The organism is Pedobacter suwonensis (genome assembly GCF_900111825.1).
In the GTDB taxonomy this organism is placed as follows: Bacteria; Bacteroidota; Bacteroidia; order Sphingobacteriales; family Sphingobacteriaceae; genus Pedobacter; species Pedobacter suwonensis.
Map to the genome: position 1 here is coordinate 1 of NZ_FOJM01000013.1, position 57,671 is coordinate 57,671.

Sequence of the window (57,671 nt, forward strand, 5' to 3'; positions counted from 1 at the left end):
CAGTTTCCTGTGCAATCGTCATCCTGAGTTTATCTCAGGATCTTTTCAGACAGATACTTAAATAAGTTCAGAATGGCGGATTGAGTTGATTTGTAACTTCTATGTTAGCAGTTTTCAGTTGGCAGTTTTCATGTAATAGTCATCCTGAGTTTATCTTAGGATCTTGTTAGATAGATACTGAAACAAGTTTACTATGACGTATTGAGTTGCTAATGGTCAATGAACCAACAATAAACTAGTAAACCAATCTGTAAAGGCAGTCGCTAATGATATGGTTAAGCTTAAACATGGTAAATGTGCCTTGCAGTAAATCTTTTAACGCAATGATTTCGAGGGCGCTTAATAAATAGATATGTTCGCAGCCGTTAAAGGTAACCAATTCAAAATCTGCTTTTTGAGTATTTAAAAGGAGGGCTTCAACATCAATCTGTTCTACAACAGCTTTTAATTTTTGAAGTGTAAGGCAATTGTAGCGTGCAAACTTCCCCCCGAAATCTACATAAAAGCAATTTAACTTATCTGACTGATAAATTGAACCGTGGGTATTTGAGAATACGTTAACGAGCTGGTTAATATCTATACACGCTTTTTCCATCGGTTACAAAAATTGGCATTATTTAGATTAAATACAAATAAATTATGAAAAAAATTAGCGTTTAGCGGATGGGGCTTAGGTATGGTGGGAAGGAAGGAAGGAAGGAAGAAAGGAAGGAAGGAAAGAGGTTTTAATACTTGAGAAAAGTCGTCATGAAAAGCAGGTTTTTCAGCCTGCGAAACAACTTTATTACGATCCCTAGTCGCGTATGCTTAAAAATTGCTTCGTTGCCCGAAAACGGCGATTTCTGATGTAATCTACTTTTTGCTATTTAACGTTAAATACCATATGGTTATAGCTGCCGCCCATAAACTCCTTTTCATTTTGGATTTTAAAGCCCATTTGCTGGTAGAGCTTCAAGGCCCGCGCATTATTTGCTCAACTAATAAGCCAATCGTTTGATGCCCCGATTGTTTTCCCCAGGCCAGGCCTGCTTTAATTAATTGTTTGCCTATACCTTTGCCCTGGGCACTGACATTTACACTGATGCTGTCGAGATAAAATTCTCCGCTTTGAGTCTCTGCATCCAGGTGATTATCTGTTATATCAGGCTGACTCAGATAAATTAAAAATGGCTTTCTGAGTTCAAGTAGCTTTGCTCCATCATAAGCAGTTAATGAGCCGTGTACTTTATCGGCTTCTTCAAAAACCAAGGTGTTTTCGTAGCTGTACTGATTGCCTGATTGTTGAAAAAAATGTTCAAAGATGCGGTTAATGGTGCTCTGATCCTGAGTTTGGGTTAGCTTTGGCGCAAGCTCAGCCATGGCTTGAAGTAAAAGCGGTACAACCTGCGTTGCATCTTCTGGTTTGGCGCGCCTGATCATTAAATGTCGCTTAAGTTAAAGGTTTCTGCCACACGTATTCCTTTTTCGGTACGTTGTAAGGTGCAGCACTCGTTAATAGGGTCATGTTCAAGAAAAAGTATGTAATTATTGTCGACCGCTTCTTCCAAAAACGCCTGCTTTTCTGTTAATGTTTTTAAAGGAAACATGTCGTAGGCCATTACATAAGGCAGGGGCAGGTGACCTACTGATGGCAAAAGATCTGCCATATACACGATGGTTCGGCCTTTATAACTGATTTTAGGCAGCATCATGGCGTCGGTATGGCCGTAAGCAAAACTAATGTTGATGTCCTTTTGCCATTCTATATTTTCCCGTTCAACCACGAAGTTAAGCTGTCCACTTTCCTGTATGGGTAAGATGTTTTCTTTTAAAAATGAGGCTTTTTCCCTTGCGTTGGGTTCAACTGCCCATTTCCAGTGCTTTTCGTTGCTCCAATATCTGGCATTTTTAAAAGCTGGTATTAATTTTTCACCTGCTCTTATAATTGCCCCGCCAACATGGTCAAAGTGAAGGTGGGTAAGGAAAACATCGGTAATATCTGTTGTTCCGAAACCCAACTGTGCCAGTGATTTTTCCAGGGAATCGTTTCCATGCAGGTAATAATGGCTAAAAAATTTCTCATCCTGTTTATTTCCGATCCCGGTATCAACCAAAATCAGTTGATTGCCTTCTTCTATCAGTAAGCAGCGCATGGCCCATGTGCAAAGATTGTTTGCATCAGCAGGATTGGTTTTTTGCCAGATGGCTTTAGGTACGACACCGAACATGGCGCCACCATCTAACTTAAATAAACCAGTATTTATGGTGTGAAGTTTCATTTTTTTAGTATCAAGTATTTAGTACCGGTAGTACCGGGTATCAAGATGCTATTGGTAAATATCAAGATCGGATTGGCTAAAAATAAGAAAACCCTTTAGGATTAACTAAAGGGTTTTTATATATTTCGACTGAAGACTTCGGACTATAGACTCCGGACTACAGACTTTAGACTATAAGTGGATCACTTCTCCGTAGGCATCAGCAGCAGCTTCCATAATGGCTTCGCTCATGGTTGGGTGAGGGTGAACAGATTTGATCATTTCGTGTCCGGTAGTTTCCAGTTTACGTGCTACCACAATTTCGGCAATCATTTCGGTAACGTTGGCACCGATCATGTGCGCGCCTAGTAATTCGCCGTATTTTGCGTCGAAAATCAATTTGATAAAACCATCTTTGGCACCTGCAGCACTGGCCTTGCCTGATGCCGAAAACGGGAATTTACCGATTTTCAATTCATAACCTGCTGCCTTAGCTGCTTTTTCGGTATATCCTACTGAAGCAATTTCAGGGGTGCAATAAGTACATCCAGGGATATTGTTGTAATCTAACGGTTCCACATGCTGACCAGCAATTTTCTCTACGCAGATAATGCCTTCTGCAGAAGCCACGTGTGCTAAAGCTTGTCCACCTACTACGTCGCCAATCGCATAATAACCTTTTACCGAAGTGTTGTAAAACTCATCGGTAACGATTTTGCCTTTTTCGGTTTTGATACCTACTTCTTCCAGGCCGATGTTTTCGATATTGGCTACAATACCAGCTGCTGAAAGCACGATATCAGCTTCGATGGTTTGCATGCCTGAAGCTGTTTTAACCGAAACTTTACAACCTGCTCCGCTGGTATCAACAGATTCCACACTTGCAGAGGTCATTACATCAATACCGGTTTTCTTTAAGCTACGTAGCAATTGTTTTGAAACATCTTCGTCTTCCACAGGAACCACGTTTTCCATAAACTCCACAATGGTTACTTTAGTGCCCATGGTAGCATAGAAATAAGCAAACTCTACACCGATGGCGCCAGAACCTACCACTACCATGCTTTTTGGTAATTCAGGGAGTACCATGGCCTGGCGGTAACCGATAATTTTTTTGCCATCCTGTTTCAGGTTAGGCAATTCTCTTGAACGGGCACCTGTAGCGATAATGATATTTTTTGCACTCAGTTCTTTTTGAGAACCATCAGCACCTCTAACTTCTAATTTGTTTCCTGGTTTTACTTTACCAGTTCCCATAATCACGTCAATTTTATTTTTTTTCATTAAAAATTGAACGCCTTTACTCATGCCATCGGCCACACCACGGCTGCGTTTTACCACAGCGGCAAAATCTGCAGTAGCACCTGCAGTAGTAATTCCGTAATCAGCAGCATGATTAATATATTCGAAAACCTGAGCACTTTTCAAAAGCGCTTTAGTAGGGATACAGCCCCAGTTTAAACAAATACCACCTAATGATTCACGCTCAACAATGGCCACTTTTAGTCCCAATTGAGAAGCTCTGATTGCAGCTACATAACCACCAGGGCCGCTGCCTAAAACAATAACGTCGTAATTCATCTGTTTTTTCTATTTTGTTATTTATCCTTCAGACGGGAGTTTGCCGGGATATAATGGATATTAATTTGGCCTGTGCTTCCGATCCGTTTAAAGATATTTGTTTCTTAATGTTCAGTTTTTATAATGTGTATAGTTAAGAGGTCTGTTTCAACTTGATAATCGGGCTTTAAACTTTAACATTACCAAAAATTGAATCAGGCTACTCCGTTAACCATCGTCCAAAACTAAAAAAAAAATGTCAATTGACTAAGCCAATATTCAGATAGCAGTTAAAATTTACAATGGTTGAATATTGTTAACCTGATTCTCTTTAAAAACGAAAGATATAATCACCCTGATTTACAAAATTATATTTGGGTAGCTGAATAAAAAGTTGAATAACAGCTATGTTATTGCTTAAAAAATAATTGTTGATATGTATTATTAGAAAAATACCAATGTTAATTTAATTTTTATGTCGAAATATTAAGCAACTATTGGTTTTGTTGTTAAAAATTTAGTTTTCCAATCAATGTATTGATAAACTGAAAGTTGTAATGGCTATCATATATGTTAAATGTTGAAAAATTATGACCGACTTAATAATTATTTAACATTGAATGTTAAAATCTGTTAAATTTTATTAGGACATTTGCAGCTACAAAATCCCTTTTGATTATCATTAACAACAAAAAAATTAAAAATCAAAGTATGAAGAAATCTTTACTTTTAAGATTAGTACTGGTTATTGTTGCATTTGTAGGTATTGCTTTTGGTGCAAACGCACAGGTGACTACATCATCAATGACCGGTTCTGTAAGAGATGCCAAGGGCATTCTACCAGGTGCAACGGTTAAGGCAATACACACACCTTCCGGAACAACCTATACTGTTTCGACGAGCAATGATGGTCGCTTTGCAATAAACAATATGCGCGTAGGTGGCCCTTATTCTGTAGAAATTACTTACATAGGGTTCAAACCTGGTAAAGTTTCAGATATTTTCCTGAAATTGGGCGAGAATTTTACGCTGGACTATAAACTGGATGACTCAGGTAACACCTTAGCTGAGGTTAGTGTTCAAGGTACAAAAAAAGTAAATGCTCAGAAAACAGGTGCCAGTACGAATATCTCTAGTCGTGAGTTAGCATCATTACCGACAATTTCAAGAAGTATTTCTGATTTTACAAGATTAACTCCTCAAGCTGGTTCTGGTTTAGCCAGTAATAGTTTCGGTGGACGCGATGCCCGTTATAATAATATCCAGGTTGATGGTGCAAACCTAAACAACAACTTTGGCTTAAACACTGATCCACTTCCAGGTGGGGGATCTCAGCCAATTTCGTTGGATTCATATGATCAGATTTCGGTGAATATCGCTCCATATGATGTTCGTCAAGCTGGTTTTACCGGAGCTAACATTAGTGCGGTAACAAAAAGCGGTACAAACTCCTTTCATGGCAGTGCTTACGGTCTATACAGAGATCAAAGTTTTTTAGGTAAAAATGTTAAAGGTACTGATATCAGTTCTCAAATAGTGGCTTCTAAATCAAAAACTTATGGTTTTACTTTAGGTGGTCCGATTGTAAAGAACAAATTGTTTTTCTTTGTAAACGCTGAAAAAGAAGAAAATTTAGCACCGGGTATTGCATTTTATCCAACCAACGGTTCTGGCTCAGGTACGGTTTCTTCTACAACTGTTGCTGATTTGAAAACTGTTTCTGACTATCTAAAATCTAAATTTGGTTATGAAACTGGCAGCTATCAAGATTTTCCTGCTTTTGCAAGAGATAACCATAAAATCTTAGCTAAAGTTGACTGGAACATTAACAACAGTAATAAACTGACATTAAAATTTAGTGATTTTAGAGGTACTGATGATCAGCAACTTAATTCTACCAGTATCCCAAATGGTGGTGGTTTCAAAGTTACAGGTCAGTCTAGTACCATTTCAAGAGCTCCTAATAACAGATTTGGTCCAAAATCTTTTTCATATGCGAACTCTAACTATGGCTTCTTAAATACTACCAGAAGCGGAACTTTAGAATTAAATAGTAGATTGAATAATAAATGGTCTAATCAGTTATTATTAGCATTTACCAAAAACAAAGCTACTCGTGGATATCCTGGTGAAATTTTTCCAACTATTGATATCTATGATGGAGCCACAGGTAGTAATATCATAACTGCCGGTATGGATCCTTATACACTAAATAACGATGTTGTTAATGATGTATATAACTTTACTGATAACATTACTTATAATGCAGGTAGACATAATTTTACCGCAGGTTTAACTTATGAATATCAAAAAGTTGGTAACATGTTTATGGCACCTGCTAATAGTTACTATGTATTTAATTCTATCAATGATTTAATCACAGATAAGGCGCCTGTTTATTTTGCATATACTTATTCACTTATACCTAACACGCCAGCGGTTTATTCTGCCCAACTTAAAATTGGACAAGCTGGAGCATATATCCAAGATGAATATAATGCAAGCGATAATGTGAAATTTACTTTTGGCTTGCGTGCGGATATGCCAATTTATCACGAAGATCCGTTGAACAATCCCGCAACATCTAAGCTGAATTTTTATGCTGATGATAATACAACATTAAGAAGTTATAGTACAGATAAGTGGGCAAAAAGTAGCGTTATGTTATCTCCAAGAGTAGGCTTCAGGGCAACTTCTAACGATAAATCTTTGGTATTTAGAGGTGGAATGGGTGTTTTTACCGGGAAAATTCCGTTTGTATTCTTAACTAATATTCCTACCAACACAGGTATGTATCAGTTTGGTGGAGCGATCAATAACAATACAGCTGCAGGTGTCGCACAGTTAGCCAATATCAAATTAAACGCTAACCCTAATGCTTATGCTAATCTATTTCCAACTTCTGCCGGAACATCATCTCCAGCTAACGTTGTTTTCATGGATGAGAACTTTAAGTTTCCGAAGGTTTTTAGAGTTAATTTAGGTATTGATAAAAATATTGGTGATGGTTACATGTTAACTTTCGATGGATTATATACTAAGGATATCAATGCGGTTAAGATGCGTAATGCAAACTTGGCAAATCCAAATGGCGTTGTTTTAGAGGGTGATTTAACTCGTCCTCGTATTATTGGTTCCAATCGATTAAATAGTGCGATAACTTCAGCAATCGTTCTTGAAAATTCAGCCAGAGGTTACGCTACTTCATTAACAGCCCAAATTAGTAAATCTTATTCAAATGGATTTTCTGGTTCTGCAGCTTACACTTACTCTATGGCTAAAGAAATTACTGCCAATCCTGGTAGTCAGGCTTCTTCTGTTTGGAATACGAATCCTAACGTAGCAACATCTAACTTTCAAGAATTAGGAAATTCTGCATACGCTATTCCTCACCGTGTTGTAGCTAACTTATCTTATCGTAAAGAATATCTTAAACATTTAGCAACAACGTTGTCTATTTTCTATGAAGGATCTAACCAAGGTGTTTACAGCTTTGTTGTAAATGGGGACATTAATGGCGATTCAAACAGTTCATCTGATTTAATGTATATACCAAGACCTGGTGAAACCATCTTCCAACAATATACCATTGGAAGTGGAACATCGGCAAAAACTTTTACTGTTGCGCAACAGGAAGCGGCTTTGAATCAGTTTATAGAAAGCTCTCCTTATTTACGCAAAAACAGAGGTAAATTTGCTGAAAGAAATGCTGCATTATTGCCATGGTTTCATAGAGTTGATGTTAGGTTCTTACAAGATATTTTCATCAACACAGGTAAATCTGGTAAACAGACACTTCAGTTTAGTGCTGATATTATCAACGCTGCCAATTTAGTTAATAAAAACTGGGGCACTTATCAGCGCTCTGTAATAAACAATCCATTAGTGTCTCAAGGCGTTAATGCAACTACCAATAGGCCAACCTATAGAATGGCTAATGTTAGTAATGAACTGGTAACTAATGCGTTTCAAGATTTAGTAACTCCAACTAGTACTTACAGTATCCAATTAGGATTACGATATACTTTTTAGTCAAAAAGTCAGTTAAGAGAAAGCCCCGATCAAGTGATCGGGGCTTTTTTGTGTACAATTCGTCCGGATCAAACGGCTATAAATCTGAAATATACTTTGTTAAGTTAGTGCGTATACTTATCATCTACAATTCAATAGCGCAGAGGACCTAAACTGGAAGCTCACAAGAACTTAAAGTATATTATAATATGTGATCTGAAAGAATATCATAAAGTGTTACCTACTGAATGATAGTTTTAAGTAGCATTGGGTGTAATAATAATTATCTCATTTAATATAACAATTTCTTAATAGTAAATCTGTATTTTTAGAATGGAAAACAAAAAACATGATGAATGCACACTCTCTTTGAAATATTCTTTTCGCCGATTAGATTATCGTCTGCTTTAAGCAGTTTCTCTCACCAGATCTAATTAAACTCTATAAAACTAAACTTTCGTGCTTTTCCATAAGAACTTTATTGTTTTACCATTTAACATCAATTAATATGAATTAATTTTTTAAACAGTTAAACATGAAAAAAATCTATCACGCCCTTGCAGCGCTCGTTATTTTGATCAGCGCTTGTAAAAAAGAAACTTCCGTGCAGCAGGAAAAATCTCAAAACACTCGAGGAAAAGTTATTACCTATCATTTGAAGAATGGTGGACAGGTCACCGTTCAAATTAACAGTAGAGGAGAATATGTTGTTGGAGGAGATGTAATTTTATCCAAAGACCAAATTGCTTATTTAGAATTTAATAAGGTTGGTAATAATAAGGTTGCAACAACAGAAAGCACATTTACAGCTGATTTTCAAAAACTGTGGCCAGGTGGTATTGTTTACTATGTCATCAATGATGCCACACATAGTTCAGATATTTTAAATGCGATGAGCGATTGGGAGGCTAGCACGCCAATACATTTTGTACAGCGCACAAACCAAGCTAATTATGTGAATTTTCAAGGAGCTCCATCCAATGGAGGAGGAGATTCACAATTAGGTATGGTGGGTGGACAGCAACTCATTAGATTATCCACTGGTGCAGATAAATCTACGGTTATTCATGAAATTGGTCATGCCGTGGGGTTAATGCATGAACAAACCAGAACTGACCGCGATCAATATATTAACATTGATTTCAATAACATTAATAATGATTGGATAGATCAATACAAAACCTATGATGTACTTGGAAAGTCTGGATCTCAGATAGGAACATTTGATTATAATTCCGTAATGTTATATCCTTCAAGTGTGTCTGAAGCTAGAGTCGGCTCAAATACAGCGCCACAAATGACCAGAAAAGATGGCTCCACGTGGGGTTACAATAGTTTTCTTTCACAAGGAGATATAGAAGGGGTTAATGCTTTATATAAGCTTATATATTGTAAGGTAAGCACCTCCCGAGGTGAGATTTATCAAATGGACGACTGGAATGAATCTTATGATGATAATGTAAATATTGAATTTTTTAGTGACCCATCATTAAGCACCCCCTTACCTTTACCGAGAAATGTTATTATCCGAGTTTCTTATGTTAAAGTAAGTTATCCGATCTCCGAACAAGCAGTTACCAATTATATGTATTATGATGTTGAAATTCCTCAAGGATATAATAGCTATAGTGCTGGTATGGAAAACCGTATACACTATAATGGAAATATGGGAATACAGGCCGGAAGTTACACCATGGGTTTAACCTCTATTGGCATTATGAATGCCTTTAGCTCCGTATCTTACCATTAAATATTTGTAACTGATACTGAGATTAACGACATCCAAATTGTCCCAGCTGAAAGGTTGGGACATTTTTTATAAACCTAAAACCATTTCCTCCTGAATGCGATTTTATAGTTAGCCTATTTATTCAAAACTAATTTATAAATGATGAGTGGTTCAAGACAAACCCATAACCATGCCACCATTAAAAGCATGGGCAGAGAAACATGACGATGTACCTGCTGTAATTGCAGATACAGCCAAAAAAGTGAAGGAGATGTTTTAAGGATACATTTTCCTAAACATATCGATAGCAAATCCGATTTAAAAGAAACAGATTGGGATACTTTCTTCAAAACTTTTGATGAACATAAGCTCGATTTTCTTTATCAGGAAAAAAAAGCTAACGGTGAAGAAAGTACCTTTCATAAATTTGTAGCAAAGATTAAAAAACAAAAAGCCTGATCAAAATCAGGCTTTTTGTTTTTAATAATAAAACGTTCCAATTAGGGCGGATATTTTTTATTTCGCTGGTTCAGTTTTACCATTATGGCAGGTGATACAGGCGATTTTTACAATAGTGTTGCCTTCTTTCATGGCCTCATGAAAATATTTTTTATTGATTTTAGCGGTCATACGCATCATCTCCCGGGCAGTTTCCTTTTCAGGTTTTTCATCACTGGCAAAATCAAGCTTTCTGGGATTGTCTTTCATCGGCGCGTGGCAATGGCTGCATCGCACGCCTAAGGCAAGCTTAAAATCGTCCATTACTTTATCCAGTTCTTCCTTGCTGATATTTTTGGGCAATACCTTTAAATTCTTTGCTTTTGGTTCCGGTTCGGGTTTAGGCATAAAAGCGCTCAGGCTTAATATAAGGCAAGCCATTAGGCCCATTACGATGGTCTTTTTATAATTCATGTTCTGTTGATTGGTAGAACTAATATAAATCTTTTTATGATACAGATATGACTTTTGCAGATTGTAATGGATTTATTGCATTATTGATGTTTCAGTGATCGTCATCCGATTATTATCGGAGCCGCTCAGGTGGGAAGCACGGTTGCTCAGCAAAGCTAACCATAATGATTTGATTGAATCAAAAGGGCAATGATTTCCAATTGACTTTCCAACGCTTCAATATATCCCGATCATATAACGATTGAATCAAGTTGGGTACAACGGATAAATCGATGGAAATCAAGTCTTCAGCCCAGGGATGAGAACCAAAAAAAAGCCCCAAATGATGTGTTCAGGGCTATGATTAATGGAATAATTTAAAGTTTAATTGTAAACAAATGTTCCTTTTTCGCTCTCAATGGTTACCTGCTTTTGGTTACCTTTTTCTACACGGCCAATAATTCTGGCATCGATATTAAAACTTTTTGAAATTTCGATCAGGCTATCTGCAATTTCCTGTGGAACATAAAGTTCCATTCTGTGTCCCATATTAAACACTTTGTACATTTCTTTCCAATCAGTACCTGATTGTTCCTGGATCAGCTTAAACAGCGGAGGAACAGGGAATAAATTGTCTTTTATGACATGGATATCATCATTGATAAAGTGAAGCACTTTGGTTTGGGCACCACCACTGCAATGTACAATACCGTTAATCTGATTGCGGTGTTTTTCTAAAATCTGCTTAATCACCGGAGCATAGGTACGGGTAGGCGAAAGTACCAGTTTGCCAACGGTTATTTTACCATGACCTTCAATTTCAATTTCATCGGTCAGTTTTTTACCTCCTGAGAAAACCAGGTTAAATGGCACTGCCGGATCGAAACTTTCAGGGTAGATATTGGCGATTGATTTTTCGAAAACATCATGACGGGCAGAAGTTAAGCCATTTGAACCCATACCGCCATTATACTCGGTTTCGTAAGTCGCTTGGCCCGAAGAGGCTAAGGCTACAATGACATCACCAGGTTTAATGTTGTCGTTGCTGATAATTTCTTCACGTTTTAAACGACAGGTTACGGTAGAATCGACAATAATGGTACGAACCAAATCGCCCACATCGGCTGTTTCACCACCTGTTGAGTAAATGGTAATGCCCTGTTCACGTAAATCGGACAGAATCTCTTCCGTACCGTTAATTACGGCGGCAATTACCTCACCGGGAATGAGGTTTTTATTACGCCCGATGGTTGATGACAAGAGGATGTTATCAGTAGCACCTACGCAGATCAGGTCATCAATGTTCATGATGATGGCATCCTGTGCAATTCCTTTCCAAACCGAAATATCGCCGGTTTCTTTCCAGTACACATAAGCTAACGATGACTTGGTACCTGCGCCATCAGCATGCATGATGTTGCAGTATGCCTCATCACCACCTAAAATATCGGGAATGATTTTGCAGAATGCTTTTGGGAAAATTCCTTTATCGATGTTTTTGATGGCATTGTGCACATCTTCTTTTGAGGCAGAAACGCCGCGTTGATTGTACCTGTTATCACTCATGTTGCCGCAAAGATAGTTGTTTAAGGTGGAAGGTAAAAGGGGAGAAGATAGAAAGTCTGAAGTCTGGAGTCAGAAGTCCGGAGTTGATAGATCGAATATCGGTATGGAGTAGAGGTTTAATTTCTATAGGGTTGGTTTAAATATATAATTTGAAGATGTTTTGGAAGTGAGCGGTCGTTTTTCATGGCGGCCTGCAGCCCCGCTTTTCCTCCTGCCGTTTTAAAATTTTGGAGGGTATAAAAATGTTTTGATAAAAACGGCATCCGTACAATCGGGCTTAGGGTACCGAGTTTGGTTCGTTGTGGCGGTTTTTTTCCTTGCACTGACCTATGTTAAATAAACCTGATTGAATGGATGCTGTTAAGGGTGAATTTAAGAAGTTGAAAGATTCTACAGCAGGAAGGAAAGCAGGACTATCTGAACCGATGAGCAGTGGTATTGCTTTCCAAAAAAACCAATCTCACAACAAAAATGTTAAAGATGATTAGAAGATTTTGAAAGTGAACGGTCGTCTTTCATGGCGGCCAGCAGCCCCGCTTTCCCTGCTGCCGTTTCAATTTATTTGATAGAAAATAATCATTGATAAAACGGCATTCGTACCATCGGGCTTATGATACTAAGTTTGGTTCGTTGTGGCAGGATTTTTCTTTGCACCGACTTATGTTAAATAAACCTGATCCGATGGCCATCGGATGAATGGATGCTGTTAAGGATGAATTTGAGAAGTTGAAAGATTCTACAGCAGGAAGGAAAGCAGGACTATCTGAACCAATGCGCAGGGGTGTTGCTTTCCAAAAAAAAACCTTTGCCTTTTATAATTATACGTTTTAGATTCTGAAACAAGTTCAGGATGACGAGACGAGGGAGGATGCTAATTTTTATCATTTCCTAAATCTTTAACGACCTTAAGGATTTAATAACATATAAGTTAATGGATATATGTATAGCGATCGTTGTAAGATTGCTTCATCGTTCCTCTTCGCAATGACGAATTTATGAAACGAAAAAGGGCGTAAAGTTAAACCTTACGCCCTCTGATTTAAACCTTAAGGCTTAAAATCTATTTCATGAATAATAATTCTCTGAATTTTGGTAAAGGCCAAACGCTATCATCAACAATTTGCTCTAGCTTATCAGCGTGGTAGCGGATGGTATCGAAGTAAGATTTAACTTTCTCATCGTAAGCAATCGCTTTTTCGCGGGTATCTTCAAGTTTGTTGGTTACTTTACGTTCTTCTAACATCGCATCGATATTGGTTTTAACGATATCCAGGTGCTCAGATAGTTTTTTAACAATTTCTAAAGAAGACTTACTGTCTATACCCAATTCTTTTAATCCTTTAACGTTTTCAATTAATGAATTTTGGTAAGCAATTACAGCAGGGATGATAGACGTATTGGCTACTTCGCCCATTACGCGTGCTTCGATCTGTAATTTTTTGTAGAAGTTTTCCAACATGATTTCATGACGGGCATGAATCTCACGCGAGCTGTAAATACCTGTTGTTGCAAATAACTCAGCCGATTTTTCAGTTAAATAAGCATCTAACGCTTTTGGTGTGGTTTTGATGTTTGATAAACCGCGTGCAGCAGCTTCATCTTCCCACTCCTGGCTATAACCATTACCTTCGAAACGGATTGATTTAGATTCTTTGATGTATTTTTTGATCACCGTTAACAAGGCGATGTCTTTTTTATCACCTTTTTTGATCAATTTATCTACTTCAGCTTTGAATTTAATCAACTGCTCAGCCATAATCGCATTTAAGATCGTCATCGGAGCAGAAGAGTTTGCAGAAGAACCTACCGCTCTTAACTCGAATTTGTTACCTGTAAAGGCGAAAGGAGATGTGCGGTTACGATCGGTATTGTCCAATAAAATCTGAGGGATTTTAGGGATACCTAACCAAAGTGCATTATCTTCTTTAATTTTTTTGCTGATACGTGAGTGCTCGATCTCATCTAATACATCGTTCAATTGTGAACCTAAGAAGATAGAGATAATTGCCGGTGGCGCTTCGTTTGCACCTAAACGGTGGTCGTTGCTTACCGATGCAATACTTGCACGTAATAAATCTGCATGCTCACTCACTGCTTTAATGGTATTCACAAAGAAAGCAAGGAACATTAAGTTGTTTTTTGGCGTTTTACCTGGTGCCAATAAGTTTTTACCAGTATCGGTAATTAACGACCAGTTGTTGTGTTTACCTGATCCGTTGATACCTGCATATGGTTTTTCGTGTAATAAAACACGGAAGTGGTGACGACGGGCAACTTTTTCCATCAAATCCATCAACAATTGGTTGTGGTCGATCGCTAAGTTGATTTCTTCATAAATCGGTGCGCACTCGAATTGAGAAGGAGCAACCTCATTGTGACGGGTTTTTAAAGGAATACCTAATTTCAGGGCTTCGTTTTCGAAATCTACCATGAAAGTGAATACACGCTCAGGGATTGAACCGAAGTAATGATCTTCTAATTGCTGACCTTTGGCAGACATGTGTCCGAATAATGCACGGCCGGTTAACAATAAATCAGGGCGGGCGTTAAACAACGACTCATCAACAAGGAAATATTCCTGCTCAATACCTAAAGAAGCATTTACTTTGGTGATGCTTTTATCGAAGTATTGGCAAACATCAACAGCAGCTTTATCTAAAGCAGCTAAGGCTTTTAATAAAGGTGCTTTATAATCTAAGGCTTCGCCTGTATAAGATACGAAAACGGTAGGAATACAAAGGGTTTTACCTGCTTTGCTTTCCATAATGAAGGCTGGAGACGAAGGATCCCAGGCGGTATAACCACGGGCTTCGAAAGTGTTACGGATACCGCCGTTAGGGAAACTAGATGCATCCGGTTCTTGCTGAACTAAAGCGCTGCCTGAAAATTTTTCAATTGCACCTTCACCGCTAGGCTCAAAAAACGAATCATGTTTCTCGGCTGTAGTACCGGTTAAAGGCTGGAACCAGTGTGTATAGTGGGTTGCTCCGGCAGCCATTGCCCATGATTTCATGGCAGTAGCAATCTGGTTTGCGTCGTCTGCATTAATTAACTCACCTTGGTTGATAGATGAAATTAATTTCTCATACACGTCTTTAGATAAGAAATCTCTCATTTTTTTCTTATCAAATACATTAGCGCCAAAAAAGTCAGAAATTTTAGCAGAAGGAGATTTAACTTCAGGCGAAATTCTGTTTTGAGCCTCTTTTAATGCGATGGTTCTTAAGCTTTTCATTAATTCGTTATGTTTTTTGTCAAAAATAGCATATTTTATCAATTCAAGTAAAATAATCACAAAAATTATATCAGATTTATTGAAAATGAAATAAAAAAATGTTTTTCAGGTGAGAAATTTCATTTTTTGTAACGAAAATAGATTTTTCGGATGTTTTATGGAATAGAAGATTTTGTTGCATCATGCTATAAAAATAAAGCTATGTTCAACTCTTCAATTAACGTATACAAGACCGAGTGGCTTGATCTTGTATTTGCAGACCGCAACAAAAACTATGGTGCTTACGATTTAAGATCCAAATCATCGTCGATTATGACGAGGGTACTTTTCGTATCAGGCAGTTTATTTGTACTGGCCTGTTTTTCGCCTTTGATTTATAACAGGTTTTTCCCTAAAGAAGATGTAGTGGTAGAAAAGGCAAAGGTTATTGATTTAACTCAGGTGATTCACCAAATGAAACCGAAAACGCCTGAACCGGAGAAAAAGGTTGAACCTGCAAAAGCCGATCTGGTTAAAGTCAAAACCATTGCACTTCCATCACAGGTAGTTGTGGTGAATAAAGTGGATCTTCCTGATCCGCCCACCATTAAAGAGATTGAGCAGGCCGTGATCAGCGATAAAACGCAAGATGGTATTGTTGCACCTAATTTGGTCATCAGCGATAATAAAGGCAGTGGCGATGGTACAGGTACAGCCAAGGATGGAGAAGGTACCGGCGATCCAAATGCGATTATAGATGCTATAGGAGTTGATGAATATCCGGAGTTTAACGGCGGTGCCAAAGCCTGGTCTAAATATATGGAGCGTAACTTAAGATATCCGTATCAGGCACAGGAAGATGGTATTCAAGGTAAGGTATTTGTAAGCTTTGTGGTAGAGAGAGATGGTTCCGTTACAGATGTTAAAGTATTAAGGGGACTCGGTTACGGTTGTGATGAAGAAGCTATTAAAGTGATCAAAAAATCTCCACTCTGGAAACCTGGCAAAAACAAGGGTGTTCCGGTACGGGTGCGGTATAATATGGCCATTAATTTTCAGATTTCTAATTAAAATTGCTAGCTAAACCATGAAAAAGTACACTTTAATTTGGTTGATTCTGTGTTTGTTGTCTGTACACTTAAATGCCAAACCTTTATTGCCCGCCGATCATATTAAAGCGGAGAGCATTAAACAAGCCAATGCTGATATTAAAAAGGGGAAACCTAAATTCCTGATTCAGGGTGGAATTGTATCCACACGTATTAAAGGCCAGGAGTTGTTTGAGCAAAAATATGGTGTAGTCTATCAGGATTTGGGTTGTGTAGGACCTTCTGCCATCAGGATTGAAGATTATAATAAAGTAGTCGCTTCTTTTATGGATAAAAAATATGGGAAAGCCTGGAGAAAAGAAGTGAGGAAGGATGTGCAGGGGATATGATGGGGATGGAGGATGGTAGATGTAAGAAGATGGATGATGTGGGATGGAAAATGGATGAAGGTTATCTTTCGACCTTACCTGTGCCATCTTACATTATTCCTTAACAACGTTATTGTTTTGAGGTAGATGTAGGTTTAGTTGAACGGTTCGGGCATTGCTCAGACCGTTTTTTTTGTTAGATGTGTTACCCTGAGGGATAATTTATTGTATAAAAAATCAATATGATTGACAGTAGCATCTAATTGAAATAAACCTCCGAGGATCGTCATTGCGAGAAGGCTTTTTCAGCCGACGAAGCAATCTTTATAGCAAGGATCATTGGGATGAAAGATTGCTTCGTCGTTCCTCCTCGCAATGACGACTTTTTTTAGAAAGTCTGTCAATGGTAACTTGTTTCAAGGGCTGTTAATAAATTTTAATTTAGTTATGGAGAGTTGTCAACTTTCTTGCGGCTATGCTATTAAAGTTGACAACTCTGTTGGTTACGATAAAAAAAATGGATGATGGTTTTTAATTCCATCATCCATTTTACCTCTTCCATTTAATACTATCCTTTGTTTTCAATCCACTTCCGGGCATTCACAAAGGCCTCCATCCATGGTGAAACTTCGTCTTTACGGCCTGCAGGATAATTTGCCCAGTGCCATTGGAACAATGAACGTTCAATGTGTGGCATCATCACCAGGTGACGGCCGGTTTCATCGCATAACATCGCGGTGTTGTAATCGGAACCGTTCGGATTGGCCGGATAGGTTTCGTAAGCATATTTGGCTACAATTTTATACTGGTCTTCTGCGTATGGTAAAGAGAATCTTCCTTCACCATGCGATACCCAAACCCCTAAAGTGCTGCCGGCAAGGCTCGATAGCATTACCGAATTGTTTTCCTGCAGGGTTAACGAAGTGAAAATACTTTCGTGTTTGCCGCTTTTGTTGTGCAACATTTTAGGTTTATCGGTATGGTCTTTATTAATCAGGCCAAGCTCAATAAACAATTGACAGCCGTTACAGATCCCCACAGATAAGGTGTCAGGACGGGCAAAGAATTTCTCTAAAGCAATTCTCGCTTTCTCATTATATAAAAATGCACCTGCCCAGCCTTTCGCCGATCCTAAAACATCAGAGTTAGAGAAACCGCCCACCGCACCGATAAACTGGATATCTTCTAAAGTTTCCCGGCCGGTAATTAAATCGGTCATGTGAACATCTTTTACATCAAAACCGGCTAAATACATGGCGTTTGCCAGTTCGCGCTCAGAATTACTTCCTTTTTCGCGGATAATAGCGGCTTTTGGTCTTGGCTTCGTTTCGTCGATTACCGGTTTTTTACCATCAAAAGTAAGCGGGAAACTGTAATTTAAAACATGGTTTTTATAATTATCGTAGCGCGCTTTGGCTAAGCCGTTGCCGGTTTGTCTGCTGTCTAACAAGTATGAAGTTTTAAACCAAACATCGCGCAAATGGTCAATATCAAAACTAAAGCTATCACCACCATTTTTAACTTCCAGTTTAGCCGAAGTGTTTACTGTACCAATTTTGTGGAAAGCGACGCCATTCTCAGTTAATGTAGCTTCTGCAGCAGCATCAGCCTGGAAAACAACGGCAATATTCTCGGCAAAAAGCAATTTAGTGCTATCCTGCTCGGCTAAAGCTGATAAATCGAGTTGGGCGCCTAAGTCACGGTCGGCAAAACACATTTCCAACAGCGTTGTAATTAAACCACCGCTGCCAACATCGTGTCCGGCATGGATGTGACCTGCCTTAATTAATTGTTGTAAGGTATTGAATGCGTTTTTAAATTTCGCTGCATCTTTTACGTCAGGTGTTTCGGTACCTACTTTGTTTAAAATCTGTGCGAAAGATGAACCGCCCAGTTTATAGCTGTCGGTAGACAGGTTGATGTAGTAAATGGCGCCACCATCTTTTTGTAATACCGGCTCAACCACTTTAGTAATATCATCACAGTTCGCACCTGCAGAAATAATCACCGTTCCCGGTGCAATTACATCACCATTCGCATATTTCTGTTTCATTGATAAGGAATCTTTTCCGGTTGGAATGTTGATGCCCAAATCGATTGCAAAATCAGAACACGCTTTTACCGCTGAATATAACCTGGCATCTTCGCCTTCGTTTTTACAGGCCCACATCCAGTTGGCAGAAAGCGAAACGCTTTTCAAACCCTCTTTTAAAGGTGCCCAAACAATATTTGAAAGTGATTCGGCAATGGCGTTGCGGCTACCTGCAGCCGGATCGATCAGTGCTGAGATAGGTGAGTGGCCAACTGAAGTGGCAATACCTTCTTTACCCTGAAAGTCTAAAGCCATTACACCGCAGTTGTTTAACGGCAATTGCAACGGACCGGCGCACTGCTGCTTGGCTACGCGTCCACCCACACAGCGGTCAACTTTATTGGTTAACCAATCTTTAGCCGCAACGGCTTCTAACTGAAGCACCTGTTCTAAATAAGTATTTAATTCGCTGTTGTTATAGGTGATGGCTTCGTATTTACGGTCAACTGTACTGTCTTCCATTACAATTTTAGGCGAGCTGCCAAACATGGCAGCCAGTTCTAAATCCATCGGCTTTAAACCTGTAGTGGCCGATTTAAAAGTGAAACGGTGGTCGCCGGTAACTTTACCAACGGTATACATCGGTGAACGCTCGCGATCGGCAATTTTTTGAAGGGTTTCGATATGTTCGTTTCCGATTACCAAGCCCATTCTTTCCTGCGATTCGTTACCGATAATTTCTTTAGCAGAAAGGGTAGGATCGCCCACCGGAAGTTTATCCAGGTTAATCAAACCACCAGTTTCTTCAACCAGTTCTGATAAACAGTTTAAGTGGCCGCCTGCACCATGATCGTGGATGGAAATGATCGGGTTGTGATCGCTCTCTACCAAACCACGAACGGCATTGGCCGCACGTTTCTGCATTTCAGGGTTTGACCTCTGAATGGCATTTAATTCGATGCCGCTGCCGTGCTGACCAGTATCAGCAGATGAAACTGCTGCGCCACCCATTCCAATTCTATAATTTTCGCCACCTAAGATTACGATATTATCGCCCTCCTGTGGTTTAAGTTTTTGTGCCTGGCTGGCTTTGCCATAACCAATACCGCCCGCGAGCATAATTACTTTATCAAAACCAAGGGTACGGTTATCTTCTTCGTGTTCGAAAGTTAAAACCGATCCGGTAATGAGCGGCTGGCCAAATTTATTTCCAAAATCGGTGGCACCGTTTGAGGCTTTGATCAGGATATCCATTGGCGTTTGGTACAACCATTGCCTTTCTTCTACACCTTGTTCCCATGGGCGGTTTTCTTCTAAACGGGAAAGCGCGGTCATGTAAACTGCCGTTCCGGCCAAAGGTAAAGAACCCTGGCCACCTGCTAAACGGTCTCTGATTTCGCCTCCTGAACCCGTTGCAGCACCGTTAAAAGGCTCTACAGTGGTTGGGAAATTATGTGTTTCTGCTTTTAAAGAGATTACGGAATCAAAATCGCTTAAAGTGTAAAAATCAGGCTGATCGGCACGTTTAGGTGCAAACTGTTGTACTTTTGGTCCTTTAATAAAAGCAACATTGTCTTTATAGGCCGAAACGATATCGTTAGGGTTTTCTTCAGAAGTTTTGCGGATCAGTTTAAACAAAGAGGTAGGCTGCTCTACTCCATCAATTACAAATTTTCCGTTAAAAATTTTGTGGCGGCAGTGTTCTGAGTTCACCTGCGAAAAGCCAAATACTTCCGAATCGGTTAAGGGCCTTTCTAATTTTTGCGCTAATGTATTTAAATAATCAACTTCTTCGTCGCTTAAAGAAAGACCTTCCTGTTTATTATAAGCAGCAATATCGGTAATTTCTAAAATGGGTTCAGGCTTGATGTTGATGGTATAAATATCCTGGTCAATCTTATCGTATTTTTGAGAAAGCATCGGATCGTAATCGGCAAAGGTTTCGTCAACCTTTTTAAATTCTTCGATCCTGATTATGCCCTGCATGTCCATATTCTGGGTAATTTCTACTGCGTTGGTACTCCATGGCGTAATCATAGCTGCCCGTGGCCCAACAAAAAAGCCTTTTAGGGCTGTTTCCTGTGAGATCTTGGCGCCGCCAAATAACCATTCGAGTTTAGTAATATCAGTAGTAGAAAGCGCTTTGTCTGTTTGCAAAACAAAAACCGTCTGCGATTGCCCTTCGACAGGCTCAGGATGACTAGAGAAGAAATGAATCATGCTTTTTTTTTGAAGTCGCAAATTTAGCGTTTTTAAATTTAATGAGTGAAGGAATGAGGGATTGAATGATAGAATTTTGAACGATTTTAAAATAATGGACGAATGATTGAGTTTTGAATTCGAGAATGCAGAACTTTGCAAATCATTTAATCATACACTCATTCTTAAATCCAATCATTACTTATGCTACGAATCCACCACATTGCTATTATCTGTTCTGATTACGAAAGATCGAAAGATTTTTATGTGAATAAACTCGGTTTTACGGTGTTGGCCGAAGTGTACCGGGCAGACCGGAAATCATACAAGCTGGATCTGGCGGTAAATGGTGTTTATCAGATCGAGCTTTTCTCTTTCGAAAATCCACCGGCAAGGCCGTCGCGGCCCGAGGCTCAGGGTTTGCGGCACCTGGCTTTCGAAGTAAAAGATATTCAGCAGGAGATTGACAGGTTAAATAAACATGGAATTATCACTGAGCCGATCCGGATTGATGAATTTACGGATAAGCGCTTTACTTTTTTTGCCGATCCGGATGGTTTGCCACTGGAATTGTACGAGGTTTAGGATGAGTATTTTTAAGTTTAAGCAATTTGAGGTCGATCAGACCGGCTGCGCCATGAAGATCAATACGGATGGCGTTTTAATCGGGGCCATGGCCAATCACCAGAATCCTAAAAGGATACTGGATATTGGAACAGGTACAGGGGTAATTGCCTTGATGCTGGCACAACGTTTTCCTGATGCACACATACATGCGGTTGAAATCGATGAGCAAGCGGCGAAAACTGCTGAACGCAATTTTAAACAATCGCTATTCAATCATCGTTTAAGCATCAGTAATACAGCAATTGAATACTATAATTCGACTGATAGATTTGATCTGATTGTGTCTAATCCACCTTTTTTTGTAAATGACCTTAAGAATGAAGAGGTGCGGAAAGGGATTGCCAGGCATGCTGCGGAAGGTTTTTTTAGCATGCTGGTGGCAAAGATCAGTGAATTGTTGACGGATGCGGGACAGGTTTGGCTGATTCTTCCCATAAAACAGGCTGAAGAGGTGGTTATGCAGGCCGGATATTACGGAATGGAACTGGTGGAAAGCATATATATCCATTCCGACCGATCAAAGGCCGCTTTCAGGCAAATGATATGTCTGGGGAAAAATAGAACGGTATTACAGGAAAGTGATTTCTATCTTTATGAAGATTTAAAGGTGCATACGGCTGAATATAAAATACTGCTTAAAGATTTTTTTCTGGCTTACTAAGAAAATAGAATTTACATGTTTTCTGATATAATCTCATTATCATTTGTAATTTAGGTGGTGTAATCTCATCCAACTTAAAATGAAACGTATCTTAAATGTTTTGCTATTATGCTTCTTGGTATTGTCGTCACTGGCTCAATCAAAAAAACAAAAAAATGATGATCCTTTAGCGGGGATCGACACGTTATTTAACCGAATATTAAAAGATCAGGTTGCTGCAGGTTTCTCGGTAGCGGTTGTTAAAGGAGATGACATTATTTACAGTAAAGGTTTTGGCTACCGCGATGTGGAAAATAAAAAACCGGTTACGCCGAATACACTTTTTGCAATTGGTTCGAGCAGTAAAGCTTTTACGGGTTCTTTGTTGGGTTTACTCAGAAAAGAAGGAAAACTGACGTTTGAAGATAAGGCCGTAAGTTTGCTGCCAAAACTACATTTTTATAGTGAAGAAATGGATAGCCAAATTATTCTGCGCGACCTCATGGCACATAGAACCGGATTGTCGAGATACGATTTTTCGTGGCTTTTGTTTAATACAGCCAATAGAGATAGCATTATTGCGCGGGTAAAATACATGAAGCCCAGTGCTGCTGTACGCGAAAAATGGTTTTATAATAATTTTATGTACCTCGCTCAGGGAATGATTGTAGAGCGATTGACAGGTAAAACCTGGGAACAGAATATAAAAGAAAAGTTCTTTATTCCATTAGAAATGAACCGCTCTAATACGGATATCAAAGCTTTTAAGGAAGATAGCGATGCTTCCTTACCTTACACAGTTGCGAAGGGGAATGAGATTAAAAAGGTAGATTACTATAATATTAATGGGATGGGGCCGGCGGGTAGCATTAACAGCAGTGCAAACGATATGGCCAATTGGTTAAAGGTGTGGGTTAGTGGAGGTTTTTTTAAGAAAAAGGAGATACTGCCTACTGATTATGTCCGAGAGGCTGCAAGTTCTCAGATGGTAATGTCAGCCGATTTGCCTGCCGAGCATAACGACATTTTTCTAGCCAATTATGGTTTAGGTTGGATGATTGGGTCGTATAGGGGGCATTATATGGTAGAGCATGGTGGAAATATTAATGGTTTTTCGGCAAATGTTGCTTTTCTTCCATCTGATCAGTTGGGGATAGTGGTGTTAAGTAATCAAAACGGTTCGCAGGTTCCGGCAGTTGTACGCAATTCTATTGTGGATAGATTGCTTAACCTTAAAACAATCGACTGGAATGGAGAAGCCATGAAAAAGATAAAGGCCAACATGCAGGTTACTAAGGGCACTAAGAGTACACCTATATTAAACACGATTCCTTCACATCCACTAAAAGACTACGTTGGTTCATTTGAAAACCCGGCTTATGGCACAATTAAGGTTTGGCAAGAGAAAAATGAGCTATATACCCTATTAAGTGATGAAAAAGTGTTGCTTAAACATATGCATTACGATGTTTTTGATCCAAAATCTATTGATAAAAATGGAGTAGTGGATACCGTACAGAGTAATCTGATGTTTAACTTTTCGGGTGGGGTAGACGGTAAAATACAAGGTATAGGCATTTTTTTAGATGGCAGCGATAAGCCTGTGATGTTTGATTTTAAGCCGGAAGCAAAAATACTATCGCTTAAAGAACTTCAAAAATATACCGGTGAATATGCTTTAGGTCAAATCACGGTGAAAGTCTATTTAAAAGGGAATACGTTGATGGTACATGTGCCTGGGCAGCAAGAATATGAAACGATAGCTACTGAAGCGGATACATTTAACCTAAAGGCACTTAAAGGGTTTAGTGTTAAGTTTGATGTTGCTGCAGATAAGCAGGTAAATGCAGTGTCTTTTATACAGCCGAACGGCATATTTAAGGCTATGAAGGAAGAATAATCACGTTATAACCTCCTTGAAAAGGTTGAAAAATAAAAATAGTTTGAAAAAAATAGGATTAATTTCGGATACCCATGGTTTTTTAGACGATGCAGTTTTTAAGCATTTTGAAAGTGTGGACGAAATCTGGCATGCCGGAGATTTTGGTCAGGATGTAGCTGCACCACTAGCCGCCTTTAAGCCTTTGCGTGGAGTATTTGGAAATATTGATGATGCGGTAATCAGAAATGAATTCCCAGAGAAAAATCGATTTAGCTGTGAAGGGGTGGATGTATGGATGACGCATATTGGAGGATATCCAGGTAAATACTCATCTTATGTAAAGCCAGAAATATACACTAACCCTCCAAAATTATTTATTACCGGGCACTCGCATATTTTGAAAGTGATGTTCGATGAAAAGCTGAAATGTTTGCATATAAACCCCGGTGCAGCGGGGAAACATGGCTGGCATAAAGTGCGAACCCTGATCAGATTTTGCATTACTGACGAAAATATTCATACCTTAGAGGTTATAGAATTATCGGGTAGATAATGTAAAATATACACTAAGCATGGTTTGTGGCGTTAAAACACTAGGACAATTTATTATAGAAAAACAGGCAGATTTTCCCTATGCCAAAGGCGAGCTGTCAAGGCTGCTGAGAGACATTGGTATCGCAGCCAAAATTGTTAACCGCGAAATTAACAAGGCAGGTTTGGTCGACATCCTGGGTGATGTGGGAACCACTAATATTCAGGGCGAAGAACAGAAAAAACTGGATGTGTATGCTGATGAACAATTTATCGCCGCTTTAACCAGTGGCGGGGAATGTTGCATTGTTGCTACTGAAGAGGAAGATGAAATTATCCATATCGACTCACCGGTTTCTCAAAATGCAAAATACATTGTATGTATCGATCCTTTGGATGGTTCTTCAAATACCGATGTAAATGTTGCGGTAGGTACGATTTTTTCTATTTACAGGAGGAAATCTTTTGAAGGCAGGGCCAGTTTAGCCGATGTGCTGCAGAAAGGTACAGAGCAAGTGGCTGCTGGTTATGTCATTTATGGCTCTTCTACCATGCTTGTTTATACTACAGGTAAAGGAGTGAATGGTTTTACGCTCGATCCATCAATAGGTGAGTTTTGTCTTTCGCATCCGCAGATGAAAATACCTGAAAACGGCTATATGTATTCTGTAAACGAGGGTAATTATGTGCATTTTCCGGATGGGGTAAAGAAATACATTAAATATTGCCAGGTAGAGGATGAAGCCACAAAACGGCCTTACACTTCGCGTTATATCGGATCTATGGTTGGTGATATTCACCGCAATTTGATTAAAGGCGGCATTTATATTTACCCCACCACTTCACGCTCGCCAAATGGTAAGTTAAGGTTATTATATGAGTGTAACCCCATGGCCTTTATTATTGAGCAGGCTGGGGGCAAGGCCAGTACCGGTTTCGAACGGATACTGGATATTGATCCGACTGAATTACATCAACGCGTGCCGATTTTTATCGGCTCCAAAAATATGGTAGAAAAAGCGGAAGAAATGATGCTGTTGTATACGGCAAAATCAACCGCTAGCGAGAATGATGTAGATGCTAAACTGGAAGATCTGAATGTAATTGGCGGGTTGGATTAAAGTAAGGTAGCTTTATTTCTTTCTGCTTCGAAAATACTGTCTATAGCCAGGTTTGCTTTATCTTGAGAAGCAAATACGGCCAGCCGGTCGCAACGTTCATTTTCAGGGTGGGCGTTGTGACCTTTAATCCAAACGAATTTAACTTTATGGAGCTTATACAGCTCAAGGAACCTTAACCAGAGGTCTTTGTTTTTTTTGTCTTTAAAACCTTTGCTCACCCAGCCGAAAACCCATTTTTTCTCCACGGCATCAACCACATATTTAGAATCGGAATAAACGGTTACCTCCTGGTTTAAGCTTTTTAATGCTTCTAATCCTTTGATTACAGCTAATAATTCCATTCGGTTATTGGTGGTCATCCTAAAGCCGCCACTTAATTCCTTATAGTGTTGCCCTGCTCTTAAAATGGTACCCCAACCGCCTGGTCCGGGGTTTCCGCTAGCTGCTCCGTCTGTATAAATTTCGATCATAAACGTGGTAAAGTTATGTTTTTAGCTTTAAAATCGCCTATTTTATCTGTTGCCGAATTTTTTTTTCAAATTCAAATAATTGAATGTTAAGGAATTAAAAATTTCTTGTAAAAACATTGAAAAAAATATTTGCAGGGAATGTGAAAAGTCGTACTTTTGTGACATCAAAAAAAACACGGTGGCTGTAGCTCAGTTGGTTAGAGTATTGGTTTGTGGTGCCGAGGGTCGTGGGTTCGAGCCCCATCAGCCACCCGAAAGCCCTTTAAGATATCTTAAAGGGCTTTTTTGTTTTTAGGTGATTTTGAAATCATTTATTACAGGCAACAGAGGGATCAAGGATCAAGCGGAAAAGTTGGGGGGTATCATTTCAAGCATATATTTTCGATAATCTGAATAAGAAGAATTTAATATCTCTAACCCCTCCGGATGTTGCTCTAAAAGCTTTGATCTTTGCATTGAAAGATTCTGCAGAGGCATTCGTGGATCTGTTAATAAAAAAGTTTAGGATATACAGATAATGCGATTGAATTGATCTGGCAACAGTCCTAAAGGAATCAATACCGCATTCTAGCATTCCAGTTTTATGGTTTTATAATCGTTTTCATCAATATCACCTAGCGACAATAGCTCTCTTGCCCGTGTAAGCTTATTGTTGTTTTCTGTAAGCTGTTTGGCCTGATAGGTTTTATATTCCTTGTTCTTCAAGGTATCGCTGGCGTATTCATCCAAAATCACCATTTTGAATAGCTCGGCAGTTTTTGCATTTAGGCTATAGTCATCCAAAAATTTAACAAACTGTTTATTAACATCTTCTGCTTTATACCTGCATTCACATTTAGAAGAGCAGTTCTGGAAAGAACAGAATAACACCGGAGAGCAGTAGGTTGAGGAGAAGACCAAGTCATCAACATTGACCTCGCGAATGATCGTGCAGGCCTTCCATTCAGGATTCACTTTGGATGGCGTTGAGCAGTTCATGGGTAGCCAAGAACTTCTTCTGGCATCCAAGTTTAATTCATCTGAAAGCAAACTGATATCGCACATTAATGAAACTAGTTGTTTTACTACTAATTTGATCGTGGCCTTAGACTAAATGATAGAGATATGTAACTCATTTTGAACACAAAAAAAGCGCTTTGAACAAATACAGACACTATTAGTCATGGAGTTTTGTACTTCACATTTCAATTAAAGAATATGAAATACGAAAATTCTAGGAAATATAAGGGGGAAATTTCTGAAGTTATTAACAAGAGCAAAATTCTGCCCAAGATTTGCCCATACCAATATCCGTTTATAGAAGTTTCATCCGTAACGTCTAAATTTATTACCTCTCTCCATTCGTAGCCATCTATCAGATCTTTCCAAGAGATATCCATTATCCTTTGGTCAAGAATGGCTTCAAGCTAACCGAAAAATGAATTTTGAAGTTTGTCCCTGAAATTTAATTAATACCAAACAAAGATTTTGAAAAGCTTTGTCAAAAATATATATATATGTTATATTTAAACGTTTTAGTTGACGCTTATGTACAGATGTGTGATTATTGATGATGAACCGCACGCCATTGAAGGATTAAAGAGTTATTTTTTAAAAATGCCTGCACTGGAATTGGTAGCTACCTATACCGATCCTGTAAAAGCATTAAAAGAAATTACCGATGAAGAACGGTTGGATCTGATTTTATTGGATATAGATATGCCCGAAATTTCGGGGATCGAACTGGCAAAAATAATCAGGAATAATACCGAAAGATTGATTTTTACCACTGCCCATACAAAATATGGCTTTGAGGCTTTTGAAGTGCGGGCAAATGATTACCTGCTTAAGCCTTTTTCGCTCGCGAAATTTATGGATGTAATCCAGCGGTTGTTTTCGTTTAAGAATGAAATTTTCTCCTTTGAGCAGGGTAACCAAAAGGATGTGCAGCAGGATTTTTTCTTTGTGAAGAGCAGCGACGATAACCTGCGTCTGGTTAAGGTCAGATTTAAGGATGTTGTATCTGCCGAAAGCAAATCAAATTATGTGCAGCTTCATACCATTTCGGGCAAAAGGATATTAACATATATGTCTTTAAGCGAAATGTCGAAGAATCTCGGCAGTGAGCGTGGTTTTATCCAGTTTCAACGCAGCTTTATATTGAACAGAAACCTGATTGATTCTATTGATGGAAATGTAGTAACTATGGATGGCGGACAAAAAGTAACCATTGGCGATTATTACAGGAAACACTTCCACAAATTTGTAGACGATCATTTAATAAAGGCCAAACGAAAGGTTTAGGGATTTTAGTTTGGCCCGGGTATTAAATTCATCTCCAACCAGTAACTGTTAAGCTGGTAGTAAGCGTGGTAACATCTGTACTTAAGCCGTCTTTCCCTTTTTTCTGACCAAATGTGAAAATTGTTTTTACTTTGATTTTGTTGGTTTGCTGTTTCATAAATCGTTTTTTTTAGAAACTTATGTATTGCTTTTTTACCTGAAAAAAAAATTATGTAAACAGGCTTAAATTCTATTTATACCGCTCTTTATTCATGATTAAGATTATTAAAAAATGCATTAAAAAATATTGGATACACCTGTTGGCATGGGGCGTTTTTATAGCTTATGAAACCGTACTTATTGGGTTAATTTATGGCGTTTTTGGCAATCTGTTAACTTATTGCCTCCACTATGCAATTGTTATTTCTTATTTCTATACCGTTTGTTTCATCGGTTTGCCCTGGGCCACAAGGTTTAAAAACCAAACTTTCTACCGTATACCGTTAATTTTTACTGTTCTTTTCTGCATCTATCTTTTTTTTAACCTTGGTGCCGATATGTTATTGATTCGCTATCATATTATTACCCACAAAGTTTCTGTTGCACTAAACCGCGATTATGTTCTTAGTACCCTATACCGTTACATTTATTTCAGTGGCTTTGCTTCGGCCTATTACTTTATCAGAACTTATTTTTTTGAAAAAAAACGGAGCAACGAACTCGAAGAACAACGACTTCTTGCCATCATTAACGAAGAGCGCATGGCAGATATGCTTTCAAAATCGCACAATGATTTTCTGCGTGCTCAGATTAATCCACATTTTTTATTCAATACACTCAGTTACGTATACAATAACATTAAAATAAATCCGGAAGATGCCGGAGAAGCTGTTATTGTACTTTCTGATATCATGAGGTTTGCAATAGATTCGGGCGTTGATGATATGGTCATTATTAAAGATGAAATGGCACAGGTAGAAAAACTGGTTTATCTGTATCAGCTCCGTAAGAACCAATCTATTTTTATCGATCTGTATTTTTCTGCCGAAACTATGCATCTGCGGATGATCCCGCTGGTTTTGCTCACGCTGATGGAAAACATGTTTAAGCATGGCAATTTATGCGTGGAAGAGAAGCCCGCGCTTATGGCTGTATTTGCTGAGGATAACCTGTTATTTATCCAAACATCAAATTTAGTAAGTTACACCATCGAAAAAATTGGAACCAATAGCGGCATGAAAAATATCGAAAGCAGGTTAAGGACTGCATTTGGTGAAAATTTGAAATTTACCTACGGTTTGGAGGGTGAAGATCTATTTAGGGTAGATATCGTTATCCCATTGGGCAGATAATTATACGGTCTATCCCACTGATCATCAATAGTTGCCATTATCAGTTAATATTAGATAATCCGGAAAGAAATGATTTGAGGTTATTTTTGTAGGATCGGCTTACCGTAACCACCAGCCCTTTTTTTAATTCAATGTTATCGCCGTTAATTTTTTCGATCTGTTTTGCCGATATGATGAAAGATTTGTTTATGCGTTTAAAATTTTTGAAAAGATTGAGCTTCTCTTCGATTTTTGCCATAGTATAATATGGCATTACCACTTTGGTTAGGGTATGGATTTTAATATAGTTTGAAGCCCCTTCTATCGCAATTATTTCGTCAAGATAAACCTTTAGCATTTCACCTTTTGCGCTCAGCCTGATCATGATGTAAGGATGGCTTTCGCCAATTTTATTGACCAGGTTATTTACTATTGTTTCGAACTTGTTGAAATTGAATGGCTTGGTTAAAAATTGTTTGGCATTTACATTATAACCATCAACGGCATACTTGGTATGTGCACTTACAACAACAAGCGAACTTACATTTTTCCTTATAATATCAGACAGTGCAATTCCGGAAAGACCCGGCATTTCAACATCTGTAAAAAGAATATCGATCAGCTCATTTTTTTTAATAATATCATTTACAGCCTCATTGGGATCGCTGTACGATTTTTTTAAAGTCAAAAAAGGAATTTTATCTATGTACTGCTCCATTTGCTGGAGTACAGATAAGTCATCGTCTATTATAACACAGGAAAGTACCATCAAAAAGTTTAAAGGATTTTAGTTTAAGCTAACATTACAAATATATTCTTTCGATATTATAACAGTATCAGCCAGCTGATGCATTTCGCATAATAATTCGTGCAGGTTACATAATAGAAATTTTTTTTTCTAAAATAATGTCAAGATTAGCATTGTCCATATCGGCACTGAACAGATCAAATAACCAAATCTATGAAAAACACTGCATTGAAATTTATGATGGCGGCACTTATAATGGCCACACTTACCACAAACATCCATTATGCAATTTTGGGTTACGGCCTTGGCGATAAAAATAACCCGGGCAATGTAATAGCCCAGGATTCAACAGGTTCTAACGGAAGCAGTAACGGAGGAAACAGCAATGATGACAATTCCAATTCCAATAGCTCCAATCAGCTTTTCTCTCAGGAACAACTTGTTGATTGTTTTATTCCCGGAAATCCATCTCATAAAGGTACTTATATCAGGTGTGTAGTGGGATGGGCAATTTGTATACCAACAAACTGTACCGTTAATTGACAGTTTTATACGCCATTAGTTAGATACCCCAATTCTTTAATGTCTTAATGCGCCTATTGGCGAACCGTTTGTGCAAAAGATATAGATAATTGCTGTTGTGTTTTAGGCCTGTGGATGCTTAAAGGCAGTTTCACGATAAAATTTTTCTTAACGCTCATGAAATTTAATAAACGCTGTATTGTTTTAATACTTCTTTTGCAGCCTTTTTTTTTCTTTCTGCCCATCAAGGCCCAGGTGAAAAACAAATTCACTCTTTTCGAAAGCATTGATATGGCAAGAAAAAACTCGCTTGATACGAAGATTTCTACCTATGCAAAACAATCATCGTATTGGGATTTCGCGGCTTATAAAGCTGGGTTTCTGCCAAAGTTTTCGTTAAGAGGGGTATTGCCCAATTATTTCAGGAGTATTAATATTTTAACGCTTCCTAACGGAAAGAACGATTTTATCAGCCAAAATGTAGCAAATTCAAGTTTAAGTTTAAACCTATCTCAAAATGTAGGGTTTACCGGTGGAAATCTCGTGGTTTCCAGTTCGCTCCAGCGTTTAGATAACTTTGGGAATAACCACTATAAATCTTATACCTCGGTACCGCTTTCTGTAAGTTATACCCAATCTAATGTGTTTTATAATGAACTGAAGTGGCGGAGGAAAATTGAACCTTTAAAATTGGAGGAATCAAAAAGGGCATTTTTTGAAAGTATAGAAAATATTTCCTATTCAACAACAGAGAAGTTTTTTGCCTTGCTTAAGGCCGATATCCAACTCAAACTCGATCAGCAGAATCTTAAAAATATAGATACGCTGCTAAAAATATCAAAGTCGCGCTTTGAGATTGGGACCATTAACCTCAACGAACTTTTACAGGCACAGGTTAGTCATTTAAATGCCCGAAAAGGATTGTCGGCATCGGTGTTACATCGGGAGGTTGCGCTACAAACATTTTCAAGGTACCTGAATGCACAATTGGAAAAAGGAACGGAGCTGGAACTGCCAGAGGATATGCATTTTTTTGCGGTAGAACTTGACAGGGCCATTACGATGACTAAGGATAACCGGAAATATTACTATGAATTTAAAAGGAGAAAACTAGAGGCCCAGCAGGAAATACAGCGTACAAAATCTTTAACCGGCCCTTCTTTTAGTATTAATGCGAATATCGGCCTTACCCAAAGCGATCAGCATCTTGGAGCTGCCTATAACGATCTTTTACGTAACCAGGCTGTGGGGATCAGTTTTTATTTTCCTTTAATGGATTGGGGCGTGAATAAATCAAACAGGAAAAGGGCCGAAGCAAACCTTTATCTTGAAGAAAATAGGATCAGCCAGCAGGAAATGACTATGGAACAGGATGTTTCCTATCAGGTAATGCGGTGGCAGCTTCAGAAAGAACTGATCCAGATAGCTAAAGAAACAAGGGATTTAGCAACAAGGCGCTATAATGTGGCCTTTCAAAAATATACCATAGGGAGTTTAAATTTTACCGATTTCAATAATGCTTTGCTTGATAAGGATAGGGCCACCAACGAATATGTTGATACCCTTCAGGGGTATTGGTTGCTTTATTACTCCATCAGAATGTTAACACTCTTTGATTTTGAACGGAACAATAACCTCGCTTTAGATGAACAGGGTGGTGGGAATATATAAAGATCATAATATGAAAATCGGACGTAACTTATTTATCCTGGCAATTACAGCAATATTCTTCCAGAATTGTAACAATGGAACCCAGGAGCAAACTGTAAACAATCATACAAGGGATGAAAAAGACAGGCGTGTTCTGGTGGAAGTTTCGAAAGCTGGGTTTGGAGATTTCAGTGAGGAACTGTTGAGTGACGGGAAAATTATTGCAAATGAAAAAGTAGCACTTTCTTTTCAATCATCGGGTAAACTCGTTCAGTTATCAGTAAAAAATGGCGATCGCGTGGTAAAAGGACAGGTAATTGGCAGGCTCGATCCTACAGAGTTAAAAATGCAGCTGGTAAGGGCAAATGAAAATATGGATAAGGCAATGATTGAACTGGACGACCGCCTGATCGATTATGGTTACCGTTTGCGCGATTCATCGGGCATTCCGAATGGAATTATGAAAATGGCTAAGATCAGAAGCGGCTTTTTAAATGCCAGGTACGAACTGGCGAATATAAAATATTCATTGGAACGTTCGGTACTCATTGCTCCTTTTACCGGAAGAATCGCAAATCTGGCCATTAATCCGAATGGTACCATAGATGCCTACCAGAAACTTTGCGATCTGTTTAACGATTCGATGATGAGCGTTGAGTTCTCGGTGCTCGAAACCGAACTTGGAATTGTACATGTGGGCAATAAGATAGATGTTGTTGCATACGGTAATGAGCTGTTATACAGGGGTAATGTTTCGGAAATTAATCCTGTTATCGATAATAGTGGGTTTATCAGGGTTAAGGCTATACTGCAAAATACAGATGGTTCGCTGATTGATGGCATGGCCACAAAAATCATTGTGAAAAAAACATCATCCAATACATTGTTCATCCCAAAAGAGGCTATTGTTCAAAGGCAGAACAGGAGCGTGGTATTTACCTGCGTAAATGGCCGCGCCGTGTGGAATTACGTTAAGCGCGGTAAAGAAAATACCAGGTATGTATCTATTGAATCCGGACTTAAGCCCGGAGATCAGGTAATTGTTGGCAATAACCTAAAGCTTGCCGATAATACAGCTGTAAAGGTACAAAAGTTATTAACCGATAATCAAGCAACCTTATAGTATGAGTAGAGACCGTGCCTTTTCTATTTTAATACTTTTCGGAACGCTCTCCATTTTTGGGGCGGTATCAGGATTTTATGTATTGTATGGCCGGGATAATGCGTACAATGACGGACAAATTAATATCACTTTTCGTTATAGCGGTGCCCTTCCTGAAGTTGTAGAAGATCAGGTTACCCGCAAAATAGAAGGTTTATTGGCTACAGTAAGCGGACTTCAGGAAATCAGATCCGTTTCGGGCAGGGGATTTGGTTATCTGAAGGCAAAGGTAACCGACCCGGAAAAACTAATGCAAAAACGTTTCGAAATCTCCACACTGATGGGCCAGCTTTATCCAGGCTTTCCAAAAAAGGTATCATATCCGGTAACCAGTGTAGATCGAAGCGATAAAAGCAAACTCCCTTTATTAAGTTATGTAATACCAGTTAACGGGTTCGATAATATAGAAGAATTTATCAAATGCAATATACAGCAACCTCTGCTTGCTTTAAAGGGAATCAGTCAGGTAAATATAATAGGGGCATCAAAAAAAAACATAGAGGTAGGATATAGAAGGAATGATCTCGAAAAACTATCGCTCACCACAGGGGTGCTGGCAAATAATCTTGCCAATGCAGAGGAAGGGTTAGGGAAAGTGCCAGACAGAACGGCGGGTGGTCAGGTATTTTATAGAAACCTGATTGTTAAAAAAGAAGAAAATAATGTCCAGAATCTGTCTGATTTTCCGATTGGGATTAGCAATGGCCAAATCATTCCTCTACATCAGGTGGCCAGTGTGCGCATAAATCAATCGGATGATGAAAATATTTTGAGGATAGACGGTAAACAGGTTAGGATCGTAGAAATTGTTGCAGACCAAAAATACCACGTTCTTTTTACCTGGATGAGGATAAAACAGCTCGTTTCGGTTCTTCAAAATAAGATGCCAAAAGGTATATCTGTTTTACTGCAATATGATGAGGTTGCCAAAAAAAATACCGGATTGTGGCGCGCAATTATCCAGGTATTAATGGCTATTGCAATTGTACTGTTAACTGTTTTTGTGGTATTTAAACGCTTTAATCCCATACTGCTAACTTTTTTATTTATTACAGGGGCACTTTCTATTTCTTTTTTGGTATACCGGTTATTGGGGCTCAAACTTGATGAATATGCATATACGGGTATTGTTATCTCTGTTGGGATGATGATGACCAACTGTATGGCAGTGCTTATCTCGAACCTACGTGGCAAAATAAAAAATACATCATCAGGCACATTGGCAATTAATTTTGCCACAATTGCAGCCCTGTCGATAATTATTTTGCCCAACAGTGGTTTCGGTAACACCTACCATGGCTTTGCAATTGTGATTATGACAAGCTGTGTGATATCTACAATATTGGCAGTAATATTAATGCCTGCACTAATCGCTTATATTAAAGTTGAACATTCCTACTCATTGAAACGTAAAAAAGCCATAAGTCATTTAGGCTTTATAAATCTGTACCGGCACTTTGTTTTACATCTGCTCCGCTTTAGAATATTAATCCTTTTTGCTACTGTATTATTATTTGGACTGCCGTTTTTCTTACTGCCGGAAAAGATAAACAGCGACGAAGGTTTTGCGAAATTTTACAACAGGCTAACGGCAGTACCGCAATATAGAGAACACATAAAGCCCTTTATTGATATTGCGCTGGGGGGCACCCTGAGACTTTTTTGGCTACAGAGCAATAAGGATATACAAAGTGATGAAGAAACAAGCGAAACCAGAATCGGGATTAATATCGAGATAGCTAAAGGATATGCTTTTTCGGAGATAAAAGAAGTGGTAACTGATTGGGAAGATTATCTGTCGGCTTTTAAAGAGATACGGACTTTTCAATCAAGGATTGTTGACGCTGAGCATGCACAAATGGTAATCTATTTTGATGAATCTTCAGACAGTACAGGCTTTCCGATGATGTTTAAAAAGAAGCTGGAGCTTAAGGCGGATGAAAATGGCCTGGCCGAATTTGCCATCTATGGCGTAGGAGAAGGCTTTAGCACTGAAGTGAAAACAGAAAAAACGAACTATGCCATTAATTTAAGCGGGTATAATTATGAAAAAATGATGCTGTTTGCAGCACGGGTAGAGGATGAGCTTAAGGAAAATGAAAGGGTAAACCGGATTTTCTTTGATCAGGATATGCTATCCGAACGCAACGATTCGAGGCTGGATTATGTAATGAGCCCCATTAAACCAAAAAACGAAATTATAGGTTTGAGCGCTGCCAGGTTATCCAGAATGTTATATGATAACTATGGTGATGCTGAAACTACCATACCATATCAGTCGCAACTTATACAGTTGAGAGATGTGGAAGAAAAACCACATTTATGGGATCTCCAGCATCAGAATTTAAAAAGTGGCAGCTTCGGTTTAAGAATAGGGCAGGTTACGGTACTTCAGCGGTCAAAATCATTGTCTGAAATCAATAGGCTCAACCAACAGTACAGGGTGGTTGTTAATTATAATTTCATTGGCGACGCCTATCTCGGAAAAAAGGTTTCTGATCAGATTATCGAAAAAATAAGCAGGCAGCTTCCATTGGGCTATAGCATTAACGATGGACAGACAGATGATTTAAAGCAGATAACCAGAAACAGGCTATTATCCTTTATTTACATCGTTATCATTATATTTTTTGCCTGCGCAATTATTTTTAACAGTTTACGGAATGCGTTATCGGTTATTGTTTTTATCCCGCTCTCATTAATAGGTTTTTTTACATCTGCCTATGTATTTAACTGCCCCTTGCACGATGGGGGAATTTTACCACTTATTCTGTTAAGCAGCATGGTAGTGAGGGCAGCTGTACTTTTGGTCAATCATTTCAGTATCCGTAAAAGCAGTGTTTTTAGACCGGTTAATCATTATGTAAAAGTGGTATACCGAAATTTACTGCTTATCTCGCTGAGCATTGTATCATTGATATTCTCCTTGTTACCAACCGTTTTTATGCAGGCCAAAGACATTAGGAACGGGGTCAACTGGAGCATAATAAGCGGTCTGGTTATTTCCGTACCAGCTATTCTGGTTTTATTGCCCCTAACCCTGTTAAAACCTGCTAAAAGGTCAACTGTCCAGTTTATAACCAAATCCGGCAGCCATGATTAATTTCATTATTAAGAAGCCTGTAAGCGTGATAATGATTTTTACCGCGCTGGTTATTTTGGGGCTTATTGCGGTGAATAAAATTGCCAAAACCCCTCTTCCCAACATACAGATACCAGAAATAACTGTTCAGATAAACAGCCAAACGGTTTCAGCAAAATCACTGCAGAACAATGTGATCGGTTTATTATCTAACCGCTTCTCTCAGCTTTATGGACTCAAAAATCTAAATAGCGAAAGCCGCGATGGCTATGCTGTTCTGAAATTGCAGTTTGATTTTAAAACAGATCTGGATCTAACTTTTATTGAAGTTAATGAAAAGATAGACCAGGTAATGGATCAGCTGCCAAAAGGTGTACAAAGGCCTAAAGCTATTAAAACTGATGCGGCAAACATCCCCGTTTTTCATTTGGAAATTGCATTAAAGGATAAAAGTAACAAGGTAGAAGGACGGGATTTTGAAAGCCTCTCTACTTTCGCAGATCAGGTAATTAAAAGAAGGTTTGAGCAGTTGCCCGAGGTGGCATTTGTAGATGTAACCGGTTTATCGGGCAGAGAGTTGTTTGTACAACCGGATTACCCGTTGATGAAAATTACAGGGCTGAACAACGAAGACCTGATCTCTGCCATACAGCAGCAGAATATGGATTTTGGTGGAATTGATGTGCTGCAGGATATGCAAACCCTCCATATCCAGGTAGAAGGGCAGCGGCCACTTACCCTAGATGATGTTTCTTCTATTGTTGTGGTAAAGAACGGCAGGCAGTTTAAACTCTCCGATCTGGCAAAAATAGGCTTGAGGAGTAAAGAAAGCAAAGGCTTATTCCTTTCGGATGGCAGACGTGCAATTGATCTTGCCATAATCAAACAGCCAACAGCCAATCTCGACGACCTGAAGGAAAATATCGACCAATTGTTAAGGTCGGTGCGCTCAGATTATCCGGATATTACTTTTCGCCAGAGCCAGGATCAGACCGCACTGCTTAAATACGCTCTTTCTACCCTTAAGCAAGATCTGATGATCGGTAGTATACTTGCCCTAACCATGATATTCTGCTTTCTCAGAAATTGGCGTTCGGCAGTTTTGGTAATCATTACAATACCTACATCACTCCTGATTACCATTTTACTGTTCAGTGTTTTTGGCCTTACCATTAATATTGTTTCGCTATCCGGCCTGGTTTTGGGTGTAGGGCTAATGATCGATAATTCAATAATCGTGATCGAGAACATTAGTCAGCAATACCTGGAGACCCCGGATTTTGAAGAAGCATGCGCACAGGGAACAGCCGGAATTTTCCGGCCACTGATTTCCTCGGTGTTAACCACTTGCTCGGTTTTTGTTCCACTCGTTTTTTTAAGTGGGATTGCAGGGGCATTGTTTTTTGATCAGGCAATGGCCATTACCCTGGGGCTTTTTACCTCTTTGCTGGTTTCGGTAACACTTTTGCCTACATTACACCTGCTGGTTAACAAAAAGAAATCTACCCCATGGGCAGTTAGATCTGATATAATAACCAAACTTCTTTCTGTTTTAAGCTTCGATTTTTTCGAACGCCTTTACAACAAAGGATTTCATTGGGTATTTGCCAATAAAGTTTTTTCTGTAGTCATTGTATGTCTGTTGATTGCAGCCAATGCGCTTTTCTTCAGTTTGTTAAAAAAGGAACATCTCCCATCCTTTAACCGCTTAGAGCTCTCGGCCCATATCGATTGGAATGACAACACCGGCATCGCAGAAAATTCTTCGAGGGTAAAAGATCTAATTGGTCATATCGCACAGCTGATTGATCAGTACAGTGCCAGTATAGGTGAAGAGCAGTATGTTATGAATCATTTTGCTAAACCTGGCAGTACAGAGGCAGAATTATACATGAAATTCGCTAGCCAGCGTATGGCTGATACTGCTAAAGCGATGATTTATAGTTACCTGAATAAAAAATTTCCGTCATCTACGTTAACCATCAGCTATCCTAAAAATATTGTTGAGCAAGTTTTTGGTAGGGATCAAAAGTCGTTGGTGCTTAAAATAAGGTCTCGCGAAGAAAGCATCCAGCTTAACGATAAATTGAAGGATCTGGGCCAAAAACTATCGGTGATATTTAAAAAAGCCCAGATAACTACACCGAAAAAAAATAAAAATTATGTGCTTTATGCCGACCCGTCTGTATTGCTAAGGTACGCTTTGAGCCTGGAGGATATCCAGAACTACCTGCTCGAATACTTCAAAGGGCAGGATATTGGCTACCTATCAGAGGGGAATGCTCAAACAACAATCAGTTTAAAACATAAGCCCGAATTTTTTAATAATGTGCTCTCGCATATGGTACTCACCAACAGAAATGGGGTTGCAGTGCCAATCGGTAAACTGCTGCGGCTTACCACAATCGAAGCATACAAAAGCATATCATCAGATATGGGCGGCACCTTTATACCCATTGGTATAGAGAGCAGCGAAGAAGCTGGCATACTCGGTTATCTTAAAAACCATCTCAATGGAACAGATTACAGTATAGAGGGCAGTTATTTCGAAAACCGGGAGCTCATTGCCGAAATGAGCTGGGTTATAGCCGTGTCGGTATTGCTTTTATACTTTATTCTGGCTTCCCAGTTTCAATCGCTTATTCAGCCTGTTATTGTGCTGTTAGAACTTCCTATAAGTATGAGCGGTGCGTTAATTATGCTGTTCTGCTTCCGCTCGTCGGTTAACCTGATCTCTCTGATTGGCCTGGTTGTAATGTGCGGAATTATTATAAACGATTCTATCCTAAAACTTGATACCATTAACCAGTTAAGGAAAACGGGTAAATACGATTTAATGGAATGTATCCACCTGGCGGGTACAAAAAGGCTTAAATCTATTGTTATGACCTCCTTAACAACAATATTATCTGTAGTGCCATTTATGTTCGGCAGCGATATCGGTTCGATGTTGCAACGGCCACTTTCACTTGCATTAATAGGAGGGATGATTATCGGAACCCCGGTTAGCCTTTATTTTATACCATTGGTTTACTGGTTTTATTATAAGAATGAGCCTTTTAAAGCATTATCCCAAAGTAAAAACATTAACATTTAAAAACAGTTGATATGACAGAACTTACTACAACATCAAAGAAAATCTTTCACAACCTGTCAACCGATTTTCTTAATCCCTGGAAAGATCAGATCCAATCGCTGGTACTGTTTATTGTACCCTTTATTGTACTGCAGCAAAGCTTGCACAATAGTTTTCAGGTATACTGGGACGATCATTGGGTACTTTTTAATACGTATACATCAGATGGATTAACCATAGCAAACTTAAAGGCTATATTTTCGCAGTTTTACAATGGACAGTACTCTCCTTTAAACCAGCTTTATTATACCATTATTTATTCCCTTTTTGGTTATAAGCCTTTTTATTTTCACTTTTCTGCCCTACTTATCCATCTGGTTAATGTTCAGTTGGTTTACAGGCTGGTTAAAAGCCTGCTCGGTTTTGTAAAGCATTTAACTACCGCGCAAATTAGCCAACAGGCATTTTTTGTGTCGCTTATATTTGGTATCCACCCTTTTCTTATCGAACCTGTTGCCTGGATATCGGCTTCAAAGATTCTTATTTATGCTTCTTTCTATATAGGGGCGTGCCTATGCTATTTAAATTATATCCGGTCAAAAAAAATCAGCCATCTTTTTGGGAGTGCGCTATTTTTCCTACTTTCTTTCGGTGCAAAAGAACAGGCAGTTGCATTTTCCCTAACCTTATTCACTTTTGATTATCTGGCCGGACGGAATTTTAAGGATAAGCGGCTGTGGATTGAAAAAATTCCATTTCTGCTTCTTTCGCTCGTACTTGGACTGGTAACCATCATGTCTCAGGCCGATAACGGGGAAGGATTGATTTCGATGCAGAAAAAATATCCATTTTATCAAACGCTCATTTTTGCCAGCTATTGCTTATTTGAGTATTTTGTTAAATGCTTGATTCCTATTAGGTTATTGTATGTGTATCCTTTTCCGAACGAAATTGGAAAACCACTACCCAATTTCTTTTATTTCTATCCCACGGTTTTACTGCTGTTAACCGCTATCGGTGCAAAATTGATAAAAGACCGCTTTTATATTTTCTGCCTGCTCTTCTTTATTGTAAATATCTTATTAACCATCCATATTATCCCCATTTCAAGGTTTTCAATTATATCCGACCGCTACGTTTACATCTCCTCGATAGGGGCGTTTATGATTATTGTTGGACTCTTATTTTCAATAAATACCATTGGGAAAAAGTTTCAGATGATGTTGCTGATCGGCTATGTGGTGCTGTTAAGTGCCTATTCTACCCAAAGGATCAAAGTTTGGTACAATAGCGATTCGTTAAAAAAGGAACTCAAACAGCTGATCAGGAACAGACCGATGGATAACCAGAAAAAAACAAACAATTAATATGATTTATAACCTACTTAAAATGCAGCACTGGTGACTTGGTACCGGCAAACTAAAAATTATTTAATCAATAAATTTAAAAAACTAAAAAAAACAGAAAATGAAAAAGAAATTTTTAAAACTCGCAGGAATCGGAATTCTTACTTTGGCACTAGCTGCAAACGTTCAATACGCATTTAACGGATATGGTTTGGGAGCAAATAACTTTGGCTTTGCAGCAGCAGCAAGAGATTTTACCAATACCGGTAGCGGCGGCAGCGATGATAGCAACAGCAACAGTTCAAACAGCAGTGCCGGTGTATTAACCGACGAGAAAGTTGTTGATTGTGTACTTCCTGTTGGCGGGGGTTCTTCTTCGAGCACTGGAGGTAGTGTAACAATAGTTGATGGTATTCCTGTTGGTTCAGTTTCTAACAGTACTTCTACAACTAACCCTAACGGTTACATTAAAGGTAAAAAAACAGCATGCGAATGGGCCTGGGCTGTTTGTACCTCTGTAGAATGTATTCCAAACAAGTAACATTAACAACGGAGAGCTTTTGCTCTCCGCTGTTTTACCAATAAAAATATAATATGAACAACAGATTTTTACTGACGATTTTAGGCTTTGCAGCCTTATTGGGTACATCGTGCTCCGATATGTCGAAAATAAACAAGAGAAGTAACCTCAATAATGCACTTGTAAAAAACCAGCTTGTTGATGATAAGGCCGCTTCGCCGGAGATTATCCATGTCGATTTGGAAAAGAAAAGTGCAAGGGCCTCCGAACTTCTGGATATCTCGGCGGTAACCTACCTCGATAATTCACAGCTTTTGGGTAAGGCCGATAAGGTAATATACAGTACCGATCGCTTATACGTGCTGGATAAAAAGTTATCCGAAAGTGTTTTTTGCTACGATCTTAAGGGAAAACTTGTATTCAAATTATCGGATAAGGGAAAAGCCCCACGCGAATTTCAGGGCTTATACGATATTACGGTAGATAATCAGAACGGAAATCTTCTGGTATATGATGGCAGAAAGATATTGTATTACAATAAAGACGGCGCTTTTATCAAAGAGAAACGTTATGATGTATTTGGGAAAAATATTGCCTGCCTGCATAACGGAGACCTTATTTTTTCGACCGGAAATACCGCATGGAACAACGATTTAATGTATAATCTCATCACGGTTGATACCACCCTAAAAATTACAAGTAAAAACTTTAAACTCGAAGAAAAAGACCTTAAGAATAGCTGGTCTCCATGGTTTTACATGCAACAGCGCAACGAAGAGGTTTATTACACCGATTATTTTAACGATACAACCTTTAAAATCAGCAATAAAAAAATATCACCACAGTTTGTGATGGATTATGGTAAATATAAGGTGCCAAACGGATTAAAACAACAGATCGCAACCGGGCAGATGGAGCGTGATGAGCATTACATTTATGGCAGGGTAGTAAGCTGGCAAAATGCCACAACTTTCTTCAATTTCGGCTCCGGCTTGAACGGTTTTGTGTCTTCTTACTACGATAAGCGTAAGAAAAAGGTAAGGTCTTATTTTACCATCGTTGATGATTTATTCTTTAATGCTTTAAATCCGGTTCCGGTTGGTGTTAACGGCGATCAGATGGTGTACAGTATTGATCCGGCCATGTTGCATGATCTTTATGATGTTCTGAGGAGAAATGATCCGGCTAAACTTGCCGATTTATCAAAAAGGCCAAAAAATCAGGTAATGATGGATATCATCAAAAATACAAAAGTAGATTCGAACCCCATTTTAATATCTGCAAATATTAAAGAAAGCTTTTATGAATAAGTTATTACTTGGGTTAATATTGCTTATTTCTGCCTGTGCCCAAAAACAGGAGAAAAGGGTAGCTGATCCATTAAAAGATGCCAGCGAGAAAGATCGCGCAGCAATTGAAACTGTGATCAGGTACAAAGAAGGGCTGAGAAACAAATATGAGGGCCAGGAAATAAAGAAGGGGGTGAAGATTTTCGATGTAGAGAAAAAAGAGCCGGCAAAACTCGACGAAATAGCTAAAGATAGCCCCATTCTTGTTCTGCGGTTTTCAGAAATGGAATGCTCTATCTGTACCGATACGGTACTCAGGATGATCCGTAGCTCGGGTATAAATAAAAAAAAAGTTATGCTTTTGTGCGATATACCATCAAATGTCAAAAACATCCGGATTTTCAGGGAAAAATTTGGGTTTGAAGGGAAAATATACCGGCTTGATAGTGATTTGTTAGCCGGAAATGAGCTTAAGAAACTCGGTTTTCCGTTCATGTTTATTGCAGATGGCCAATCAAAATTAAACCAGGTGTTTTTCCCGGAGCGATATGCAGAAACCAAAACAAGGGCTTACCTCAAATCTATTAAGGAAAAATTAAACTGAACATAATGGAAAATATGATTAACCAAAGACTTAAATGGTTTGTTTACTTTGTATCGGCGGTTTGTTTTATAATCGCCGCATTTAAAAGCACCGGCTACTATCATTTTGATGAACACTATCAGATTATAGAGTTTGCACTTTTAAAGTTGGGAAAAACCAGGCCCGAAGATCTTGCGTGGGAGTACGCTGCCAAAATCAGATCCACGTTTCAACCTACTTTGGTTTACTTATTATTTGGAGGGTTAAAATATGCAGGTGTTAGTTCGCCCTATACATTGGCCCTTATCCTTAGGCTGATTACCGGCGCCTGCTATTTTACGTCGGTTTATTTCTTTATTGGTGCAAGTAGTCATTATTTTAAAGCAAATATGCACCTGTTTTATATCGGTATATCCTACATGTTCTGGTTTATACCTTTTATTAATGTGCATTTTTCTTCAGAGATTTTTGCAGGGATTTTCTTTTTGGCAGCATTATCGGTTTCTACTAACCCAAAACTTAAAACCAATACCGATTATCTGCTTATCGGTTTTTTTTTGGCAATATCGTTTCTGTGCCGTTTCCAAACCGCCCTGCTTTCGGTAGGCCTTATAGGTTATCTTATTTTTATAGAAAAAACACACAGAAAATGTTTGATAATGCTTATTGGAACTGGCCTCGCTGTTTTATTGATCGGGTTCATGATCGATTGCTGGTTTTATGGCGAAGTGGTTTTCACGCCTTATCAATACTATTATTACAACATTGTAAAAAAAGTTGCTGCGGCTTTCGGAATTGCTCCATGGTATTATTATTTTACTTATGTATTCAGGAGTGCGTCCTATCCCTTAGGTTTCGTTATTTTAGCTGCACTTATTTATACTATCTGTTCTGCTAAATACCATATTTTTTCGTTTGTTTTAATTCCCTTTTTGCTTGTACATTGTATAATAGAGCATAAGGAGGGAAGATTTCTCTTTCCCATAATAAGTTTGGTGCCTTTTATGGTTACGGCCCTGATACAATCTGTAACAGAAAGTCTTCCACGTTTAAAGCTGGCCCGAATGGTTTTCTATCTTTTTGGTTTCCTTTTGGTTGGAATAAACATATTAATGCTGCTCCTGTGCACATTTAAACCTGCAGGCCCCGGCAGGCAGGAATTAACCGCCTTTATAGAAAAATATTATCAGAATAAGCCATTAACCATTTATTTTAATTATCGCAATAACCCATACGATCCCCTGGACGTTCCCGAAAAGTTTTACGGACGTGGCAATGTAAAATTTCAGGTGCTCACAGATATATGCCAGATGGAGGATTTAAATTTTGAGAACAGGGGAAGAACCGTTCTGTTCTGCACAAATACCTACAACCTAGACTTAAGTATCTGCAAGGATCTGTTAAAACTGAAAAAATTTAAACAGGTAGCCTCTGGTGTTCCTCCATGGATTGAAAAATGGAAAATCTATTATCCTGGTCCAGATGCAGACTGCACTTTAGTGCTTTACGAAAACAAGTTTTATCCCTAATCTAATTAGAAATGAAATCAAAATCTAAGAACCACTTTTTTATCATCAAAATGATCCGCTTTGGCACAGTAGGCTTTTCAGGTCTTCTACTCGATTTTTCGGTTACCTATGTTCTTAAGGATACATTTTTTGTCAATCCCTATCTATCCAGCGCAATTGGCTTTATTGTAGCTGCAACCAGCAATTATTTTCTTAACCGGATATGGACTTTTGAAAGTGCAAACAAAAATATCATTCCACAATTTATCAGTTTTTTCTCGATTGCAGTTTTAGGATTGGTTTTGAATAGTTTTTGCATTATGTTGTTTACGCACCTGGATATCCAGTTTTACTATAGCAAAGCTTTGGCGGTTTTCGTAGTCTTTTTTTGGAATTTCGCGGCAAATTTCTTTTTAACCTTTAAAGAAAGAAAAAAACTTGCACATCTAAAATTGGCTAAACCTAATGTTCATAAATCAATTTAAACCCCTTGTTGTTTCCCGAGGGATCCAATTCGATCTTCATCTGCCTGGAAGGGAATGCTTGCCAGGGTGCGATCAGGTGGTAGAATAAAATTGGCTGTTCGATAAAGTAACGGTCTTTGGGATAGTTAATCCTGCCAATCCTGTTTTTTATCAGAAAATCTATAATTGGTGCTTTAGAATAAAAATGTGCAGATTGTTCTTTCTGTCCCTGTCCAACAGGGATTTCTACGGTGGCTAGATGGGGCCTGTTTAAATCAAAGCTTTTAAATATTGCTATATTTAACAGCATTCCGGAAACAAACAGTACCGGCCAAAATAAAATCTGCCTGCCAGGGTGCTTAGAAAGGTGGCAGGCCATATATATAGCGATTAAAATATAAATGGCTAGGTAATAACGGTAAGAGGTGCTTTGGGTATATAGGGGCAGCAGGGCTGCATAAACAACTATTGTATAGGCCAACGCAGGGTAACGGCCTGATTTAAAGATATCTAGATATAAAAAATAAATGATGCCCGCTGCCATAAAGCAACCGCAGAAGGATAGTCCGATCCTTAAGAAATAACTGGTATCTATGGCATAAAGGTAAGCGATAACCCTGTAACCGGTTAAAACATCAAAAAAAGAATGTCCGTGGAATATAACAAAGCTGGCTCCGGCGGTAATAAGAAAGAAATGTTTTAAGTAGCGGAAATCAGGGAAAGGGAAATTTATTTCTTTAATGCTGAATTTCAGTATAAACGCTGTTTGCAGGTAAATGATAATGGGGAAAAAAAAAGCCCCGATTATACCGGATATACGGTTTTCTGAAAAGTAGTACATGCCGATAAAAAGAAACGACTGGTTAAAAATACTGCTTAGAAAAAGAAAAAGTTCTTTTTTGTAGGTTATTTTTTTATTCACTACCGATACAAAAATTAGGGCTATTGTACCCGCAAGAGAAATACATGAAAAAAGGATATGGTTATATGATCCCAATAAACTAAAGATTAGAAATAGCCAGATCGCAAGCCTGTTCTTTTTCTCTGGATGCCTGGCAATACTGAAAATAGATGCCGCCATAATCGAAATAAAAAATAGGGTAAATGTATTTACTTCCCAGGCAATACGTGGTGCACTGATCAATAAGGCAGATTGTAACATGATGAGCAGAAAACTGATTGCACTACTCCCCGAAATTTTCCAAAATGTGGCTAATAAAATAACCAGGCCGGCCAGATTGAAGAAAATTCCACATATCCTTAGCGAAACAACATTAATCCCGAAGAGTTTGAAACTGATAAGAGTGCTCAATGGCTGAAGTATTCCCGTGTAATTATTCATGCCGTGAACTTTATCTATACCAACATAAAGATAATAATACGCCTTGAGGCCACTCCACGCTTCATCACCATGTAAACCCGGAAAATCAGACAGCTTATAAGTCCAGCAGAATACCAGTAATATCAACAAACCACACATGCACAGCCCATAAATAAGCAGGTTTTTGCCGGTTTGGTATTTTTTGTGGAAAAGGGAATTAATGGTTTCTGTGATGTCTGATCTATTCATTGGAGCGTTATTTTTTTGTTCTAAAATATGAAAATCAATGATTTTTCTCTGGTAAATCGTTTTTCTTTTATATATTTAGCTATTTATACATCAATTTATGAGACTCCATCTGATCAGGTTTTTTTTAAGCTTTATACTTACCGCAACTTTAATAAATCAGGGAGAATCCGCTGCACAGGCTGATGAACCAAAAAGTTTTGTGATAAAAGGAAATGTTAAAAATGCCGACGGAGATTTTTGGGAATTTTTAATTACTGATTTTATAAAAGCAAAACATCTGGTAGGCGTGCCCATTGATAAGAATGGCAATTTTATTAAGGAAATAGCCATTTCTGCTCCGCAGGATCTATATCTTTCGCTAAACCATCAGGGGATACCGGTTTTCGCTGTTCCCGGCGATACATTAATCATCAACTGGGATGCGGCGAAGTTTAATGAAACATTTCGGATAACTGCAGTTTCATCAGTACCCTCTCGTCAGGATGAAATAGATCTTGTTTTAAAACTGTACCAATCATATTGGCCCAAAACTTTGGATATGTTTAAAATTGTACAGAACAGGGAAATAGCAGGTGATGAAAAAATGCAGCAGGTGCAGGCCTTATTCAATAAATACTGTTCAGTGATTAACCAGAACCCCAAAAGTAAATACGTAGCCAAGGTGCTTGCAGATCAATACTATTTCTTTTTGCTCAGGTTTGTTGAAAAGATCAATGCACAGGAAAGGAATAAAAATGCAAACCAGTTTAAGCAGTATAGGCTAAATCTTGATAGCCTGAACGATGCCGCATTAAAATATGGCTGTAGGGAAGATCTGCTCAATGAAAATGTTTTTGCTTTTTCGCCAAACTACAGGAGCTATATCGAAAATCAAGTTCGGTCCAATAACCCCTTCAGTGAGGTTAGTCTTGCTAACCAAGGGCCGGCAAATAAAGAGTATAACTTTACCCTGGGCAATGGCTATGCCGGGCTCTCGGGTTTGTATCTTTCAAACATTATCATGGATTGGTACCTCACCAATTCGATCATTACAGGCTATTCTGATTATGGTTACGAAAATTCTGAGAAAGCATATCAAAAATTTAAAGATGATATTCTTTCCAGATCATATCGCGATACCCTTGAACGTTTCCATGATAAAATACAGCGTTTACGTTCGGGAACGCAGGCTCCGGTTTTTACACTTAAGAATACTGATGGAAAAAACGTATCGTTAAGTGATTTTAAAGGTAAGGTTGTTTATATTGGTTTTTGGGGTATTTACTGTAATCCCTGCATCAACGAAATCAATCAATATGCAGAAAAGATACATCAAAAATATAATGACGTTGTTTTTATAAATATCTGCGTGGATGCAGATGAACAGTCTTGGCAAAAAAAACTCAAAAGTTTAAAATTAAATGGCATAAATCTTTTAGCGAAAGGGTGGACAAAAAATCCTGTTTGTCAGGCTTATAACGTGTCTAGTATTCCTCATCATGTATTGATTGACAAAAATGGAAAACTTATTGACAATGTTGCGCCTGATCTTGGCAGTCTAATGGATGATAATAATGTACTTGATCAATTGCTAAAGATGTAATATATATCATACCAAAGGAGAGTTTTAGTACAAAAAAACAAAGCCATTTTAAGAGGACTTATTTAATATCGTTGCTCGTATTTTAATTGCTGTAGAGGGCACAAAAGCTTATGACTTAGATCTCGACCGAATTTCAAAAGAGGCTGGGTGAACTTCCAACAATACTTAAGCCCTCATTTGTTACTGGAATAAATGAGCTGATAACGATCTTCAAAGGGATATTTGAAATTGTTTCTGATTAAATACCCATTAATATTGATGGCGAGATCTTTTTTAGTTGGAGGCCGGAATAGGGAATTAATTAAGGGTCTAGTGGATCGAAGAATAATTAATGAAATCAACATACCAGGTCTTAATATAAAGCTGGTTACGCTTTTTACCCAAAATGAATGGTGATGGTGTCTCCGGCACGATAAACTCTCCATTTCTAATCACTCACAATCAGGAGCATACTAATCGATTTCATTTCGAACTGCCAAATTTGAGAGACTTTCTGTGTATTCCGGTCCATGCAAGTGGCTGGGTAAGGGAAAATAGGTTAATCTTCGAAAATACAGCCTAGTTGGTCAAGATAGACAAGGTTTAAAATTATGGTGAAATCAAGCAGGATCTTGAGCAAACTGGTGGATATGCTTTGTCCATTACTGGTGTATTACAACTCAAAAACTCTAAAATTGGAGTTGAGGATATGCAAAAAATGATATAGGCTATCGGTTTGTTTTCACCTTCTTAAATGGAAGATGAACTTTTCCCCGTTTAATACAAGGCTGGGCTGGTCCACTGCTTCCTGGACCGATTTCTCTTCAAGACATGTTGACCGGTATAAGTCTGTAGGCTAGTGGTTACCACAAGCTGGGCATAATGGGATTAATGCGATGTGGCACGCGTTTATAAGCCTAATGAAGGATTCGGACAGTCAGGAATGCGTTGATTGCCTGTTGCACTGGTATGTTGAAGCGAACAACAATAGTGGATTTAGCGAGGAGCTATTGTATTGCCGCAAAATGCTTTTGAGTTACTGTTCAACTGGCAGATGATCGAGCAGCGCAACCTGTACACAGCGGCTCAAGGAAAGGCAACCAATACTGCAGAGGAAATCAGAATTCTGATACAGGACGGAAATATTCCGCTAGATATTCCTGATAAATAAAACAGTTGAAAACAATTGCACACTGAGGAGATCAAATTTCGGGATTTTCCTGAACTGTTTACTTTTATCCGTAACTCGATTACAAACGCGAACCATACTAAGCGAATTAAATTCGCAAAGTACCTTCTTTGGCTATACATCATATCAAAGATGTTGGTATATGTTATCTTGAACTACTACTTTTAAAACTCTTTAATACTGTGGTAAATACGTCAGCCGGATCTCATCAAATATGTTTGTAGGTGGAAATGAAGAAATAGTTCCCTGGCATAAAGTCGAAGATTAGGTTGTGAGATAAGATTTTGGGATTGGCTGGTACAATTGCCTTCCGGAGCGCGTTGTTACTACTAGAACTACTTTTCGAACAACCCTACTGTAAAAGAGAAGTTCTAGTAGATAGACTCAAGATATTAAGAGTAACGCTTCAAAATATTTAAGTGGGTTAGAAAATTGGAATTCTAAAATCAAAAAATCTGAAAGGAACACTATACATGAATATTGAACTATTTGAACTTTTGAAAAAGTAACAATATATTATTGATTGTTTTCCTCTAAAATTTTCGAAAAACCGCCTATTTCAATCAATTCGTCCATAAAATGGTTCGAATTACGCACCGCCACTGACCCCGAGTTTTAAAAGCAGTTCTGAAAAGAGCTGCTTTTTTTGTTTAAGGGGATTTTTTGTGGAGTAGGATAAAAAAACAGATAGCTTTGTTTTTTACTATTTTCATTTCACATGCCTTCTACCTAACCTCTTTACTCAAGTTATTCTTACCAGATTTTACATTATCGAATTTTACCATTAGCGGTGTTGTAGAAGATCCTGAAAAAATGCCTTCTTAGTCTGGGGCATTGGTTTTTAAGTTCGAGTCCATTCATTGATTTGGAATTTTTTGATGAACTCAATCAATAACTTTTTATGAGAAGCTGATTAGGTGAAACACCATATTTCTTTTTGAAAATAAATGAAAAATGAGAAAGGTCTTCAAAACCGACCTCCAGATAAATTTCCGTCGGCTTTTTCTTTTTTTCAACCAGATGATAATAAGCCAGCTCCAATCTTTTGTCGGTTAACCATTTTTGGGGTGTGGTATGGAACAGCTTCTTGAAGTCCCTGTTAAAGGTTGATAGGCTACGGCCTGTTAGATAGCCCAATTTTTCCAGTGACATGTTGAACATAAAGTTGCGCTGCATAAAATCAATCAGATCGATCTTGCCGGGTACATCAAAATTGGCCAGGACGCTATCTACGCTAGGTTCAATCAGCCTTAGGATATTGATGGCCTCTTCGATTTTAAGGTTAGCCAGACTTTCTGGGAATTCACTTTTCACATCAAAATAGGGTATTAGTGATGCCAGGCAACTTTCCAAAAGCGGGTGGTTACTGAACCGGTATATTTTCTGCAGGGGAGGTGTTTTCTTTTTAGGCTCGGTTTTTTCATAGAACTTCTTCAATCTTTCTGTGGACAGATGCATGACCACGGTCTTATGTGGCAATCCGTTTTTCGGATAGTTGATGATCGTGGCAAGTTCGTTCCTCGGGATCAGAAAAATATCGCCTGTTTTGAAACTGAAGGTAGATTCTGCCTGTATGATTTTGGTTTCCCCTGAAATAAACCATACCAGCATGTGATCATCAAACATCAGGTCGGATTTGAACAGTTTGTCTTCGTAGCTGGAGAGCTTGATGTCTTTTGTCAGATATTTAGAGATATGTTCCATTGTGATAAAGTTATTGGTTTTTGATTAGATTCCATTAGATGCACTGGCCACTGTCGATCAGGTACTCCGAACCTGTGATGAAAGCGGCCTCTTCACTGGATAAGAAGGCAATCAGTTTGGCTACTTCTTACGCTTTCTGAATCTGGAAGGAAATGGTACTGGTCATGTGCTCAGTTCACGTTGAATTTTATTCCTGTCATTTGCTCGGTTAAGTCCCACAGTTTTTTAGCACTGTTTTCGTCCAGCGAATATTCCATTACGCCACTTTGATGCGGTTTAGCGACTGTCTGTATGGCGGAATCTTCCGATATCAGTTCGGCGATATCGGTATCTTCGCAGTACACGCCGCCGATGTTGTTGAGCAGCGGACTGGTAGCAGCCCAAACGGATGTTGCCGCACCCTGTGGAATGTTTTTCAGGCTGGCCAGGATGTCCGGACATATGTTCCCAGTTTCATCAAAAAAGCCCATCTGTTTGAACAGTTCCATATCAGCATCCCTGGCCAGTTCTGTTCCGGCGATTGATCCAGGGTGCAGGGAGTATGCTCTTACCTGATGCGCTTTTGCGCGGTTATCAAGTTCTAATGCAAATAGATTGCTCGCTGTTTTTGATTGTCCGTATCCAATAAGTGTTTGGTATTCCCTATGCTGGAAGTTTGGATCTTCGAAATTAAAGGGCGCCATGTGGTGTCCAAGAGAGGAAACATTTACAACACGTGCGCCATTGGCATTTTTTAGCGCTGGCCATAATCTTGCCACCAGGTGAAATTGTCCAAAGTAATTGGTGGATAGCTGGGATTCGAAACCACGGCTGTCCCTTTGTAACGGCACCCACATGATCCCAGCATTGTTGATGAGTATATGCAGTGGTCTGCCTGATGCCAGAAATTTATCGGCGAACGCATCTATGGTTTCGGGTCTGGCAAGGTCCATTGTTTCGATTTCCACTTTTTGAATGCCTTTTAGATTTTTCTTCGCTTTTTCGATGTCCCTTGCTGGTACAATTACAGTTGCGCCAGCTGCTGCCAGTACTTTTGTAGTTTCGAGACCAATGCCAGCGTTACCACCGGTTACAATAGCGATCTTTCCTGTGAGGTCTATGCCTTTGATGACTTCGGTTGCTGTTGAGGTAGCGCAAAAGCCTGAACCCAATGGGTGTTGTAACGCGCCTTGATAGTTGTTCTTTTCCATTTTGTTTTGATTAAATGTGATAAGACAAATGTAGGAGGTTGATTAACGGTGGATTTTGTTTGGCGTGTCAATTTGCTTTGTTTAGAAAGTCATATCTTTTGTTATCGGTGTTAGGTTAGCAAAATTTATGAACATAAACTGGCTTGTTTTTTTGCTAAAATTTTCAAAAAAAAGCAGCCTATTTTCATCAGTTTGTTAATGAAATGTTTTGAAATACGTAGCGACATTGACCCGAAAGAGGCTGCCTTTTTGATACAGCCGAAGCGTCTATAATTCCTAATCAGGCGATTAATAAACCTTTTCCCTGAATTGGCTACGAAATGCTTCGATTTGACTACGTCAGAGAATCCATGGTTGCTGACCTTTGTACTATATCAAATTTTAAATCATTAAAAAATGAAACAGTCAAAAACACCAATTATCAGTTTTAGTCCGGTTGTATTACCAGTTGCGGGCCGTTACGTAGACCTTGAAATGAAAGTTTCTGCTCCCGCCAGCGGAAACAACCTGCCGGTGATTCTTATTTCTCATGGGCATGGACCTTCAAACTTTCTTTCATCGTACAAAGGGTATGGACCTATTGCAGATTTTTTTGCGGATAATGGGTTTGTGGTTATCCAACCTACCCATCAAAATTCCAAAGCACTTGGGCTTTCCCCGTCACTTCCCGAAGCACCCTTGTTTTGGAGTTCGAGGCCAGCGGACATGAAGTTTATTCTTGATCACTTGGAGGAAATACTTTCTACAGTACCAGGGTTAACAGAAAGGGTTGATAAGGCAAGAGTTGCCGTGGTTGGCCATTCGATGGGCGGGCAAACAGTAGCGATGCTTTCTGGCATGGAAGTAACTGATCCTGCAACAGGTAAGATTGTTAATGCGGCAGAGCCAAGATTAAAAGCTCGCGTGCTCATTGGTGCGTCTGGCGGGCCAGAAGGATTTAACGGAGCCGCCAGGCAGCTTTATCCGGTATTGGCTGCCGGCAATTTCAGCACTATGACCTTGCCGGCACTTATTGTGAACGGGGACAAGGACGTAAACCCCATGTTCTCTGATGTGGACAACTGGCGTGCAGATGCATACTATCAAAGCTCTGGTCCAAAAGATCTGTTGACGGTATTTGGCGCAGAACACATCTTTGGTGGCATATCAGGATATGATGCCCGTGAAACAAGCGATGAAAATCCAGAGCGCGTTGCTTTTGTATGTGAAAGCATTCTTGCCTATATTCGTAGTGCATTCGATCCGAACAATACAAGTTGGGAAGATGCAAAGAAAGCTCTTAACGGCGCAGGTGCGCTGGGCAGCATTGAAAGTAAGTTATAAATCAGGCAGTATGAAGAATGAGCTATCTAACCACAGATTTGATTCTTTATCAAGATTGCATAAGGCGCTGGATATGCCGGCACCTATGCATCCGTTGGTAAGTTTAATAAATAATGCTGAGGGAACTATTCCACTGGAAAGGCTTCCCAGTCCGCATATTTTAAGTTTTTACAAAATCTCCTATAAGATGAACTTTCAGGGAAAGTTCAAATATGGGCAGCATTACTATGATTTTGATGAGGGGGGAATGTTTTTTGTTTCACCTAACCAGATCACAGGACAACATGCACCCCTAAGCGATCAGTCTGGCTATACGTTACTTTTCCATCCAGATCTTTTACTGGGCTACGAGCTCGCCAGGAAGATCAAAGAATATGGATTTTTTTCCTATGCTATCCATGAAGCGTTGCACTTATCTGAAAAAGAAAAAATCACAATTATTTCTGTTTTTCAAAGTATCGAAGAAGAATTGAAAAGCAGGATCGATAACTTCAGTCAGGACGTTGTTATCTCCCAGATAGAACTACTGCTAAATTATTCAAATCGATTCTACAGCAGGCAATTCATCACCCGTAGAGCAATAAGCAGCGATCTCCTTCAAAAGGTAGAAGACATTTTACAGGTTTACTTCCGGTCGGCAAATCCCCAAAAGCAGGGGCTTCCTACTGTACAATTTCTCTCCTCGCAATTAAACGTCAGCTCCAGTTATTTAAGTGATATGCTGCGGTTACATACGGGACAAAATGCACAACAGCACATCCACAACCATCTGATCGAAAAAGCGAAAGAACAGTTATCGACAACCCAGGCTTCAATAAGCGAGATTGCCTATGAATTAGGTTTTGAGCACTCGCAATCCTTTAGTAAACTTTTTAAGCTTAAAACCAGTGTCTCGCCCCTGGATTTCAGACGTTCTTTCAGTTGACTTTGTTCAAAACACAATTACCTCATTTGTTGCGACTTGTTGTTCCTTTTTTTTAATGTTTAAGATTTTTTTTATGTAGTTTACCCATATTTGAATGCGCTAATTAAATCAGTACTCTTCTAAAATTTTCGAAAATCACGGTTTCAATTAATTCCTCCACAAAATGATTCTAATGACGCACCGCTACTGAGCCAGAGTTTCAAAGCAGTTCTGAAAAAAGCTGTTTTTTTTGTTTTTAGGTATTTTTAGATCAATGCCTAGCGCGGCCTTTCTTCTGATCTGGCCGTTCAACAATTTTTCTATTCGACTTGTTTAGATCATATGGACATCGCTTTTGAAAACTATTACTCGGGTACCAGCGGGCTATTGTTGCCCGTTCCCAATAAATTGCACTACCCCAAAGAATTTCAGGAGAAGAGCAGGCTGTGCTATTACGCATCGCTGATGGATTCTATCGAGATCAATTCTTCCTTTTATAAAATACCGCAGGCTTCCACGATGAAAAAATGGGCGGCTGATGTGCCTGAGAAATTTCGGTTCACTTTTAAGCTTTTCAAGGAGGTGACCCACAATAAGGATCTGGCCTTTGATCCCGAGATGGTATCTAAATTTTTTTCGGTCATTTCTCATGTCGGGGATAAAAAGGCCTGTCTTTTGGTGCAGTTCCCCCCGAGCATCAGGATTGCTCATTTTGCGCAGTTGCGCTTTCTCATGTCGGTGCTTAGAACTCATGATCCTTTTTTTGAGTGGAAGATCGCTTTGGAATTTCGACATCCCTCTTTATATATAGACGAGGTGTATGAACTTTTGGAAGAGTTTGGGCTTGGTATGGTGATACATGACAAGTCGCCTGCCAGTTCTCCGGTAAGGGAAAGCCATCCCGATTTTATCTACCTCAGGTTTCATGGTCCGGGAGGAAACTACAGGGGAAGTTATGCAGACGACGTGCTGTACGAGTATGCAAGTTATGTAACCGAGTGGCTTTCAGAAGGCAAAAAGGTATTCGTGTATTTCAATAATACGATGGGAGAGGCACATGCCAACCTGAATATGCTGCGCCAGATCGTTAGGGATACCTATTAGTATCTGCTGAAGGGTAGGTCTAAACTTTTCGGGCATGAACAGTGTTTCAATCCAGCAAATCGATTAGTAAGATCCGTAAGAAATATAAAAATAGGCGTGTTTAATCTTAAAATATGTTATGGCTGAACTACCAGACTTAGAAGTGTTTGCGCAGATCCTTTCGCGTCGGTTCAAGGGTAAAACCCTAAAGGAATTGGAAGTAAAAGTGACAAAAAAGCTAAACGTGACTGCTGCACAGCTCAAGGCCAGGCTCGAAGGAAAAAAGCTTTCGAATGTTTTACGCTATGGAAAAACTTTGCACTTTCATTTCGGTAAGGAAATTCTACAGGTTCATCTGATGCTTAGGGGTGAACTGGAGGCGATCCATAGCGGTTCGGAGCTGCCAAAATACGCCATACTTGCTTTTCATTTTTCGGGGGGTGAGGGCTTTGCCTTGGTAGATAGCTTGCGTGCGGCAACACCTACCTTAAATCCCGACGTTGCTAAGGCACCGGATGCGCTTGAAATGGATGAGGATTATTTTACCAGGGTGCTGTTCAAGAGCAAGAAAATGGTTAAGGAGGTGCTGATGGACCAGAAGAAGATACGTGGCATTGGTAATTCATATGCAGATGAGATCCTGTGGGATGCCAGAGTATCCCCGTTTTCGATCAGCTCGGCCATACCGGAAAAAATCCTCAATAAATTGTTCGATAGTTTGAAGTCTGTTTTGAAAGAAGCCATTACAGCTATCGCAAAAGAGAACGGAGATGAGCTTCGCGGCGAGCTGCGCGACTTGATGAAAATACATGGGGCAAAGCTGAAAAAATCTCCTTCCGGAGCAATCGTGAAGTCAGAAAAGATCGGTGGAAGGACCAGTTATTACACCGATGAACAGCAATTATATTCCTAAAAAGCAATCCTGAGTATTACCGGACAAATCTTGCTTTCAATATGGTGGCATTTGAATTTGTTATCCCAGCCGTTTTTTCCAGACTACCTTCATTGACTTATAAATCGGATGGGCCTCTGCTAATTTATAGGTGGCGTAGAATATTGCTGCGGATTTAGCTTTCTCTGCCGAACCAGTGCCCCGCTCAAGTGGCGTATAATCCTTGTTTTTATCGTATTTCTTTCCGCCTTTATAATTGGCGTATCGCCTGGCGCGGGTATAACCCATCTGCAGGTATTTTCTTGCCACGTCTGCCCCAACAAAATCATTTTCTTGTATATAATTAAGGAACATTTTAAATATCTTTTCACTGCTATCTTTTGCGAGTTCTGGCGTCCGAAACCTCCAGAACTGGCCAATCTCAGATTTATAAGGCTCACAGATCAGAACACCCTGTTCGCCTTTGCCAACCCTGTATTTTTCGAGATTATTTCTATAATTGATATTCTTTTTCCAAGGATATTTTTGGTTGTCAAAATCAAGGTAAGTTGGCTTTCCTGTTACTGGCATAGCTAATCAACGTAT

The 57,671-nt window shown here is 39.0% G+C and carries 45 protein-coding genes and 1 tRNA gene; 29 read left to right on the forward strand and 17 right to left on the reverse strand.

Annotated elements, in window-relative coordinates; genetic code table 11:
• Positions 1-235 precede the first annotated feature (235 nt).
• The 4 genes from BM107_RS16545 to lpdA form a co-directional block, all read right to left on the reverse strand.
• Entirely contained in the window at positions 236-595 is a 360-nt protein-coding gene (locus tag BM107_RS16545) for a hypothetical protein (RefSeq protein ID WP_090985352.1), read from the reverse strand.
• A gap of 356 nt (positions 596-951) precedes the next feature.
• Positions 952-1,419: a GNAT family N-acetyltransferase gene (locus BM107_RS16550; protein WP_090985354.1), complete on the reverse strand. Its 468-nt coding sequence runs from the start codon at positions 1,417-1,419 to the stop codon at positions 952-954.
• Positions 1,419-2,258: an MBL fold metallo-hydrolase gene (locus BM107_RS16555; RefSeq protein WP_090985356.1), complete on the reverse strand. Its 840-nt coding sequence runs from the start codon at positions 2,256-2,258 to the stop codon at positions 1,419-1,421. Before BM107_RS16555 ends, BM107_RS16550 begins: the two co-directional genes overlap by 1 nt.
• A gap of 171 nt (positions 2,259-2,429) precedes the next feature.
• Positions 2,430-3,818 carry a dihydrolipoyl dehydrogenase gene (lpdA, locus tag BM107_RS16560; protein ID WP_090985358.1) on the reverse strand — a complete coding sequence of 463 codons (1,389 nt, stop codon included), beginning with the start codon at positions 3,816-3,818 and terminating at the stop codon, positions 2,430-2,432.
• Positions 3,819-4,508: 690 nt separating this feature from the next.
• Between lpdA and BM107_RS16565 the strand changes: the two genes are divergently transcribed.
• Both BM107_RS16565 and BM107_RS16570 read left to right on the forward strand, forming a co-directional pair.
• Positions 4,509-7,829, forward strand: coding sequence for a TonB-dependent receptor (locus BM107_RS16565; protein WP_134203796.1), 3,321 nt, complete (start codon positions 4,509-4,511; stop codon positions 7,827-7,829).
• 514 nt (positions 7,830-8,343) lie between these two features.
• Positions 8,344-9,558 carry a M12 family metallopeptidase gene (locus BM107_RS16570; protein WP_090985362.1) on the forward strand — a complete coding sequence of 405 codons (1,215 nt, stop codon included), beginning with the start codon at positions 8,344-8,346 and terminating at the stop codon, positions 9,556-9,558.
• Between the two features lie 495 nt (positions 9,559-10,053).
• Here the strand turns inward: BM107_RS16570 and BM107_RS16575 are convergent, their stop codons facing one another.
• Entirely contained in the window at positions 10,054-10,449 is a 396-nt protein-coding gene (locus BM107_RS16575) for a c-type cytochrome (RefSeq protein ID WP_090985364.1), read from the reverse strand.
• Between the two features lie 363 nt (positions 10,450-10,812).
• Positions 10,813-11,994 carry an AIR synthase-related protein gene (locus tag BM107_RS16580; RefSeq protein ID WP_090985366.1) on the reverse strand — a complete coding sequence of 394 codons (1,182 nt, stop codon included), beginning with the start codon at positions 11,992-11,994 and terminating at the stop codon, positions 10,813-10,815.
• Positions 11,995-12,344: 350 nt separating this feature from the next.
• Between BM107_RS16580 and BM107_RS24725 the strand changes: the two genes are divergently transcribed.
• The gene (locus tag BM107_RS24725; RefSeq protein ID WP_159435258.1) at positions 12,345-12,482 is read left to right on the forward strand and encodes a hypothetical protein; all 138 of its coding nucleotides are present in this window, start codon (positions 12,345-12,347) and stop codon (positions 12,480-12,482) included.
• Between the two features lie 572 nt (positions 12,483-13,054).
• Here the strand turns inward: BM107_RS24725 and BM107_RS16590 are convergent.
• The gene (locus tag BM107_RS16590) at positions 13,055-15,229 is read right to left on the reverse strand and encodes a glutamine synthetase III family protein (protein WP_090985644.1); all 2,175 of its coding nucleotides are present in this window, start codon (positions 15,227-15,229) and stop codon (positions 13,055-13,057) included.
• 201 nt (positions 15,230-15,430) lie between these two features.
• Here BM107_RS16590 and BM107_RS16595 point away from each other — a divergent pair, with 201 nt between their 5' ends.
• Positions 15,431-16,279 carry an energy transducer TonB gene (locus BM107_RS16595; RefSeq protein ID WP_159435259.1) on the forward strand — a complete coding sequence of 283 codons (849 nt, stop codon included), beginning with the start codon at positions 15,431-15,433 and terminating at the stop codon, positions 16,277-16,279.
• Positions 16,280-16,295: 16 nt separating this feature from the next.
• On the forward strand, positions 16,296-16,646 hold the full coding sequence (locus BM107_RS16600; RefSeq protein WP_090985374.1) for an FEKKY domain-containing protein: 351 nt from the start codon (positions 16,296-16,298) through the stop codon (positions 16,644-16,646).
• 547 nt (positions 16,647-17,193) lie between these two features.
• On the opposite strand, the gene purL is transcribed toward BM107_RS16600, so the two are convergent.
• Positions 17,194-20,877 carry a phosphoribosylformylglycinamidine synthase gene (gene purL, locus BM107_RS16605; protein ID WP_090985376.1) on the reverse strand — a complete coding sequence of 1,228 codons (3,684 nt, stop codon included), beginning with the start codon at positions 20,875-20,877 and terminating at the stop codon, positions 17,194-17,196.
• Positions 20,878-21,060: 183 nt separating this feature from the next.
• Here purL and gloA2 point away from each other — a divergent pair, with 183 nt between their 5' ends.
• From gloA2 to fbp, 5 genes are all read left to right on the forward strand, one after another.
• Positions 21,061-21,441: an SMU1112c/YaeR family gloxylase I-like metalloprotein gene (gene gloA2, locus BM107_RS16610; protein ID WP_090985378.1), complete on the forward strand. Its 381-nt coding sequence runs from the start codon at positions 21,061-21,063 to the stop codon at positions 21,439-21,441.
• Between the two features lies 1 nt (position 21,442).
• Positions 21,443-22,144: a tRNA1(Val) (adenine(37)-N6)-methyltransferase gene (locus tag BM107_RS16615; RefSeq protein ID WP_090985381.1), complete on the forward strand. Its 702-nt coding sequence runs from the start codon at positions 21,443-21,445 to the stop codon at positions 22,142-22,144.
• Positions 22,145-22,223: 79 nt separating this feature from the next.
• Positions 22,224-24,023, forward strand: a complete 1,800-nt coding sequence (locus BM107_RS16620) for a serine hydrolase (RefSeq protein WP_090985383.1) — start codon at positions 22,224-22,226, stop codon at positions 24,021-24,023.
• A 43-nt stretch (positions 24,024-24,066) separates the two neighbouring features.
• Positions 24,067-24,558 (forward strand): metallophosphoesterase family protein, encoded by a 492-nt coding sequence (locus tag BM107_RS16625; RefSeq protein ID WP_090985646.1) that lies wholly within the window; start codon positions 24,067-24,069, stop codon positions 24,556-24,558.
• Between the two features lie 19 nt (positions 24,559-24,577).
• Positions 24,578-25,657 (forward strand): class 1 fructose-bisphosphatase, encoded by a 1,080-nt coding sequence (gene fbp, locus BM107_RS16630; protein ID WP_090985385.1) that lies wholly within the window; start codon positions 24,578-24,580, stop codon positions 25,655-25,657.
• On the opposite strand, the gene rnhA is transcribed toward fbp, so the two are convergent.
• Complete coding sequence (rnhA, locus tag BM107_RS16635; protein ID WP_090985387.1) at positions 25,654-26,127, reverse strand: ribonuclease HI; 474 nt, start codon at positions 26,125-26,127, stop codon at positions 25,654-25,656. The two genes, fbp and rnhA, sit on opposite strands and share 4 nt — an antisense overlap.
• A gap of 178 nt (positions 26,128-26,305) precedes the next feature.
• On the opposite strand from rnhA, the gene BM107_RS16640 reads away from it, so the two are divergent.
• A tRNA-His gene (locus tag BM107_RS16640) sits at positions 26,306-26,379 on the forward strand.
• A 115-nt stretch (positions 26,380-26,494) separates the two neighbouring features.
• Here BM107_RS16640 and BM107_RS16645 read toward each other — a convergent pair.
• Together BM107_RS16645 and BM107_RS16650 are read right to left on the reverse strand one after the other, a co-directional pair.
• A complete protein-coding gene (locus BM107_RS16645; protein WP_090985389.1) occupies positions 26,495-26,701 on the reverse strand; it encodes a transposase in 207 nt (68 codons plus the stop codon).
• Complete coding sequence (locus tag BM107_RS16650; protein ID WP_090985391.1) at positions 26,695-27,171, reverse strand: hypothetical protein; 477 nt, start codon at positions 27,169-27,171, stop codon at positions 26,695-26,697. Before BM107_RS16650 ends, BM107_RS16645 begins: the two co-directional genes overlap by 7 nt.
• 483 nt (positions 27,172-27,654) lie before the next feature.
• Here BM107_RS16650 and BM107_RS16655 point away from each other — a divergent pair, with 483 nt between their 5' ends.
• Positions 27,655-28,410, forward strand: coding sequence for a LytR/AlgR family response regulator transcription factor (locus BM107_RS16655; protein WP_090985393.1), 756 nt, complete (start codon positions 27,655-27,657; stop codon positions 28,408-28,410).
• A 28-nt stretch (positions 28,411-28,438) separates the two neighbouring features.
• Here BM107_RS16655 and BM107_RS25220 read toward each other — a convergent pair whose 3' ends face one another.
• Positions 28,439-28,567: a hypothetical protein gene (locus BM107_RS25220; protein ID WP_262987386.1), complete on the reverse strand. Its 129-nt coding sequence runs from the start codon at positions 28,565-28,567 to the stop codon at positions 28,439-28,441.
• Positions 28,568-28,661: 94 nt separating this feature from the next.
• Between BM107_RS25220 and BM107_RS16660 the strand changes: the two genes are divergently transcribed.
• Positions 28,662-29,741, forward strand: a complete 1,080-nt coding sequence (locus BM107_RS16660) for a sensor histidine kinase (protein ID WP_090985395.1) — start codon at positions 28,662-28,664, stop codon at positions 29,739-29,741.
• A gap of 40 nt (positions 29,742-29,781) precedes the next feature.
• On the opposite strand, the gene BM107_RS16665 is transcribed toward BM107_RS16660, so the two are convergent.
• Positions 29,782-30,489 (reverse strand): LytR/AlgR family response regulator transcription factor, encoded by a 708-nt coding sequence (locus BM107_RS16665; protein ID WP_090985396.1) that lies wholly within the window; start codon positions 30,487-30,489, stop codon positions 29,782-29,784.
• A 192-nt stretch (positions 30,490-30,681) separates the two neighbouring features.
• On the opposite strand from BM107_RS16665, the gene BM107_RS16670 reads away from it, so the two are divergent.
• The 11 genes from BM107_RS16670 to BM107_RS16720 all read left to right on the forward strand — a co-directional run bounded on the left by BM107_RS16670 (position 30,682) and on the right by BM107_RS16720 (position 45,691).
• Positions 30,682-31,011, forward strand: coding sequence for a hypothetical protein (locus BM107_RS16670; RefSeq protein WP_090985398.1), 330 nt, complete (start codon positions 30,682-30,684; stop codon positions 31,009-31,011).
• Between the two features lie 156 nt (positions 31,012-31,167).
• On the forward strand, positions 31,168-32,661 hold the full coding sequence (locus BM107_RS16675) for a TolC family protein (protein ID WP_159435261.1): 1,494 nt from the start codon (positions 31,168-31,170) through the stop codon (positions 32,659-32,661).
• 10 nt (positions 32,662-32,671) lie between these two features.
• Positions 32,672-33,763, forward strand: a complete 1,092-nt coding sequence (locus BM107_RS16680; RefSeq protein WP_159435262.1) for an efflux RND transporter periplasmic adaptor subunit — start codon at positions 32,672-32,674, stop codon at positions 33,761-33,763.
• A gap of 1 nt (position 33,764) precedes the next feature.
• Positions 33,765-36,905 (forward strand): efflux RND transporter permease subunit, encoded by a 3,141-nt coding sequence (locus BM107_RS16685; RefSeq protein ID WP_090985404.1) that lies wholly within the window; start codon positions 33,765-33,767, stop codon positions 36,903-36,905.
• Positions 36,898-39,981: an efflux RND transporter permease subunit gene (locus BM107_RS16690; protein ID WP_090985407.1), complete on the forward strand. Its 3,084-nt coding sequence runs from the start codon at positions 36,898-36,900 to the stop codon at positions 39,979-39,981. Before BM107_RS16685 ends, BM107_RS16690 begins: the two co-directional genes overlap by 8 nt.
• Positions 39,982-39,992: 11 nt before the next feature.
• Entirely contained in the window at positions 39,993-41,327 is a 1,335-nt protein-coding gene (locus BM107_RS16695; RefSeq protein ID WP_090985409.1) for a hypothetical protein, read from the forward strand.
• A 100-nt stretch (positions 41,328-41,427) separates the two neighbouring features.
• Positions 41,428-41,847 (forward strand): hypothetical protein, encoded by a 420-nt coding sequence (locus BM107_RS16700; RefSeq protein ID WP_090985411.1) that lies wholly within the window; start codon positions 41,428-41,430, stop codon positions 41,845-41,847.
• A gap of 53 nt (positions 41,848-41,900) precedes the next feature.
• Complete coding sequence (locus tag BM107_RS16705) at positions 41,901-43,136, forward strand: 6-bladed beta-propeller (RefSeq protein WP_090985413.1); 1,236 nt, start codon at positions 41,901-41,903, stop codon at positions 43,134-43,136.
• Positions 43,129-43,719: a hypothetical protein gene (locus BM107_RS16710; protein WP_090985415.1), complete on the forward strand. Its 591-nt coding sequence runs from the start codon at positions 43,129-43,131 to the stop codon at positions 43,717-43,719. The genes BM107_RS16705 and BM107_RS16710 overlap by 8 nt, the downstream gene beginning before the upstream one ends.
• Positions 43,720-43,724: 5 nt before the next feature.
• Positions 43,725-45,227, forward strand: coding sequence for a glycosyltransferase family protein (locus BM107_RS16715; protein WP_090985417.1), 1,503 nt, complete (start codon positions 43,725-43,727; stop codon positions 45,225-45,227).
• Positions 45,228-45,238: 11 nt separating this feature from the next.
• A complete protein-coding gene (locus BM107_RS16720; protein WP_090985419.1) occupies positions 45,239-45,691 on the forward strand; it encodes a GtrA family protein in 453 nt (150 codons plus the stop codon).
• Here the strand turns inward: BM107_RS16720 and BM107_RS16725 are convergent.
• Complete coding sequence (locus BM107_RS16725) at positions 45,669-47,240, reverse strand: hypothetical protein (RefSeq protein ID WP_090985420.1); 1,572 nt, start codon at positions 47,238-47,240, stop codon at positions 45,669-45,671. The two genes, BM107_RS16720 and BM107_RS16725, sit on opposite strands and share 23 nt — an antisense overlap.
• 97 nt (positions 47,241-47,337) lie before the next feature.
• Between BM107_RS16725 and BM107_RS16730 the strand changes: the two genes are divergently transcribed.
• The gene (locus BM107_RS16730) at positions 47,338-48,822 is read left to right on the forward strand and encodes a TlpA family protein disulfide reductase (RefSeq protein WP_090985422.1); all 1,485 of its coding nucleotides are present in this window, start codon (positions 47,338-47,340) and stop codon (positions 48,820-48,822) included.
• A gap of 2,056 nt (positions 48,823-50,878) precedes the next feature.
• On the opposite strand, the gene BM107_RS16735 is transcribed toward BM107_RS16730, so the two are convergent.
• A complete protein-coding gene (locus tag BM107_RS16735) occupies positions 50,879-51,694 on the reverse strand; it encodes a helix-turn-helix domain-containing protein (RefSeq protein ID WP_090985424.1) in 816 nt (271 codons plus the stop codon).
• A gap of 170 nt (positions 51,695-51,864) precedes the next feature.
• The gene (locus tag BM107_RS16740; RefSeq protein ID WP_090985425.1) at positions 51,865-52,884 is read right to left on the reverse strand and encodes an SDR family NAD(P)-dependent oxidoreductase; all 1,020 of its coding nucleotides are present in this window, start codon (positions 52,882-52,884) and stop codon (positions 51,865-51,867) included.
• 396 nt (positions 52,885-53,280) lie between these two features.
• Between BM107_RS16740 and BM107_RS16745 the strand changes: the two genes are divergently transcribed.
• The 4 genes from BM107_RS16745 to BM107_RS16760 all read left to right on the forward strand — a co-directional run bounded on the left by BM107_RS16745 (position 53,281) and on the right by BM107_RS16760 (position 57,107).
• The gene (locus BM107_RS16745) at positions 53,281-54,207 is read left to right on the forward strand and encodes an alpha/beta hydrolase family protein (RefSeq protein WP_090985427.1); all 927 of its coding nucleotides are present in this window, start codon (positions 53,281-53,283) and stop codon (positions 54,205-54,207) included.
• The gene (locus BM107_RS16750; protein ID WP_317614806.1) at positions 54,149-55,132 is read left to right on the forward strand and encodes a helix-turn-helix domain-containing protein; all 984 of its coding nucleotides are present in this window, start codon (positions 54,149-54,151) and stop codon (positions 55,130-55,132) included. The genes BM107_RS16745 and BM107_RS16750 overlap by 59 nt, the downstream gene beginning before the upstream one ends.
• Before the next feature lie 321 nt (positions 55,133-55,453).
• Positions 55,454-56,215 carry a DUF72 domain-containing protein gene (locus BM107_RS16755; RefSeq protein ID WP_090985431.1) on the forward strand — a complete coding sequence of 254 codons (762 nt, stop codon included), beginning with the start codon at positions 55,454-55,456 and terminating at the stop codon, positions 56,213-56,215.
• A 118-nt stretch (positions 56,216-56,333) separates the two neighbouring features.
• Positions 56,334-57,107, forward strand: a complete 774-nt coding sequence (locus tag BM107_RS16760) for a DNA-formamidopyrimidine glycosylase family protein (protein WP_090985433.1) — start codon at positions 56,334-56,336, stop codon at positions 57,105-57,107.
• Positions 57,108-57,167: 60 nt separating this feature from the next.
• Here the strand turns inward: BM107_RS16760 and BM107_RS16765 are convergent, their stop codons facing one another.
• Positions 57,168-57,656: a DUF4385 domain-containing protein gene (locus tag BM107_RS16765; RefSeq protein ID WP_090985435.1), complete on the reverse strand. Its 489-nt coding sequence runs from the start codon at positions 57,654-57,656 to the stop codon at positions 57,168-57,170.
• Positions 57,657-57,671: the final 15 nt, after the last annotated feature.

Coding starts and splice junctions, on each gene's coding strand:
- BM107_RS16650 (WP_090985391.1), bottom strand. CDS start 27,171: ATGTGCGATATCAGTTTGCTTTCAGATGAATTAAACTTGGATGCCAGA.
- BM107_RS16740 (WP_090985425.1), bottom strand. CDS start 52,884: ATGGAAAAGAACAACTATCAAGGCGCGTTACAACACCCATTGGGTTCA.
- purL (WP_090985376.1), bottom strand. CDS start 20,877: ATGATTCATTTCTTCTCTAGTCATCCTGAGCCTGTCGAAGGGCAATCG.
- BM107_RS16665 (WP_090985396.1), bottom strand. CDS start 30,489: ATGGTACTTTCCTGTGTTATAATAGACGATGACTTATCTGTACTCCAG.
- BM107_RS16590 (WP_090985644.1), bottom strand. CDS start 15,229: ATGAAAAGCTTAAGAACCATCGCATTAAAAGAGGCTCAAAACAGAATT.
- rnhA (WP_090985387.1), bottom strand. CDS start 26,127: ATGATCGAAATTTATACAGACGGAGCAGCTAGCGGAAACCCCGGACCA.
- BM107_RS16675 (WP_159435261.1), top strand. CDS start 31,168: ATGAAATTTAATAAACGCTGTATTGTTTTAATACTTCTTTTGCAGCCT.
- BM107_RS16645 (WP_090985389.1), bottom strand. CDS start 26,701: ATGCTAGAATGCGGTATTGATTCCTTTAGGACTGTTGCCAGATCAATT.
- BM107_RS16710 (WP_090985415.1), top strand. CDS start 43,129: ATGAATAAGTTATTACTTGGGTTAATATTGCTTATTTCTGCCTGTGCC.
- BM107_RS16750 (WP_317614806.1), top strand. CDS start 54,149: ATGCAAAGAAAGCTCTTAACGGCGCAGGTGCGCTGGGCAGCATTGAAA.
- fbp (WP_090985385.1), top strand. CDS start 24,578: ATGGTTTGTGGCGTTAAAACACTAGGACAATTTATTATAGAAAAACAG.
- BM107_RS16680 (WP_159435262.1), top strand. CDS start 32,672: ATGAAAATCGGACGTAACTTATTTATCCTGGCAATTACAGCAATATTC.
- BM107_RS16725 (WP_090985420.1), bottom strand. CDS start 47,240: ATGAATAGATCAGACATCACAGAAACCATTAATTCCCTTTTCCACAAA.
- BM107_RS16575 (WP_090985364.1), bottom strand. CDS start 10,449: ATGAATTATAAAAAGACCATCGTAATGGGCCTAATGGCTTGCCTTATA.
- BM107_RS16720 (WP_090985419.1), top strand. CDS start 45,239: ATGAAATCAAAATCTAAGAACCACTTTTTTATCATCAAAATGATCCGC.
- lpdA (WP_090985358.1), bottom strand. CDS start 3,818: ATGAATTACGACGTTATTGTTTTAGGCAGCGGCCCTGGTGGTTATGTA.
- BM107_RS16715 (WP_090985417.1), top strand. CDS start 43,725: ATGGAAAATATGATTAACCAAAGACTTAAATGGTTTGTTTACTTTGTA.
- BM107_RS16670 (WP_090985398.1), top strand. CDS start 30,682: ATGAAAAACACTGCATTGAAATTTATGATGGCGGCACTTATAATGGCC.
- BM107_RS16620 (WP_090985383.1), top strand. CDS start 22,224: ATGAAACGTATCTTAAATGTTTTGCTATTATGCTTCTTGGTATTGTCG.
- gloA2 (WP_090985378.1), top strand. CDS start 21,061: ATGCTACGAATCCACCACATTGCTATTATCTGTTCTGATTACGAAAGA.
- BM107_RS16565 (WP_134203796.1), top strand. CDS start 4,509: ATGAAGAAATCTTTACTTTTAAGATTAGTACTGGTTATTGTTGCATTT.
- BM107_RS16660 (WP_090985395.1), top strand. CDS start 28,662: ATGATTAAGATTATTAAAAAATGCATTAAAAAATATTGGATACACCTG.
- BM107_RS16765 (WP_090985435.1), bottom strand. CDS start 57,656: ATGCCAGTAACAGGAAAGCCAACTTACCTTGATTTTGACAACCAAAAA.
- BM107_RS16705 (WP_090985413.1), top strand. CDS start 41,901: ATGAACAACAGATTTTTACTGACGATTTTAGGCTTTGCAGCCTTATTG.
- BM107_RS25220 (WP_262987386.1), bottom strand. CDS start 28,567: ATGAAACAGCAAACCAACAAAATCAAAGTAAAAACAATTTTCACATTT.
- BM107_RS16685 (WP_090985404.1), top strand. CDS start 33,765: ATGAGTAGAGACCGTGCCTTTTCTATTTTAATACTTTTCGGAACGCTC.
- BM107_RS16600 (WP_090985374.1), top strand. CDS start 16,296: ATGAAAAAGTACACTTTAATTTGGTTGATTCTGTGTTTGTTGTCTGTA.
- BM107_RS16695 (WP_090985409.1), top strand. CDS start 39,993: ATGACAGAACTTACTACAACATCAAAGAAAATCTTTCACAACCTGTCA.
- BM107_RS16755 (WP_090985431.1), top strand. CDS start 55,454: ATGGACATCGCTTTTGAAAACTATTACTCGGGTACCAGCGGGCTATTG.
- BM107_RS16580 (WP_090985366.1), bottom strand. CDS start 11,994: ATGAGTGATAACAGGTACAATCAACGCGGCGTTTCTGCCTCAAAAGAA.
- BM107_RS16745 (WP_090985427.1), top strand. CDS start 53,281: ATGAAACAGTCAAAAACACCAATTATCAGTTTTAGTCCGGTTGTATTA.
- BM107_RS16595 (WP_159435259.1), top strand. CDS start 15,431: ATGTTCAACTCTTCAATTAACGTATACAAGACCGAGTGGCTTGATCTT.
- BM107_RS16730 (WP_090985422.1), top strand. CDS start 47,338: ATGAGACTCCATCTGATCAGGTTTTTTTTAAGCTTTATACTTACCGCA.
- BM107_RS24725 (WP_159435258.1), top strand. CDS start 12,345: ATGGATGCTGTTAAGGGTGAATTTAAGAAGTTGAAAGATTCTACAGCA.
- BM107_RS16655 (WP_090985393.1), top strand. CDS start 27,655: ATGTACAGATGTGTGATTATTGATGATGAACCGCACGCCATTGAAGGA.
- BM107_RS16615 (WP_090985381.1), top strand. CDS start 21,443: ATGAGTATTTTTAAGTTTAAGCAATTTGAGGTCGATCAGACCGGCTGC.
- BM107_RS16760 (WP_090985433.1), top strand. CDS start 56,334: ATGGCTGAACTACCAGACTTAGAAGTGTTTGCGCAGATCCTTTCGCGT.
- BM107_RS16550 (WP_090985354.1), bottom strand. CDS start 1,419: ATGATCAGGCGCGCCAAACCAGAAGATGCAACGCAGGTTGTACCGCTT.
- BM107_RS16735 (WP_090985424.1), bottom strand. CDS start 51,694: ATGGAACATATCTCTAAATATCTGACAAAAGACATCAAGCTCTCCAGC.
- BM107_RS16690 (WP_090985407.1), top strand. CDS start 36,898: ATGATTAATTTCATTATTAAGAAGCCTGTAAGCGTGATAATGATTTTT.
- BM107_RS16545 (WP_090985352.1), bottom strand. CDS start 595: ATGGAAAAAGCGTGTATAGATATTAACCAGCTCGTTAACGTATTCTCA.
- BM107_RS16700 (WP_090985411.1), top strand. CDS start 41,428: ATGAAAAAGAAATTTTTAAAACTCGCAGGAATCGGAATTCTTACTTTG.
- BM107_RS16570 (WP_090985362.1), top strand. CDS start 8,344: ATGAAAAAAATCTATCACGCCCTTGCAGCGCTCGTTATTTTGATCAGC.
- BM107_RS16555 (WP_090985356.1), bottom strand. CDS start 2,258: ATGAAACTTCACACCATAAATACTGGTTTATTTAAGTTAGATGGTGGC.